Origin of the sequence: Pseudoalteromonas carrageenovora IAM 12662, assembly GCF_900239935.1 — a bacterium.
Lineage (GTDB): Bacteria > Pseudomonadota > Gammaproteobacteria > Enterobacterales > Alteromonadaceae > Pseudoalteromonas > Pseudoalteromonas carrageenovora.
In genome coordinates, this window is the sequence record NZ_LT965928.1 from 2,311,520 (window position 1) to 2,369,190 (window position 57,671).

Genomic DNA, 57,671 nt, shown 5'->3' on the forward strand with positions numbered 1-57,671 from the left:
GTATATTTAAACTGTTATTTTTTCTTATTGGCGGAGTGGACGGGACTCGAACCCGCGACCCCCGGCGTGACAGGCCGGTATTCTAACCAACTGAACTACCACTCCAGCATCTACTTACAAATTGTCGAAAATTGGCGGAGTGGACGGGACTCGAACCCGCGACCCCCGGCGTGACAGGCCGGTATTCTAACCAACTGAACTACCACTCCGCATTTTCGTTGCTGTCTGAGTCTCCCCTGACAGCGGCGTGAATAATACGAACCAGCCCCTATTTCGTCAAGGGCTTTTTTGTTTTTTTATAGGTTTTTTAGTCATCTGACATCGAAAGGTTTAAAATTTCACCTGATTTGTCATTTTTTGAACCATTTTTGCCAACTTGATTTTTTTCTGTGTTGGTAACTTCACCATCAGCTGCTTTCTTTTTATTTAAAAAAGGCAGCTTAACTTTAAATTTGATTGGTTTTTTCTGAACAAATATACGAATTGCTAACCAACCGAGTAATAAAATAAGAATATTACAGCCTATTATTAAGCTAATAATTGTTGAAGTGGCTATTTTTTCATCTGCAGGCTCACTTGCTTTCATTTGCTCAGGCGCAATTATTGTTGCCGGATCAATTTCAGGCACCGCAACTATAGGACGTTCTATTTCAAATTTATAGGTTGGTAGCGTCGCCATAAACTCACGCTCGTTTATATTTGTGCCAAAAACAGATAACTCAACACTGTATCGACCCCAATCATAATTTTTAACGTTAAGTTGGCGCGAGTCATTAGGAGCAGCATCTATGGTAAACATTTGCTCTTCGTTATTAGGGTAATAAATTTTACCCTGAATAATGACGGTTTCTGGCTTAACGACGCTTGGGTCTATCGTTATTGTCAGTTTATGCTCGTCAGTGTCTTGCTCTGCTAGGGTAACGTTTGTTGAAAAGGGAGGCTCGTGCACTTCTATCGTGTCTTGTACAATACGGCGCTGTAATAGAGGCGTTGCAACGTAAAGCTCTGGCGTCCATTCACCAGCAGGAAAGTCTAACGTAAACTCTCCGGTAAAAATGCCATCTTTAGCGCGTTCGTCAAATCCGCGCCCGTCATCTTTAAATTCGGCGACTTCTTGTACCCCTGAACCAAAATTAGCAAAGTTTTCGTTATTGGTACTTACAAAATCTACATTAAGGCTTACTACATCCCTAAATAGCTCAGCGTCTATTGGCTCACCGTCATTAAGAATTTTACCGGTAATTTTAATTGTCTCCCCTCTAAATAACATAGGAGGGAGTGGCTGCGCCTCTAAAGATACTTCACCAAGCACTACAATTCGGCTGTTTGGCAAAATACTGCCAATAACCTGCCATGGACCGGCCATAGGATTTTTTATTGTAACCAAATCGTAGGTTAACTCGTCAAACCAATCGAGGTCGGGGTTTCTTACGGCTTCAGTTGCAAAGTATTTACTGCCATCTGGCCTAACTAAAATAACAGCCGGTGCGCCTGGCTTTCTAAAAAACAGCAGGGTTATTTCTTCAATTTTACTATCTATACGAAAACGATTTTCTAATAAGGGGATTTCATTTTGATGCCCGTCACGTTTGAGCACTTCTACTTGCTTAACGCCATAAGCACTGCCAGCAAACAAACTGGCGGCGCATAACGAACTAACAAAATACATCGTTTTCATTGGTTAGCCTTATTCAGCGCGCCATAAACATTGGCCGCCTTCTTTATTGACAAGATCGAGTCGTGCTTCGTGTGCGCTTTGCTCAGCGTCGTTTGCACGTAAAACAACTAAAGGTGCCCTATTTGGGTTTAACCGTCTTATGCCGCCTTTTTGTTGCTCGCTGCCATCGTCTTTATTTTGATTTAAGTTTAGCTTTGTTTGCCCACCTGTCATGGCAAGGTAAACATCGGCTAAAATTTCAGAATCCAGTAAAGCGCCGTGCAATGTTCGTTTTGCGTTATCTATATCGTAGCGACGACACAAAGCATCAAGATTATTCTTTTGACCAGGATGCAAGTCACGCGCCATTTTAAGGGTGTCGAGAACTTGGCAGTAATCGTGGGTATTAGGGTAACCCTGATTAAGCAGCGCAAATTCATTATCCATATGGCCCACATCGAACGGTGCGTTATGAATAACCAGCTCTGCCCCTTTTATATAGTCAAAAAACTCTTGCGCTATGTCACGGTAAAGGGGTTTATCACGTAAAAATTCGTTGGTAATACCATGAACATCTATCGCTTCTTCTTCAATACTACGTTGTGGATTTATATAAACGTGAAAATTGTTGCCGGTTAAGCGCCTGTTTACTAACTCTACACAACCAATTTCTATAATGCGGTGACCCTGTTTAGGGTCGATGCCGGTGGTTTCTGTATCTAAAACTATTTGTCTACGTGCCATATCGAATTTAGCCTGACTCTGGTATCTTTCTATAATCACTTTATTGTACATAATATCAAGGTAAAACAGTGCAAAAAACCGTAGAGATTTATACCGATGGCTCATGTTTAGGTAATCCGGGCCCTGGTGGTTATGGTATTTTTATGATTTATAACGGTCACGAAAAAAAATTAAGCCAAGGTTATAAATTAACAACTAATAACCGCATGGAAATGCTCGCAGCGATTGTAGCCTTAGAATCACTTACGCGTGAATGCGAGGTAAATCTCACAACCGATAGCCAATATGTTAAGCAAGGCATTGAATCGTGGATAGCTAATTGGAAAAAGCGCGGTTGGTTAACCTCTGCGAAAAAACCGGTTAAAAACGTAGATTTATGGAAACGTCTAGATAAAGCCTGTAGCGAACATAATGTTACATGGAAGTGGGTTAAAGGGCATAGTGGCCATAAGTACAACGAAATAGTTGACGATTTAGCTCGCGATGCCGCAGGCAGTAAAGATTTACTTGAAGATGTAGGTTATCAGCCTTAATTGTTATTTTTTTCATCGCAGCGCTTAAAGTGCTGCTTTGAGGTTTGCCTAAGCCCTGCCCCTTTTACTGGCGCAAACTGCGGCCTTGCATGCCACTTAGGCTTTATAGGTGTAAGCGGGGCCACTCGCTTACGTGCCACCAGCATATACACACTCCCCATAGGTTTTAAATATTGTTTGGCAAAACTGCGCCAAAATTCAAAACGCGACAACCTGTTACCTCTTGCTAGCGATGAGTAAATAAATCGCTCATCACTCACTATTTCAAATCCTAATAAGTTAAGCCAATCTTTAACACGGGCAGGTGTAAAAAACCGCCCTGTCCATGGAAGTTTTTGACCACTAAACGGCAGCATTTGCGCAAGCCCACATAAGCTAAATGGGTTAAAACCGGTAATAACAATATAACCACCAGGTATTAGCGTGCGGTGTGCCTCGCGTAAAATATGGTGCGGATCTGAATGGTACTCTAAGCAGTGGCTTAAAATACACGCATCAACACTGTGCTCGTAAAAAGGTAATTCGTCGATATCGGCCACAACACCTGTATAGGGGCCGGGCTCTGCAACGCACACTTGATGCTTAATGGTGCTAACACTTGTATTAATTTCACCACTTAAATTACCTAGTTTTAGCATGTGATAACCAAACATACGCGGTAACCATTGATCCATTTTGCGTTCAATGTCAGATCGTAAATAGTCACCATGAGGGAACTGCTGCCATGACAGCGGTTTAGGTCCTTCTTGAAAACTAAGGGCTGGTTTCATTTTATGAGCTCGTTATACTATGTGTTAACTGTCACTTTATAGAGCAATGTAACATGGTGCAAGTCAAAGCAATTAAAGCCTTTTCTGATAATTATATTTGGTGTTTAACCACTCATAATAGTAACCAAGCATGGGTAGTAGACCCAGGTGACGCAAGGCCTGTAATTACGCATTTAGCTGAACATAACTTATCATTAGCTGGCATTTTAATAACCCATCATCATAGCGACCACACCGGAGGCGTAGCTGATCTAGTTAAGCAATTTGCAAATATCCCTGTTTACGGCCCCGCCAATAGTCCTTTTGATGGTATTACTCATACTCTAATTGATGGCGATAATATCGAAGTACTTAATGTGCCATTTAATATTGTAGCCACGCCTGGGCATACGCTTGATCATATTTGTTATACCCACGACGAACTCGCTTTTACTGGCGATACTTTATTTAGCGGTGGCTGTGGTAGATTATTTGAAGGGACAAGCGAGCAAATGTGGAATTCGTTCAATAAACTGCGTGAATTACCAAAAAGCTGTAAGGTGTATTGCACTCATGAATATACTCAGGCTAACTTAGCGTTTGCAAAAGCAGTAGAGCCTCGTAACCCTGAGCTACTCGAATATAGCAAAAAAGTAGATGAACTTCGTAGTACAGATGAAATAACGTTACCAAGCACTATTAACCAAGAGCTTAAAATAAACCCGTTTATGCGCAGTGACTTACCTACTATTACTGAATTATTACCAAAAGAATTCCTTTTGGTTACAAAAAACAATGAACCTTGGGAAAACTTTGCTAGTCTGAGAAAGTTCAAAGACAATTTTTAACGCATAATCTAATAGCTAGCTATATTTTATATTAAAATCATGCCTTTATCATTAGGGCATGATTTTCTCTTCGCGTTTAAAGTGGTCACTAAGTGGCAATGTTGACTCATAACGGGTAGTATTCGCCGAGTTTTTTACCCGATGTATTGGTATTTATGAATAAATCTCCTCTTTTAATTACCTTGGCGCTTGCGCTAAGTGGTTGTCAAACGGTTACAACCTTAGATTCTGACTCTCAAGTCGCTACTCAAACAAACCAAAAGCTTGAAGGCGCAAGCCCTAACGATATCAACAATGCATTGATGGTAAACGCACAATATCAACAAGTTAATAGTGAAGACGAAGAAGCTCCCGTTTTTGATGACGTGTGGGAACGTATTCGTTACCAGCTTTCTATTGACGTACCACAAAACCGCCCTGTTGTTACCGAGCGAAATTACTACGCTCGCCATCAAGCTTATTTAGATCGTATTTCTAAACGTGCAGAGCCTTACCTTCACTTTATTGTTGAAGAAGTAGAAAAACGCGAAATGCCAATAGAAATTGCATTACTCCCTATTGTAGAAAGTGCTTTTGACCCATTTGGTTACTCTAATAGAAGCGCTTCAGGTATTTGGCAGTTTATGCCAGCAACAGGTGAGCGTTTTGATTTAAAGCAAAACTGGTGGTATGACGGTCGTCGCGACATTGTTCAATCGACACGTGCTGCACTTGATTACTTATCATATTTGCATAAAACCCTTGAAGGTGATTGGTTAAACGCTATTGCGGCGTATAACTCAGGCGAAGGGCGTTTGATGCGCGCGATTAAAAAGAATCGTAAAAAACATTTACCAACCGATTTTTGGTCACTAGATTTACCAAGTGAAACCACAGCATACGTACCTAAGCTATTAGCACTTGCCGATTTATTAAAGCGTGCTGACGACTTTAACGTTAAGTGGCAACCGGTGATCAATGCACAAGTAGTCGAAGTGGTTGATGTAGGCTCACAGATTGATTTAGCGCTTGCTGCTGATATGGCTGATATGACGCTTACTGAGCTTTACAGGTTAAACCCTGGCTTTAACCGCTGGGCAACGGATCCTAACGGGCCGCACTTTTTATTATTACCTACCGATAAAGCAGAGCAGTTTAGCCAAAAACTTGCACTTACTGATGTAAAAGATCGCTTACGCTGGCAACAGTACACTGTCGCTCGTGGCGATAGCCTTTCTGTTATTGCTAAAAAGTTTACCACCAGTAGCAGTGCAATTCGCTCGCTTAACAAATTAAAATCAAACACTATTCGCGTAGGCCAAGAACTGTTAGTACCGCTTACCGATGGTGCAATTAATAGTGAACATTTACCTAAACAAATGCGTTTAGCAGCAAATAAAGCAACTCGCACTAAGTTATCGCACACGGTTAAAAGTGGCGATACACTTTGGGATATAAGCCGCGAGTATGATGTAACAATGGACGAACTTGCGTCGTGGAATAAACTGAAGAAAAACTCAGTACTGCGATTAAATCAAAAGCTAACTGTCTATAAATCAGCAAGTAAACCACAAGCAACCGCAAGTACTAATCGCACCATTACCTACAAAGTACGCCGTGGTGACTCGCTTGCGCGTATTGCTTCTAAGTTTAATTTAACGGTTAATGAGATTATTAAGTGGAATAACTTAGCCGGCCAAAAGTATTTACAACCGGGCCAAAAGTTAAAGCTTAAAGTAGACGTAAGAAGTAGCTAATTTATAGAGCTATAAAAGCAAAAAGGAGCGCATGCGCTCCTTTTTTAATACTTTAATTTAATAAATTAATCTGAACTCTAGGGCGTGTTGATCTTTGGTGGGCGAATTTGCAGCAGTATGTTTGGTTTTTAGGCAAGGCAGAGCCTATGTAGTGTGGTTGTTCCCCATAAATAGGCGATTACGCAGCATAAATACCAAACATGCACTGCCCTCTGGGTTCTTTCTAGGGGCGTTTAACTCTTTGTTGCTCGTTTTTTACTTAGCCCACTAGGTTACAAACCTCGCGCCGCGATTTAATCGCCCCTAGATTGAACAAATTTCAATCCACAAAGATCAACACGCCCTTGTTAAGACATTTACTAACATATTGAATCATAGTGATATTTAAACTTATCTTTCTTTAGCCAGAGATTTTCAGTGAAAACAAGGCTAATTCTCTCGTCAATAGCTGCTAGGGATAGGTCTATTATCCAGAGTTCTGGTTAAATTAAGCTGGTAGTTTTTCTAGCCATGCTTTTAACCAAGGCTCTGTAACGGGCCATGGCTCAAAATCTTCACAGGCATCTATTTCTAGGCGATTACCAACTGGCTTTGCTTGTAAGTCGCGTAATAGCTCATCAAAGCTGCGACCAGCACCACAAAAGGTGTCACCATAGCATCTATCACCCATAGCAATGACCCCAAAAGGTTTATCGGTAAGCATAGGAAACGTGCTATTCATAGCAAAGTACAGCCCCGCTAAATTGCTTGGTATATCGCCTTGGCCTGTGGTTGAAGTAACAATTAAAATATGTGATGCATTTTTAACATCATCAAGAGATGCCTCATTAATAACGCTTGCAGTATGGCCTGCTTGCTCAATAGTATTGGCCACTTCATCGCTCAAACGCTCTGCGCCGCCATTAACACTGCCTACAAAAATACTAATATGTGACATTAATAATCCTTTTCTTGATCTGGCCAACCTAGTTGCTGACATATTTTAAGCATGTCTTCACCTAGTGGCGCTTTTATTGTGATGGGTTTATGCGTGTAAGGGTGCACAAAACTAAGCTCTGTTGCAAATAACATTAGTCGTCTTAGCTCAAAATGCTCTCTAAAAAATTGATTGTGCTGGTTATCGCCGTGATTTACATCACCTATAATCGGTAACGATAAATGCTTTAAGTGTCTGCGAATTTGATGCTTACGCCCCGTTTTAGGAAAACACTCAACTAACGAGTAGCGCACTGTTGGGTATTTACCGATAGGAATAGGCAATGCAGCTTGGTGCAAACAATTAAACTGAGTTTGCGCCTCTTGTGGCGCTTTATCTTGATCTGCAAACTTGTCAGCTATTTTATCCAGCTCTTCTTTTAGCGGTTTGTCTAAAAAAACTGATTCAGGGGCAAACCCGCGCACTAGCGCTAAATATCGCTTAGCGATAGTACCTTCAATGAATAACTGATTCATATCGCGCGCGGCTTCAGAGCTTAAAGCAAATAGCAGCACACCCGACGTAGGTCTATCTAGCCTATGTACTGGAAACACATGTTGCCCTAACTGATCACGTAACATTTGCATGGCAAACTGAGTTTCGTGCTTATCTAAAAAAGAGCGGTGCACTAGTAAACCCGAGGGTTTATTTATGGCTACGTAGTTCTCATCTTGATACAAAATAGCCAATTCGCCATATTCAATAGGCTCTGGGCGCTCACTCATTGGGCTCTCCTAAAAAGGCATCAAGCTGAATTAGTAATTCAATAATCTCGTTACTACCATTTTTATTCACAAGGGTCATTTGTGCCATAGGCGCAATTGCAAAATTACGAGGCAATGGTTGCTGATGAGTCACTAAATGCTGAACTTTTTCTATAAATACAAATTGTAACCATTGTTCAAACGCCATCGTGTCGTGACAAAATGGAACACTGGAATTTAATGCCTCAGGGGCTACTGGCTGAGCTTGCCAAAGTTGATGCTTTTTTAAAAGAGCAGTGAGCTGATTTAAATAAGCTTGGGTTTGCTGGTACATAACCACCCTCTTTCATATATGTAATGCAATTATACCCTGTTCCCACACAGCCCGCTATGGCGTATAATTAGGGCAATTTAGCAGTAAAAACAGTTGAGAATACAATGAGCGAACACGTAGCCACATTAGGCCAACTTTTAGACGGTGCAGGTACTCAGTGGCGTGCTTTTGATATTGGCAGACATATAACTAAGCTTGATAAAAAACAGTTTTTAACCATTGAACAAGCTCAAACTCCGTACCCTTACCCTCTTGGGGGTCATGCATGGCTTGCTATTCAATTTTGGGATAGTAAAGCAAGCAAAGAACCATACGTGTGGTTTTTAAAGTTTCCACTTGATGAACAAAGCAAACTGGTAAGTGCAAGCCGCGATCATTTTGCTAATATGGTTATTGAGGCCTTAGGCACTGAAATTACAGGTGAACAGGCTGATGGTAAACTTGATAACAACCCTTATGTTTTTACACCTAATGCAAATAAATTAGCTGCGTTTAACGCGCAGCTTAAAGTTTTATTAAAACAACCGGCTTCTCAATATTACGAACACGCACAATTATACTTTAGCGGCAAAATTGGGTTTGATAACTGGCAAAGTGTTGCACTTCAAGGTATTGCAGATTTTGCACTACGCCTAGATAACGACGCAAATTTAAGCAACTTACAAAAAGCGTGGGCGCATTTACCGCTTGAAGTATTACAACCACTTAGCGCAATGCTTGAACATGTTGAAATCCCCACATCTTTGAGTGAACTTTTATTAGCATATGGTCAAGCTGCAATTGAAAATAACGATACCATAGCTTTAACCGCTGCACTGCGCTCATTGTCTAAAGGGCAAGCGCAAGGGCTAAGCACACAACTGGTTGATGCAGCATTAAGCTCATCACTTGGTAATGATTCGGACGTACTTTTAACCATTGCAGGGCGCTGTTTTGTGCAGTTAGAAGATCCAGAGCGGTTACACATATTTATGGATAATTGTGCACAACATCAAGAAATAGCGGAGCTGTTCCCTAGTGTGTTTGCCGATTTAGTTGCAATACCCACTATTCGCCCTCATTTATTAGGTTTATTACGAAAAGAAAATCGTAGCGAAACCCTCGCACGAGCAATTGGAAGGTTATTCTCTTAATGGCAAGCTTATGGACGTTCATACTTATTGGTAGTGTAATTTATTTATTTTGGCTTAACCGAAAAATTGCTGAAGCAGCGAACGTTCATGCAAAGCGCCAAAGCGATCAATTACAAGTACAGCTAATGAGTGTTGCATGCACTAAGCGCCGTTTTGGTTTTTTAAAAAACGGTAAGCCAGGTATTAAAAGTGAATTTATATTTGAATTTTCAAGCGATGGTGAGAATGCTTATCAAGGTGTGCTTATAATGGAAAATGAGTTTTTGAAAAGTGTGGTTGTTCCGCCGCATAAAATATGAAAGTATTTTAAGCGCTTTTTTAATGCTTAAAACTAAATTTAACACAAAAAACTAAGGCGTAACTAAAGTTACGCCCCAATTGGACTGCATCCTGCTAGATATCCTTTATCTATAAATCCGTATTATCATCCCCTGAACGAGCAAACAACCTTGTTTACCCTCCCATTGCATCCTGCAATATCCTTAACCTTCCTGGTCAACCTGCGTAATCTAACGCGTGGCTACATACCGTAGCATCATCCGTGGTAATCCTTTTAAGTAGCTCCTGCCACTTTAATGCATCCTGCATTTTCCTCTTGCCGCCTTGGCCATCCTACGTAAACTAACGTTCCTGCTACTTCCTGTAGCGTCATCCGTGAATATCCTAAAGTAGCTCCTAGCTACTAAGTGCCTCTTGCACTTCCTAATTCATCCTTGTATCCGTTTTAACTTGTCCTTTGTGCTTCCTGCTAGCGCCTGCTATGTTGCCTATTCCGTATCCTTGGCAGTAGCTTAATCGTTAAGCTATGTCGTCTTGACAAAGTAAAGTTTAAAGCAAAAGTGGCTTGGTAATAGCACTTAACAAAAAATAAATGAGTGTAATAAATATGCAAAAATAAAATAAGCTAGATATATTAACAACTTAAATAAAAAAAGGCCTGTTAGCACAGGCCTTTATCTATTAACACTCACGTTAATGTAAGATATGTCTCACAGTCTAATGTCCGTTTTGGCGTATTTACTCACACATGAATAGCTAAAAATTCAATTAATCTTACAAACTATTCAGCTAAACCCTTATTTAAACAGCAAATCACCTTCAATTTTATTAAATGTAAGTTGTTTTAGTGCTTTAAATCCCTCGGTTTTAAAAAACTCGGAGTGCTCTCTACGTGTAACAAAAACAGCCATGCCTGTTGCATTTAAATTTGATTTTACTAAGTCATTTAACCCTCTTAATAAATATCGACCGAGCCCTTGGCCATGAAAGTGTGGATCTACAGCTATAAATGCTAAAAAGTAATAATTACCCTGCTCTTTTAATGCATCTCTTATAGTTTTTTCTTTTTCTATTAATTGGTTAGTTTGCAAAAAACCGGCACTGAGCATAAGTTTTAAACGCCAATGCCAATAGCGCTGGGCTTGCAGTTGACTATTAGACTCAAATACACACGCCACAGCTTTTAACTTTTCATTACGGTATAAGCCTATCAAAGGCTGTTTTTCTTGCCAAAAAGTACTGAGCTCTTCTCTAATAAGAGAACGAAGTTTTTTCTCATAAGCGGATTTGTTATTTTCAATATAGTTAAGCAACGTTTGCAACATAGGATCGTCATGATAAGCCTGATAAATAAGACTCGCAGCAATGCTTATGTCTTCTGCGGCTAAATACTGCACGCTAAAGGTGTCTGTTTGTATGTCTACAGTCATCGTGTTTCCTCTTATTATTGATTTTAAATACGCCGAGCAATAAAACTCATTAAACTAAAGTTAACTATATACCTAAAGTAAAAAAAGCGTCAATTCAGCCAGAGTTTAGCTAGCCAAGCCTATAATTATGTTCTAACTTTGGATGAATTTAATATCGATTACATTAAATTTGCTAACTACTTAACTTAGTCAACCCCGACTCTAGCTGAGCATTATGCATATTTAATCAAATTGTTATCATTACATGGAGCTATATTATGGATACAACAAAGCACGACATAAACACCCTATTTGCACAGCTTGGTTTACCAAACTCTGAAAAACAAATAGATGAATTTATTGCCAACCATGAGCTCGAGGACACTACATTACTGCAAAACGCCCCATTTTGGGATGAAGCACAGCAACACTTTTTGGCTGAGTCACTTGAAGAAGATGGCGCGTGGAGTGAAGTAATTGATGAGCTAGATGTAAGAATTAGACAAAGTAACTAATCGTATTTGGCACATTAATTAATGTGCCCTCCCCTATTTATTGCTAACATAGCACCCGCGCAGCTTTACTAGCTGCGCATTTATTTATTAAAGAGTTATAACCCAATGAATTCAGTTGTATTTGATGCAATTAAAGTCCTTCTTGAAGAAGGCAAAACTCCCACTGTTGCGCTCACAAAAGGCCGCTTAGCTCAATCAGTGCCAATGCCAATGATAATTGCTGCAGTAAGCCAATATAAAAATAACCCTGAATCTATTCATAACTTAATGAAAAACCCACAGCAAACCAGCGATAACGAACCTAAAACTAGTCAACTAGATAGAATTGAGCAAAAGCTTGATAGGTTACTCGCTATGCTAGAGCAAAAATAATTTGAGACTATAAATGTTCGTTGTTGATTTAACATTTGATTGCTACCAAGACACCACCCTAGAACAAGCCGAACAAGCAATAAACCGCTTAGTAAATGCCCTGCGTTTTAATGGCCAAATAATGGGGGAAGAATTTCCAACCGTGTTAAAAGACGGTTACTTCATCACCCGTGTTATGTGCCCTACTGAGGATGCTATGCATCCTCTAAATAACAGTCCGTTTGTAAAGCACAGTATTGAGCTACTTAATAGTGCAGGTTTGCTTGCCCCAAAAGTTAAAATTATCGGCCAGGATATTCATTCAAATGGGGCTGATTGCTGTAAAGAACCATCAAGCTATATTTTGTACACAACTTACGTGCATACCTGTAGCCCGCTTTATTGTGGTGATGACTTTTTACCCGTGCCGCTATTTAATATACCCGCTATAGCCAATGGCGATTATAAAACGCTAATTAAGTGGCAAGAAGATTGGCAAGCATGCGATCAAATACAAATTAATGGTGCAACACGCTGTGAGTTTCCTGCTCTTGAGGAAATATCGAGTACACAAAGTGATTTATACCGCCGCGGAAAAGACATAACTAAACGCATAAGTTTTTTAACTAAAAAGCCAGTTTACTATTATTTATACCGTGTTGGCGGCGTTGATAAAGCCTCTGAACTTGAACGTAAATGCCCAAGCTGTAATAGTGATTGGAAACTAGATGAGCCTTGGTTTGGGCTATTTGATTTTAGATGTGAGCCGTGCGGTTTAGTGTCTAATGTGTCGTGGGATTTTCAGTAGCCACTACTAATGCGTTTTTAAAGTCAGCTTAGTGATTACGCTAAGCTGATTTATTAATTATAATTTAAATCTCAAGCGCTTTTAAAAACGACTCTATATTTGGTGCAAGTACATGATGTGTTTTTTTGCCAACATGCTCTAAACAAACTTCCCCAGTATGAATTAAAACACTTACCAATAAATCGTCTTGATCTGTTAAGCCAATAAACACTGTTTCGGGTTGTTTTAGCTTTCGCTTCATTAACACGTGACCAGTTATGTTTTGTTGTAGCATGTCGAAATCATCAGTATTCCAAGCTTGTAATAGCTCGACTTGATGGCCGTCAATACTTGCCAAAATACTTCCACCGTACATATGACCATAAAGCTCACTAAGCGCTTTTGGAAATTCAAGCTCCAATGCCTTAGCTAAATCGTTTAATGAGCCTGCTGGCTGCTGGCGTACGCCTTGCCATTGAATATTGCCTTGCTCATCAACCTCACCAAGCTCACACGGGCTTGGCCATTGCTCATCATGCACTATAAGTGGATACTTAGCGGTGTTTTTAAGGGTATTTTCGATAAATTTATGGTGAAGGTGTTCTAAAAGCAATACTACAGACATACTGTGAAACTCAATTAAATTAGATATAATGTTCCCATTGTAACTATTTAAGAGCAAACATGACAGATTACAGCAATTCTCCAGACCTTAAAGGCAGTGTATTAGGGCAATCTACTGAGTATGTAGACGACTATACGCCAAGCTTGCTTTTCCCTATTGCGCGCAAGCTAAATCGTGATGCTTTAAATATTGATGAAGCCGAGCTGCCATTTAAAGGCCAAGACATTTGGACAGGTTACGAACTTTCGTGGTTAAATGCTAAAGGTAAACCGCAAGTTGCAGTGGCTTTATTTACCTTTGAATGTCAAAGCAGCCATATTATTGAGTCTAAATCATTCAAGCTTTATCTAAATAGCTTTAATCAAACTCGCTTTGAAAGTAATAAAGTGGTTAAGCAGCATTTAATTGACGATTTATCGAATGCTGTTAATAGCCCTGTAAAAGTAACGCTATACAGCCCTGATGATTACAATTGCCTGCCTTGCACTGCGCTTCCTGGTGAGTGTATTGATGATTTAGACATCGAGATAGATAATTACGACATTGACGCTTACTCTCTAAAAGCACAAAGTGACACTGTAGTCACAGAAACACTTCATAGCCACTTACTTAAATCAAATTGTTTAATAACCTCTCAGCCTGATTGGGCGAGCATTATTATTAGATACACAGGCGAGAAAATATGTCGCGAATCGCTGCTGCGTTATTTAATATCGTTCAGAACGCATAATGAGTTTCATGAGCAATGTGTAGAGCGCATTTATAGCGACTTAACCACGCAACTAAACATTAAAGAGCTTGAAGTGTATGCACGTTACACTCGCAGAGGTGGACTAGATATTAACCCGTACCGTTCAACGCACTATAATGATACACCGTTTGCCGTTAAGATTAATCGTCAGTAAATCTTGAATTTATATTAAAAAAGGAGCTTAGGCTCCTTTTTTAATATTGGTTTTTAGCTAATCGATACGCTTAGTCGGTATAGGCATCGCGCATACATCCACATAATTGTAAGACTGCACAAACCATGGTTCAGTTCGGTTTTTACGAGCATCAATGAGTTGCTTGAACGATACAGAATCTGTTTTCATTACTTTAAATACACTTTTATCGTTTTTAACATCAGCCAATACTTGCAAATTTGTTATGGGGTTAAATGCAACACCATCGGTTGGTGTGCGCTGCAAGCGGTTAAAATGCTCCATACCTTCAAGTACTCGGCCAAACACTGTAATGTTTTTATCGAGGTAGCGCGGCCCTTGTCCTATGGTTACAAAAAACTCCGTACTCGCGCTATTTATATCGTTATCACGCGCCATGGCAAATACACCATTACAATGAACTTGCCAGGTTTGTGTATGTGTTTGATTTTGCGCTACTGCAAAACCATTTAAAAAACCCGTAACAGGCGCGTAACCATCGCCTTTTAACTCAGTAATTTTAAATGGCTGAGTCGTTTCTAAATAAAACTCTGCAGGTACCGTTTTATTCGCTGTTTGTATTTTTTTATTCCCTGAACTGTCGCCGCCTTGTGCTACAAAACCTTCAACAAAACGATAAACACTGGTGTCTTTATAAAAACCCTCTCGTGCTAGCTCTTTTATATGTGCGGTATGTTTAGGTGCAAGCTCAGGGTTGAGCTTAATATAAGCTGAGCCCGTGGGCAGCGTTATTTTTAAAATATTTTGTGTACTTACCGTTTGCCATTCATGTGCCTTAGCATTTTTTATTACATCACTTGCACTAACGGCTATTGCTGTGGTTTGGGAGTGCTGAGCACATCCAGTTAATGCTGTCATTAACACAGCTAAATATAACGCTTTCATATAATCCTTATAATACAAAGTGTAGGCTTAATCCCAGTCAAACTTATATAGCACATCTACATTTTGGTATAATCCACTGGTTATTTCTATATATAATTGCGAGAGTAATTGATACCGTACAGCCACTTCGCTTAATGAATCAAATACACCTACGCTATACTTAACTTGCAAGCTTGGAGCTACATAGCCTGATATTTCTACTTTTGTGCTATCACCGCTACCTGACGAACTTAAGCTAACATCGGAAAGACCAAACGTTTCACCTACTTTTGATACCACGCCTTCACTTCGGCTAACCCCTTGAGAAAGCAGTAATTGGGTGAGCATTGCATCACTAGAGGAACTCTCCCCGTCACCTAAAGGTTGACCATTTAGTAAATACGCTAATGCTTGCGCTTGATCCATTGCAGGCTCAGAAAACACTTTAAGCGTTGGTTGTTCAACATTGCCTGTTAGTGTCACCCCAGCAATTACGTCATTTGCGGTGTTATCAGGGTTACGAATTGCTTTAATATTTAAGTACGGTTGCTCAATTGAGCCACTAAAACCGACTTGTCCAGTACTTATTATTAAATCTTGGCCAAACGCTAAATAAGTTCCGTCAATCAAATTAAGCTCGCCGGTGGCAATAATCGGCGCACCTTGGCTCATTTTAATCGCTAAATCCCCTGCCACTTTAGACTCTAATCCGAACGACTCTACCTTTACGTCATTTTTAACAATCACTTTTAAGTCTATGTCGTAATCAAACGGTACTTTTTCAGTTGCTTCTGTTTGTTGATCAACAATAATTTCGTCGTCACTTACTTGCACAGCCCCTTCGGGGAGCTCTTCAATCATTATACGGCCATAAGGTACAACCACTTCACCTGCTAATTTAAGCGCATTATTGGCTAAACCTATTTTTAAATCTGGCGATATTTTAAATGTAACGCCTTGTTGTGCGCGTACAAAAAACTGCTCGCCCGCTACATTTACATTTACTTTAGGTTGCTCACCTTGCCAATCAACATCACCTGTTAGCTTTATTTTGCCACCTTGATTATCGTTTAAATTGCCCTCTATTGCGGCAGTCGTTTTATCAAACAATATATTTATATTAGATTTTTGTAGCGCAATAGGAAGCTGTTCACCCTCAAGGTTTATATCGTTTACGTTAAGCTCACCATTTAATAGTGGGTCTTTTAACGTACCCGCAAGTGCTACCTTACCGCTAATATCACCTTTTAATTGCTCGAGTGCTTCAAGAAATGGTTGTAAGTCTGAAAGTAATATTTTATCAATATTAATAGTGCCATTAAGCGCCTGCGTATTTTGTATGTCATCAATATTAATTTGTGTATTAATTTTGCCTAATACGCTTGATTCTAAATTAGCTTCGAGCTGACCTTTTTGAGAGTCTGAAAAAGCACTAATACTGAGTGTTTCTACGGGTAATTTAAAGCGGTCTTCTTCTGAAGTTAATACAGCCGTTAAATCTGTAGAGTTTATATTGCCACGTAGTGTTTTAAGTGCGCCTGCATGCCAATTAAGGGCAACGTCACCCGTTATATCACCGCGTGTGCGAATGTTATCTGACAAAAAGTGTTTAAGCTCTTCAAGGGCTAAATTATTTAACTTAGCATTTAACTGACCTAGCTCTTTAGTTTGGGCAAGCGTGTCTATACAAAGCTCGCTTTGCTGAGAAGCCCAACAGTGCGCACTCACATCAAAATTACCGTTTTGCGAGTTAAACATAACAGCAATATTTTTAGTGTTGCTAAAGCTGAGCTTTTTGTCACTGAGCGTTACATTACTAAGCTCACCGTTCCAGGTAGTGTTATTAATTTTGCCATTTACTTCAAGCTCAACACTGCCCTGTTCGGCATCTACTGATGCTGTAAGTTGGTGATCTGTTTTATCGCCGCTAATATCAATTTTAACACTATTAATTTGCTCATCAGCCACAAGCGCAGAACCTACACTTAACGATACGTCAGTTTGCCAATCAGCTGCTGTATCTAACTGCCCTTTTACCGTAAGTTTATTTATATTGATTTCATTAAAAATGAAGCTATCAAGTATTAACGCTAAATCGACAGAAGGTGTTAACCTCTCGCCTCTTACTTTTAAATCGGCGTTGCCGTCGGCAATAAATGGCATGTTTGCCTCTTCATTACTTTGAAGTGTTATTTTACCGTCAACTTTCCAGGTATCATCAACTTGCCCACTGAGTACTAATTTATTAGTGCCGCTACTTAAATAAAGGCTATCGATATTTGCTTTTAATGCATCATCTAGCTGAAAGTTTGACGCAAACTCAAGGGGTACCTCGTTTAGTAATCCGCTTAACTTAGTATCATCCATTATTAGTTGCCACGAGCCTTCTGCAGCATTAAATGAACCTTTAAATTGCCCTGAAATATCGCTGGTTGCAGCATCTGTAAAATACTGCGCTTTTAGGTTTGAAAGCGAGCCGTTAAAACTCGCTTTAATACCCTTTTGCCAATCAACATTAGCTTTTATAATCGCGCTACTTTCGTTAGCTTTTATACTTAATGTTTTAAGCGAAGCTTGAGTTAAACCGCCTGTTAGCTGAGTATTAAAATTAACAGCCGGATAAGCACCTAATTGGCTGTTTGCCTGCAAATTGAGTTGGTAGTCATCGGCATTACCATTTGCGTTAAGGCTTACATTTTCAACTTTAAGTTCGTTACTTTGTGCATCAATAAGCCATTGGTTAATTTTTCCGCTTAGTTCAAATGGGTAATTTTTTTGCTTTAAATTAGCGTTCGCAGTTAACGTGAGCGGATATTGCCCACTCGTTTGTAAATTTAAATTTAAGTCAGCTAAATCACCATTTAACTGTAAATTTGCTTGATGTAAATCACTTTGCAAAGTTACTTGGCCTTTTACAGGCAAGTTACCTGCAAGCTCTGCATCTAATTGGGTATTAAGCTGCCACTGATCATATGTCGCTGAAAGCGACTGCAAATTAATAACTGCGTTTTCTACACTTAATAGCAGCGAGATGTTTTCGATATTATACTGCGCCTCGCCCTGTTCAATTGTTACTTTTGCAATATCAAAAGCTTCAATGGCTAAATCAATGGGTGATGTAAATTCAATATCAGGAAGTGCTGGTAATTGTGTAAGTGCGACTTTATTGCTTTGAGCTGTTTGTGCCTTGATAGGTTGTTCTTGCTCTTTTAAAGCAACAAGTATACTAGGGATATTTAAGCTTTTTACTGTGAGCTTTGAACCTTCAGCTTTAGCTGATAGTTTAAAATTATTAACACTCACATCTGCACTAGGATGGTTTAATGTAAAATCATTAACCGCTATATTTTTTATTGAAACATTAAAGGGTAAGGTAATTTTTTCTAGGGGCTCAGAGGGTGTTTCCTCTTGTGCCTCAACTGTTTTTGGCAAGGTTAATTTTATAGATTTAGCGCTTAAATTATCAATACAGATACCATCACACTGCCACCAAAATAAATCTATTTTTAATTGCTGAGCATTAAAATCTAAACCGTTATTCTTAAAACGAACATTAAAAGCATCGTTGTAAATAAAGCGACCATCTTTAATTTCAATATGTAACCCATCGACTGCTTTATTTGCACTGTAGGCAATAAACTGATTACCCGGGGCGGTAAATAATAAACAAAAAACGATAATAAGCAGCGTGATTAATATAGCACTAACGGCGGCTGTTATTTTTTTAAATACTGACATTAAATTTCTGGCCCTATAGTAATACTCAAGCGTGTACTTTTACTTTCTTTTGTTAATCCCCAAGCATGGTCTATACGCACAGGGCCAACAGGTGTTAAATAACGAAAACCAAAACCAGCACCTACCTCAAAATCATCTGAAAAGTCATTTGTAGCCGTACCGCCATCAACAAATAAAGCCGCGCGCCAATTTTGAGCAAATTGGTAGTTGTACTCTATTGTACTGGTTAGTAAGTATTTACCACCTATGAGGTCGCCATCATCATTTTCTGGCGAAATTGATTGGTATGCAAAGCCACGAACGCTTTGGTCACCACCGGCGTAAAAGCGAAGTGAGTAAGGTACGTTTTCAAGATCATCAACGAGCATTGCACCTACATTTGCTTTTAAAAACACCAAATGCTTATCTAAATAGGTACGTAGCCACGCATGTTGCATTTGTACTCTTACTAAATTAGTACTTGAGAGAACATCATCTAGGCCAAATTCAGCCGAAATTAGCCACTGCTCTCCCCAATAAGGAGTCGTCCCGCCTTTTGATTTTTTGCGAGCGTAACTAATACCAGGCATTAGCATTTCAGTACTTTCTTCAGGCTCATCACCAATGCGATATGTTTCTTGGTCTCTGCGTAAAAAAGCTGTACGCACCCACTTATTTTCGGTCAGCCATTGGCGCTGTAATTGGCCCGTTAGTATTTCGCTGTAGGTATCATTTGTGAGTTCATCTTCTAATTTGTAACCTACAGAGAACCGCCACAAGTCATCATTAGGATCGTCAACAGGAATGGTGTAAGCCATTGAAATATCTTGTTGCTTTTGCGCTACATTTAAGTTCGTCTCTAGGTAATGGCCATCTTCAGTGATCCAGGGCTTGCTCCATTTAAAACGTATTTTTGGACCTAAATCAGTGCTGTACCCCCCCCCAACTTCATAGCTATTTGCGGGTTTGGGCAGGACATCAACTTTGATAGGTACCTGGCTATTTTTTCGCGCGGCAATATCGGCATAAACACGAACACTTGCAAAATAAGGAGTACTTGATAAATCAAGGTTATAGTCGGCTATATATGTTGATTTATACGGCTGCCCTTGAGTAAATGGCGCTAAAGAACGTATGTATTTTTCAGCTGGGGTATTACTCGCAATTTCAATATTACCAAACTGATAGCGTACTCCGGTATTAATCACAAACGTAATAACGGCACTATTTTTTTGCACCGACACTTCTAACTTTCTTGCAGGCCATTTAGCGTCAAAGTAGCCAAGCTCTAAAAGCATTGACTCTATTTTTTTATGTGCAGAGTCGTACCTACCGTGGTTTAAAACATCACCCTGCTTTAAGCTAGTATTTTTTATTAGTGCTTGCAGCTGTGTATCGTTTTTACCTTCACCGTTTAAGGTAATACTAATTGCCTCTATTCGAGTTGCAGGCCCACGCTCAACTTTAACAATTAACTCGCTATCGTCTTTATCGTATTCAACTTCAACGGTTGGGCTGTAATACCCAAGCGCTTTAATACTGTTTTGTACTTGTTTTTGTGCATAACGACGCAGAGTGCGAGTTGGCTTTTCTCCAATTAATTGCTTAAGGTAAAGCGCAACATTATTTTCTAAATCGCCACTAATTCCTTTAATTTCGTAATCTTCAATGACTTTTTCTGCTGCATAGCTGTTTGCCGAGATTAAGGCTCCCACAATACACATGCAACGTAAAAACTTAATAAACAAGTAAATATCCTTACTTTAAATATCTTATACATAACGACCAATTAAGCGCATATTAGCATAGCCATAATGAGCAACACATTAACTTAATGACAATCTAGCGCGTTAATTTAACTGTGAATAAGCATCAGCTTAATTAAAATTTGTACGCGTTAAGACAATATTTTGGTTACAATAGTGCCTACGAATACAAAATTAATTTTAAATGAGTTTTTAATGCAATTCCCTGATGATGATAACGGCCTACTTTTAGCCGAAATAGCCGCTGCTGGCGTTGATTTAAGCAAAATGCACCAAATCGATTTTTTCATTTTATTTGAGCAGCAAACAGATGCAGAAAAGTTTGCCAAAGAAATAATCTCTGATGCATTAGTTCAAAACGCTGATGTTGAAAAATGCAAAGATACTGGCGTATGGGAAGTAATTACTCATGTCCAAATGGTGCCAGAGCACACATTGCTAGGACAAGCTGAGCAATACCTAGAAAGCATTGCTAACAGCTATAACGGTTACGGTGATGGTTGGGGATTAATGGACGAAGACGCCGCCTAATGTTTTATAATCAGTTAAGTTTAACGACTTAACTGATTTGCCTTTCTAAAGCTGCCCTTATAGTCAAATAGTTTATCAGCCACTTTCCAACCATATTTTTTACTTTTTCGTGCAATAACAAAGTCGGGAGGGACTAAGTCAAACTGCGCTTTAATAACTTGTTTTGCCGTTTTAAAGTCTATCGGTGTTTGTCCATGGCCCACGCGTTTACCAAACTGCTTATTAAAGATAAACTGCCCACCTTTACTGGCAAGGTTATATATCTCATCGCAACTTGCGCCATCTTCATCAAAATACGTTAATTTAATTAAATCGTCTTTAAGTTGTACCACTGATAACCCACTACACCTAAGTACCAATGCATCTTTTAAATTTAATGCGTTACGCAGTTTATCATCAGGGTCTGCCATAACGGCACCACAATCATGGCATTTTCGTGCTGCAATATCGTTTTGTGCACCGCATTGCTCACACTCTTTAAATCTAAAGCGATAATCGCACTGCTCTTTTCTACCTGCATCATCTTCTAGTAAGCCTTGGCAACGCCTACCAAAGTGCTCAGTTACTTTACCTTCTGAGTCTGTTTTACCCCAAAATATATTAGCAAATCCGCAACCAGGGCAAAGCACTTGGACAGGCTCGTTATCACTATCGCCTTTTTTATCGCCCACTTCAGGATGAAATAAATTAAAACCATTTCCGGCATAATCTATTACTAAGCAATCCGTTTTTGATTCAGATAACCTGAGTCCTCGCCCCACAATTTGCTGATATAAACTAACTGATTCTGTAGGCCTTAAAATAGCAATAAAATCGACATGAGGTGCATCAAACCCAGTCGTTAACACCGATATATTAACCAAGTATTTGAGCTGCTTTGCTTTGAACTGTTTTATAATTTTATCGCGTTCAGTATTTGGGGTATCACCTGTTATTAGTGCACTTTGTGCTGCAGGTAAATAGCTTAAAATCTCTTGGGCGTGCATTACCGTAGCCGCAAAGACCATAACACCTTCACGCTCTTCACTATATTTTATTACTTGCTTCAATATAGCTTGCGTTGCGCGCTCACTCTTTTTTAAAAGCGCATTCATATCGTCAGTAGTGTATTGCCCAAACGCATTAGCCTCTAAAGACGAAAAATCATAATGACTAATTGCTGCATCAACTTCATTTGGTGGCGTTAAGTATTTATGTTTAATCATATACCTCAGCGGTAACTCAAATATACAACTTCTAAATGGGCTTTCTTTCGTGCCTTTAACAAAACCATGGTAATGATGGTGGTATATCCACCCCATTCCTAATCTATAAGGCGTAGCCGTTAAACCCAATACTTTTAACTGAGGGTTATACTCCTTTAAAGCGTTTATAACTTTACCGTACTGGCTTTTTTTATCACCATTTACTCGGTGGCATTCATCTATAATAAGTAAAGAATAATGCTCATTTAGTTTATTTAAATTACGCGATAAAGACTGCACACTGGCAAAGGTTACTTGATGGTTTAATGATTTTTCTTTTAAACCTGCTGAAAATATACTAGCCTCTAAACCAAAACTTTTATATTTTTGTGAGTTCTGCTCTACAAGTTCTTTAACGTGAGCCAGTACCAAAATCTTTTGCTTTGCAATACGAGCGAGTTCAGCTATGACGAGGCTTTTACCAGCACCAGTAGGTAATACAATTACCGCAGGATCGTTTGTTACTCTAAAGTGTAAAACACTACGCTCTACTGCTTCTTGCTGATAAGGTCTTAATTTATAGCTCATAGGAAAACAATTGGATTTGAATGAGGATATTTTAGCAAATAATGGCTGAAATTTTTCAGCTTTATTTTTGAATTATTGGCAGGAAAATAAAAAGAGAAGCTAGGCTTCTCTTTTATATTTTTAGGCTAAGTGCTTTTGTAAATCAACACCTTCAAACGCTTTTGGACGTCGGCCACGGCCAGTCCATTCAATAACTTCACCATCAACTTCTATACGATATTTAGCTTTAACTTTAGTACGCTTATCTGCTGATGTGTCTTGTAAATCTTCTAACGTAAGTCCTTTTTCTTTTAAAAGATCCAACACTTCCTGTTTAGCTTGTAGCTGCTCAGTATATTTTGCAATTGCATCACTAATTATTTGTTGTGCTTTTTCGAGCTCTGTTAATGATGCTGTTTTAATAAAAGATCGGACTTCTTTCATTTATATCTCTCTTGCTTGTTGGTATTAACCTTTAAGTTTCAAGGCAAGTATAAACATATAAACTGCTTTTTACCACAAACTAAAAAGTGGAATACTTAATATAAAACAATGCTTTTATATTAATTAGAATGAAAAATAAGCCTTAAGTATAAGCATAATTAAAAGGCTATACTTTAATTAAGAGTAAAATATAGCCTGCCAAGTCTATAAGTGCTTATTCAAAAACTTTTCTATTTTTGTATAAAGCTCTATTTTATTTTCCTCTTTTTGGAATCCATGCCCTTCATCATCTTTCATAATCCACTCATCATCAGTAAGCACGATTCCACGATCTTCTGAAGCATCTCTTAGATCTGTAGCATGCTTTTTAACAACCCGAGGATCCTTTGCTCCTTGTACAATCATCAAAGGCGCCACTATTTTATCAACATGGTAAAGCGGTGATATTTTTTTCATTAGCGCTTCATCATCAGGATCACCTATTTGCTTTTTTAATAACTCTCTTTGAGGTTCCCAATGTTTAGGAAGTGAATCAAAAAGTAAACTTACATCGGTTATGCCCACATAATTGATACCGCACTTATATATCTCAGGTGTATAAGTAAGTCCGGCCATAGTTGCATAGCCACCGTAACTAGAACCATAAATACATACCCTTTTTGGGTCTACAACCCCTTCACTTACTAAATATTTAACAGCATCTGTTAAGTCATTTTGCATTTCGGATCCCCACTTACCGCCGTATCCTGCTTGCTGAAATCTACGGCCATAACCACCAGAGCCACGAAAGTTTACTTGTACTGTTGCATAACCTCGACTCGCAAAAAATTGTGTTTCAGGATTAAAGCCCCAAGTGTTTCGAATACCGTAAGGGCCGCCATGAGGGTTTACAATTAAAGGCAAACTTTTACCGTTGCTATCTTTGGGTATTGTAAGATAGCCTCGAATCGTTAAACCGTCACGGCTATTAAACTTAATAGGTTTCATTGGGGATAACTGACTTTTATCAAGCCAGTCCATTGGCGAAACTAATGATTTAAGCGTGTTTTTTGCCTTATCATACAAATAATAATGGCCTGGATCAGTGTCGCTTCCTACATACACAATATTAAGCACTTCATCTTTCGACCTGCTGGTAACATTGACCACTTTATCTTTGAAAGCGCTCTCAAGAGAGGCCATCATTTGTGCTGTTTCAGTATCGAAATAAACTACCTCAGGATACTCGTCTAAGTATTTCACTCCTAACAACTTTTTACGTTTTATCGATAGCATTAAATTTGAAACATCCACCTCTGGCATGCCAAAAATTAATTCACCCAATTCATTTTTCTCTGGATGAAAGTAGTATAAAGCAGACGTATCTCTACCTATATTTGAAGAGACAAAAAGTGTTTTATTATCAAAATCAAATGCTAATGGAGTAATATTTTCATCTTCAATATTATACTCTCGTAAAACTCGGAACTTTTCTTCATCTTTATTTTTATAATAAAATTTACCTCTTAGTCCATCAATTGAGAGCGCCCCTCTGACATCGCCGTCGTGATCTAAGAGCCAACCTTGATAACCACCGGGGTTCTTAGCAATGATATCCATTTTGTAATTTCTTTCATGCTTACGATCCCATTTACTATTTAATGGCAATTTATATAAATCTGGCGCTTTAATATTCCTGCCATTGTATTGGATAATAATGTGATCTGGGTCGTTAGGTAACATATGTACTATGCTTGCAGAGCGAATACCTGATGAGCCGACTTTGGAACCAACTAGTTCAATTACTTTGGCCCTTTTAGTATTTACATTTATTTTGTACAGGCTAAAAGCTTCATTGCCATTACTATCAAGGTCAAAAACGATTTCATTATCATTAGCCCAAGAAAAGTTATTTATATCTTGATCATCAAATTTTGTAACTGGCTTTGCATTTTTTAAGCCCTCCGTTTCAAGGATTACAATATTTTTTCTATCGTTAATTGGCGAAAGTACCGCTAAATACTTTCCATTAGGTGAAAGTTGTAGATTAGAGAACTTAGGATTTTTAAAAAAATCTTCAATTGTAGGTTGGGGTTTTTGGGCATTAATTTCAAAAGAAATAACACACAAATAAGAGATTATTATTAACTTAAATAATGTTGACATAATATTTCCTTATTAGTCATTTAACTCACTGCTGCAAGCTACGTAGTAAAACTTACTTTTTGATATAGTTCCAATTCAATAACATTTATTTATAGCTTTAATTTATGTCTAATTTAGGGAGTGAAAAACTCTAGTTTTATGGCGGTATAGATATAGTAAGTAGTAATATTCAGCAGTCATAACCGACAAAATTAAATAATAGACTGCGTTTTTCTCGACACAGCTTGAACATAAATAGCTAACTAGTTAAGAGAGTTGGTATAAAAAAGCCCCGCTAACCAGCAGGGCTTATTTTAATAACTAAGTTATATAATGTTTAGAACGATTGTTCTAAGCGTAAGTACAATGAACGCCCTGTTTGATCATATAGCGACCATGTAGAGTCACGGTAATCTCGGAACCCATCGTAAATACTTGGAGCTGTTTTATCGAACAAGTTATTTACACCTAAAGCAATTTTAGTATTTGTAGGTGCAACATAGCTTACTTGAACATTATGTTTGAAGTAGCTAGGAATATCAGCATAGTAATCTACGCCATACTCTTCGTTACCAGAATCCTGTGCACCAACATAGAACATAGTCCATGTAGCCGAGAAATCTTCATAAGCGTAATTAACAGCTAAGTCTGATTTCCACTCAGGGTAGTCTTGTAAACCTGCGTAATCAAATACTTCAGCATCTGCATCAGCTTTTTCTTCAAATGATAAAACGCGTGATACGTTTAATGTACTTGAGAAGTTACCAAACTCTGTATCAAAACGGTATCTAGCTGTGAAGTCTATACCATCAGTAGACAGTGAGCTCTTGTTGATATAACCAGTGTACATGTAATCGATTTTACCTGTAACTGCATTACGCTCGATAGTGCTTGGTGTAGCATTTAAACCACCTTGCTCTAACTCTAAACGAAGAAGCTCATCATTATCTACACTATCAATTTTATCATCGTAGTTAATTGAGTAGTAAGTTAACTCAATTGAAAGGTCTTCAACTGCATCCCAAACAAAACCTAATGTAGTAGAGTCGCCTTCTTCAGCCTGTAGCTCAGTGTTACCACCAAACCATGTTGCCACTTGCTCACCGGCATCAGCACAGTAACCATCAAGTTCTTGATTTGGGTTAGCTGTACACCATGCTGTATCACGAACAGTTGGGAAACTTAGTGCGTAAGATTGGAACATCTCACCCATGTTTGGTGCACGGAATGACTCACCCCAAGAACCACGAAGTAATAAAGTATCTGTTGGACGCCAAGTTAAACCAACTTTAGGTACAAACTTATCAAACGTAGTGCTTTTCTCACCAAGGTTAGTAGTACCACTTTGGTCATATTTTTCATATCGACCAGCAACAGTTAAATCAACATCGTGCGGGAAAGAAGCTTGTACTTCAAAGTAAGCAGCTGTACGGTCACGATCTGCATACACATCATCACCACCAGAACCACCAGAAATAAATCCGTTTGCAGACTCTGGGTCACTAATTTGAGTGAAGTCGATTTGTTCAAACTCAGCACCAACAACACCCGCGACAATAAATTCACCATCGTCTAATAATGTAGTTGAAACTAAACCATCGATTTGTTTACTTTCGTAACGACCTTCGTACGTACCTGTATGATTTGCTTCTTGGTAAAGCTCAGTCATGCTTGTACTCCAGTCATCGTAACTCATGCCTGAAACATTAAATACATCGTATTCACCGCTATCAATAGCAGCTTGGAAAGCAACATCATTTACTAAGTTTTTACCAAATGAGTTAGTTTTTGATACGCTATTTTGAAAGTTAATTTCCCAATCAAGGCCATTGCCAATATCTGTAAAGCCTTCAAGGCCAACTAAAATATCAGTTGTTGTTACTTCAGTTGTTGTATCACGGTTACCGATTGGTACTGCACGAGTGAAAATACGTACTTCTTCATCAGAAGGATTATATTGGTTATCTTCGCTCATGTAGATAGGTGTAGTAGATACTGGAGTACCAGCATAACGTGCATCAGTTTCGTTGAAGCTCGCCATAGCGCGACCAATAAAACGAATGTCGTCTGATAACTCATATGTAAAGTTAGTTAAAAATGAGTTTTTGTTCGTATCTGGGTAAAACTTAGTCACTTCACCGTAGCTATATGTACAACGGCCATTACCATCAGCATCGATAGTGTTTACAGTATTAGGTTCTGCATCACATAAATCTGAATTTGCATGGTAGCCAGTACTATCTAAGTAGTTAGATACTGGGCTGTAAGAGCTGTATGCACCGTATGTTTCGTCATCAAGTGCCCAAATATCTCTATCATAAATAGCATCGCTTTCAGAGTGTTCGAAAGTGAAAACAATATTACCTTTTTCAGCAGTAAAACCTGACGATACAGAGAAAGTACTGCTATCACCGCCGTCAACGCTTGGTTGGTTGAATTCATATTTAAGATTTAAACCATCAAAATCTTTTTTAGTGATGATGTTAATTACACCAGCAACCGCTGCAGAACCATATACTGCAGATGCGCCATCACGTAAAATTTCAATACGTTCAACGATAGCCATAGGGATAAGAGATGTATCAGCAGAAGCACCTGAAGAAGTACTTGTGCCAGGCATACGACGACCATCTAATAATACAAGTGTTGCGTCAGAACCTAAACCACGAAGGTTAATACTTGAAGTTGCAGAAGAACCTGCACCGTAACCAGATACACCCGTCCAAGAGCCAAATGAGTTTGAAGATAAGTTATTTAATACATCACCTACAGATGGTTCACCTGAAAGGTTGATGTCGGCCGCAGTAATTACAGTAACTGGAGAACTGTTCTCTAAATCAACTTGCTTAATACGTGAACCTGTTACTTGAATGCGCTCTACTTTCTCTGCGCCTTCTTCTGCTGCAATTGTATTTGCTGAAAATGCAACTGTAGATGCTGCGCCAAATGCAATCGCTAAGCGAACAGCCTTTGAAACTTTGTTATTTAACATACGATTCTCCCTGGAATACTCGAATAATTTTATTTTTATATGTATGCAGCGAATACTTTTAATTAACTGCTTGGCGCATATTAATATCATTTCAAGCACAAGGTCAACAAAACAATAACCAAAAAAACCGTTTGTTTACAATTACTTACATAAACATATAATTAACACATCCCCATTTAATCACTATTGCATAAAGTGCAACACATCTAATTTAAGGACAATCTTAGCCAAGAAAAAAAGTCCGCGATCAACAAACGAAAAATCGCGACTAAAATAAAACTTGTGAATATATTATTTAAATTTGTTTATTTTAGGTGTGCAATTTGTTTACTGAATGTTTTTTGTTTAAGATTGTATTTTAAAAAACCTAAGGAGAGTAGTTATGTACAAGTGGATTTTGCTTACATGCTTGGTTTTAAGTAACTTAGCAACTGCTAAAGATGAGAGCTTAGCGAAAGAGTTCTCTGACTTTAGTATTAATAATGACATCACTATTTCATATGATGATTTAGACCAACTTTTAAAGTTAACAGTTGTAGATACTGGCCGTTCGGATAGAAAAAAAGCGTCTAAATCACAAGCGTTAATTGGCACAAAAATGCGTTCGTCAAAAAAGAAAAATACAAAGAACGAAGCTAATCGGTTTTTCTTTGAAGAAGTTAGTAAGTCTGAAATAAGTGAAGGATTTAATAAAATACGTGTAAGCCTTGAAAGCTTACCCAATGAGATAGCTTTAAATAACTTATCACTAAATGAACAGCTAGCTTATTGGTTAAACCTCTACAACACCGCAGTAGTTGAACAACTACTCAAACACTACCCTGTTAGAGACACTGAAAAGTTACTCTTTGGTAAAAATAGCATTTTAGAAGAAAAGTTTTTATCCGTCTCAGGGCATGCATTGTCTCTAAATGATATTCAAAAAATAGTTTTTAAAAAATTCACTAATAAACCTATTGTTATGTATGGCTTTTACCAGGGTAATATTGGCAGTCCTAACTTAAGAGCAGAAGCCTACTATGGCAATAAGGTATTTCATCAGCTTGAAGATAATGGCGACGAATTTGTTAATTCCAACAGAGGTTTATATCTTGGGAAAAAAAATAAACTTTACGTTTCAAAATACTTCGAGCAAACAAAACCTTTATTTGAAAATTTCGAGACTGATCTGCATTACCACCTAGAAAAATATGTAGATACAGGTATGCGATACGACGTAAAAAATGCTAAGTCGATTAGGTTTAAAATTGAAGATTGGAGCATTACAGATATATTTGGAACTGAGAGAGTTATCGGCGGCTCTTCAGCAACTAATAACGCAGCTATGCTTAATGCGGTAGTAAGTAACTCTACTTATCCAAAGGGCGCCGATGGAAGTGGCTCTGGTGTTGGAGCTGTAAACCTCAACTTTATTTCTGACTCAATCACCAATAAAACTATGGATTTTGGTCGGTTTTCTGCTGATCAAATTGAAAAATTAAAAGCATTAAAACTAAAAACTGAAAGTAATTCGGGTACAGTCAATATAAAAGACTTATCGACTGATAAAAGCGAAAATTAAAATTCAAATGTATTTTACATCCTGTTAATATAAAAAATAAACAGGATGTAATTTATATGCAGAACTTTAAAGCTGCTCTTACTGCGTACAATACAAAAAACTTCCAAAAATCTCTTGATATAATTGATGAGTTTAAACTTTCAAATCTGGATGCCCATTTACTAAAAGCAGCTAGTTTAACTGCTTTGAATAAAAGTGATAAAGCCATTGAAATATACCAATTCGCACTAAAAAACAGCCCTAAAAGCACTCCATTATTAGAAAACTATACCGGACTACTTTGTAAGTTAGGCGATTTTATAAGTTGTTTAAATCTATTAAACACAACAGCAACAACCGTTTCACCTAAGCTCACTTTAAATAAACTAGAAGCATTAATAAAATTAGGTCACTTACTTGAAGCTAACAAATTAGTGCAATTAATAAATACACCAACTAATTTAGAGTTTAGGTTTTTATGGTTAAAAATAGAGCTTCATGAGGCATTAGGCGAGTTAGATATAATTGAAAATATTATTAATAAGCTACCTGAAGCACAACAAAATAACATTTATATAAGCTATAAAAGAGCCTGTAATTTAAGAAATATGGGACGCTTTAATGAGGCTTTAGATCTACTATTAAATATAGAAAAAAAGAAAAGTACCGCACCAGAAGTATTATATTTAATAGGCTGTATTTATAAAGATTTAAATAATAACCAGCAGTGTGAACGCTACTTAAATCAATGCTTAACAATTGCTCCTTATTATGTCCCTGCACATGAAAGCCTTAATAAACTTTACTACTCAACGAAAAACAACAAATTGTTTTTAAGTAGCTATAAATTAGTAAAGCAGAAGTACGAACCTCACCCTGTAATTGAACATTCTTTTATATCACAGCTTATTAAATCTGATAGCTATGAGTCTGCCTTAGATGTTTCAACCAATGCATTAAAACTATTCCCCAATGATCAAGCAATACTTCATGCGCATAGCGTTGTCTTAGGAAAGCTAAATGACCATGAGAAAGCTTTTAACTTATTGAATCAGCTTGTTAAAAAAGCACCACATGAAAGTAGATACCGTATAGATTTAGCAAATTATCTCATAATGAATGGAGACTACATAAATGCAATTGTACAATTAGAAAGTGCTTTAAAATACGATTACTTTAATCAAGAAGTTTGGGCTTACTTAAGCACCGCGTGGCGCTTATCAGCTAACGATAAATATCATTGGCTGACGAATTACGATCAATACGTAAAAGTTTTTGAGCTTAAAAAACCAAAAGGTTATAGCACTAGCGGACAATTTTTTGAAAACTTCACTGATTTATTACTCAATTTACACGCACACAGTACACAATTGCTTGATCAAAGTGTAAGAAGTGGTAGCCAAACAGAGGGGCACCTCTTATTTAGAAGTAACAAGCTAATAAACGACTTTAAGCATTCTATGAATAATTGCATAACAAGCTATTTAGCTAATCTGCCAAAAGACCAAAGCCACCCTCTGTGTTCGAGAAATAATAATGCATTTAAAGTTAATGGAAGTTGGTCAGTCAAGCTAGGTAACAAAGGGTTTCATGCAAACCATATACACCCTGCTGGCTGGTTATCTGCACCAAGTTATATTTCTTTGCCCAATGAATTAAATGAAAATGACACTAATAAAAGTGGCTGGTTAAAACTAGGGGAAACGTGTTTAAACCTCAAAGAAAGAGAAGAGATAGCGCGAAGTATTTGTCCCAAGACAGGTCAAATGATTATATTTCCTAGCTATATATGGCACGGTACATATCCTTTAAAAAGTACACAACCACGTTTAACCGTTCCATGCGATGTTATGCCTATACTTTAGATTAAAACCCAGTATTAGCCGATGGCTTTATACTTCCAGAAGAGTTTTCTGACTTTAGCTTAAATAGGGTATGAAGGTTTATTATACTGATTTGACCAGCTCCTCGACTTAACAATTGTAGATGGATGTAGGACAGAACGGCTTTAAGTCAATGAAGTCTATAGGTACAAGAATAAAATCAACTAGAAATAAGCGTACAGCATTAGAAGCCACTCGCTTTTATTTTGAAGAGGTTATTGAAACAGGTCTTAAAAGTGGATTTAAAAATTCGTTTAAGTCTAGAAAATGTGCCAGTTCAAGCCCCTCTGAACGATCTCAGCCTAGATGAACAGCTCCCCTATTGGTTAAACTTATATAATATTGCCATGATTGAAAAACTATTGAGTGGACTTCCCATAGTGCCGTGCAATGTGCTGGTGCTGTTAATGGGAGCTATTTAGCAAGTTCTTTTTCATAGAACATAGGTCTCAAACGCGATTTTGTTCGACTGTTCTAAGCAAGCTTTATAAGCTCAAAGTTAATAGAAAAAAAAGCAGAGCCTCTGTGGAGATAAAAGATTTGCTAACGCAGAATTAAAGTATATCAGCTCTCTACTGAGAGCTGTAAATATAACTATTAAAGCGACAAGTTATAAAACGCTTCAAACTCTTTTTCAGATATATTTTGCTTAACGTACTCACTAAAGTTTTTATATCTACCAGATGAAGAAGTATAGAGGGGCTTTCTAACTTGCCAAACACTCGCAGTACTTACAATATTTTTTTTCTCATGGAATGTGCTATTTTCATCTTTATATTCAATACCTAAAAAATCAAACAACGGTATAAGAACTTTTTCAGGCTTTGAAACTAATTCATCATAGTTTACCGTAAAAATATCATCGGTATATTTTTTTAACCAATGGCTTTTAACTTTTTGCTGCGCTGTATAGTAATGGAGTGTATCGCTAAGGTTAGTAGCATAATTTAAACTAGGCCCTAAATGTTGAAAATATGCCGATAAACTATTATCTCGAATATCACGCTCCGTCCATATAATCTTAGCGTTTGGATAAATACTTTTGATTAAGTCAATGTAGAGGTAGTTCTCAGGCCTTTTATCTGTGACGAATGCCCTCTTATTAGCTCTAAGTGCTAACTCACGGTTATAGCCCTCTTTAAACTCACTTGTACTGGCTGTATTTGCGAGCTCAACTGGATTAGCAATTAAGTTAAATAAATTTTTGTGAATATAGTCAATTTCGCCACCAGCACTAATATAATCAGATGCAGCAAGTATTTGCTCGATTAAAGTAGAGCCAGAGCGGAACATGCCACAAATTATGATTGGTGTTAACTCACTATTTCCATTGCTAGTAACTAACTCTTCCCCGCGTTCTAAAGTTGACTCTGTTAGTTTTTTAATATCACATTTATTGTATTTTGGTATGTACGAGCGATTAACCTCATTTGCTCTAAAATAATATTCCCAAGCTTTTTTAAAATCAGCAATATCATTAAATACTTTTCCAAGGGCATAATATAAATCAGCAACTATTAAATTGTCCTTTTCTTGCTTTATAATTTTTAGACTCATTTTTTCATACTCCAGCGCTGAAGCAGGATCAAATGTATTTATGTCAGCAAGTCTCGCGTGCGCTAAGCCATGCCTTGGCTCTATAAATAGCACTTGCTGGAATAACTCTAAGCTTTTGCTTTTATTGCCCAACTGCTCATAAATATTAGCTAAATTAAAGTAAGCACTTACATTATCACTTTGAATTTTTATAGCTTCTTCTAGGCATAATATTGCGTTTTTATGGTCGTTTAGCAATTCAGAATAAACCAATGCTATCTCTAATTTTAACGAATAAAGATCTTGGAATTGATTTTCTTGAGCCTTTTTCAGATGCTGTTTAGCTAAATATCCATCACCAAATTTGCGCGCTAAGCTGCCAAGTAAGAAATGAGCACCTGCGTGGTCAGAATTGATATTTATAAATTCTTTTAATTTACTGATTGCCATATCAGAATCATCGGTCGACAAATATAGTTGAACCAATGTATTTGTATAGTCAAATTTGCTCGGAGCTATAGACACTAGCTTGTCGCTAAATAGCTTTGCCTCTTCAATGTCTTTTTCACTCATTGCAACCTTGAATAATAGAATTAGAGCCTGCTCTGCAGTATTTTGATCAGCAGCTAATATATTAAGTGTTGCTTTTCCTTTATTGATTTGACCACTGTTTAGCTCCTTTAAAGCTTGCGATAAGCTAACTTGCGTCATTCTTAAATTTCTCCATAAAAAAAGCGAGCCTAAGCTCGCTTTATTTATACCACAAATGATTAGAATTTGAATGATATAGTTGTATGGAAGTAACGACCTAACGTGTCGTAGTAACCAGCAATAGCGTTAGCATTTGTTGATAAGCTTCCGCCTAAAAGAGGTGGCTCTTTATCTAAAACATTATTAACACCTACTAACAATGAAGTGTATTCATTAATAGTGAAGCTACCTTTAAGATCTAGGTAACTTTGTGAGCTAATACCACCTTGAGCTAGAGTATCGTCACCGCTGTAATCACTTACTTCACCGAAGTAGCGCCATTTAGCAGTTGCACGCCAGAAAGTATCCATGTCGTAGCTAAGAGTTAAAACATGACGCCATTCAGGTTGAGCAAAACAGCTATTATCAAGTGTACCTACACAGTCATAAGCTTCACTTACACCAGGAATGTTATCGTACTCTTTACTAAGCATGTAAGTACCGATTAGGTTAGCTTTTAACATACCACCAGCAATTTCAACATCGTAGTTTGCACTTAAATCCACACCTTCCCAGTGCAATTTACCAAGGTTAACGTTAGTAGCTACTACTTGGCCATCACCAATCCATAAGCTACCGCTGCCAGATGTTCTTTGTACGTTATCACAGAAAACAGCATCACCAGTAAGTGCACAGTTAGTTACAATCTCTTCAGGATTGATATTACCAATCGCATCTTCAAGTTCAATATCCCAGTAATCAACTGAGAAGTTAAACCCTTCAAATGGGTTCGCAACAATACCAAACGTTATTGTATCTGCAATTTCAGGGTCTAAGTCAGGGTTACCACCGAAGAAACCATTGTACTGAGATGCTGGGCTCGCAGAAACATTACCGTACTGAGATGCAGAAACACCTGCATTAGCACACTGCGCAGCAGATAATGAAGGAGAATCAGTAGCACAAGGATCTGTACCGCCCCATAAGCCAGTACTCTGGTTAGCAAATAATTCACCATTATTTGCAGCACGTACCGCACGGTTATAGCTTGTACGAACTTTCCAATCATCCGTTACATTCCAATCAAGTGCTAACTTGTAAGTAGGTTCAGCACCAGAAGTACTGTAATCAGACCAACGGTAGCCTAAATCAACAGCAATGCTTTTAGCAAAAGGTGCATCTTCAAGAATAGGTAAACTAACTTCTGTGTAGAACTCAGTTAGGTCGTATTCACCATTTAAGCTTTTAGTAGTACCACCTTGGCCTAGTAATAAACCTTGTGCGTATACTTCATCAGCTGTACGGCTAAATGTTTCTTCACGGTACTCTGTACCAAATACCGCTGCAATTGGGTAATCTGAACTTGGTAAACCAAAATCAAATTCACCTGTTACATAACCACCAACAATAAATTGCTCTGTTACACCGTTAAGAATAGCTGTGCCTGTTAAAGAGCCAGCCGCTTCTGATGTAATACCTTCAAACTCAAATACTTCATAAGGAATACAGCCATCGCTAGTTGCACAATCTTCACCATTTGCAGATAAAGCTGTTGCTATACGTGGACCAAAGAAGTCATTTATATAAGCCGAAGAAGATGATGTAGAACCATACTGAACAAATGCATCGTATGACCACATGTCATTGATTTCGCCTTCAGTACCAAGTACTAAGCGGAAAGAGTTATGTTCAAGTTGGTCGGCACGCGGGCCACCTTCTACATTACGTTTACCGATGTAAGTAGCAAATTGATCACCCGATGTTAAACCAAAGCGGTCAGTTAAGTCTTGACGTTGTTGGTCACTTAAAAGTGGGCTGTCGTAGTCAATATTATAGTTTTCGTTGAAGAACGTACCTGATTCAGCGATTTGTGCTGTAGTACGGTCACGCATGAACATAGCTTCCACGTATGGGTGGAAATTATCATTTATTTCATAATCAGCAAATAAACCAAATGTATGACGTTCATCAGGGCGCATAAAGTGGTTTATAGGAGCGTAGTTGTATAGATTGCCAACTGAATTTTCGAAACCGCCTGTACCATCAAGTGTCCAGTAGTCGTAATCAGACCAATCAAAAGCACCATCATCAGTTGGTGAAGATACGTAGAAGTTTGGAACAACAGCATTACCAGAACCACCACATGAAGTACCCGCAGCATTTAAAGCACATGAAGAGTAATCACGAGCGCCTTGGCGAAGTTCATTTTGCTTGTTGTAAGTAATATAACCAACGGCGTGACCTTTACCACCGTCAAAAGAACCACCTAAGGTAGCACTAAAGTCAAAAGATGATCCATCTAGGCCTGAGCTACCTGTAGGGTAATCAAAGTCTTGGTCATCCATAAGGCCTTGGATATAGTCATTGTCATTGTCATGTTGATATGCAGTTGCACCTACATCAACAGCAAAGCCTTCAAATTTATCGTTCATTACAAAGTTAACAACACCTGCAACAGCATCTGCACCGTATGTAGATGAACCACCACCGGTTAATACTTCAACACGTTGAATTAATGAAGCTGGAATTTGGTTAACATCAGCAGATTGAGTGTAAATACCACCCGCTTGTGCACGACGGCCATTAATTAGAACTAGAGTACGCTGAGAACCCATACCACGTAAATCTAGGGTTGCAGTACCCGTAGCGCCGTTAGATTGGAAAGCAGTAGATGAAGCTTCAAGTTGAGGTAAGCTGTTTAACATGTCTTCTACACGTGTAAAACCTGAAACCGCGATTTCTTCTGCTGTTGTAATTTGTACTGGGCTAGCCGTTTCCATATCTGTGCGTTTGATACGTGAACCGGTAACTTCAATGCGTTCTACTTTTTCAGCTGACTCTTCTTCTGCAGCGAATGTACTTGCAGAAAAAGCAGCTGTAGAGGCTGCGCCAAAAGCAAGGGCTAAACGCACCGCTTTTGAAACTTGATTATTTAACATTTGATTCTCCCTGGGTCACCACTTGTTAGAAGCGACTTATTATTTAATTATTTATTTTTGTTACAGCATGTTAACTGCAACTAATACAAATACTAAACAAAAACGCTTTAAAAGCCAACTAATGTTAATCATTTTTTAAAATAAAAGTGAAAATGTAAATAAAGCAGGTACAGGAAGGGGGTTTTAATAACAAAGTTTTGTATCCTGGGAAAGTAAACATGGATTAAGCACTTAATTGGTACTATTAAATTAGATTGAACTGTCCAGAGGATATTGAGTTTACATTTAAATTACAAAAACTTGAAACCATATCAAATAACGGGATTATTTGTTTCTCTAAATATATTTGGTAATCGTAGTTATGTAAGCCTTGATACAGTTCCACACCATTAGTTGTGTAAACAAATGTAACAAATTCGCCTCTATTTAGAGTAAATTCACTATTTTTTTTCTGGAACTTTTTTACTGCTTGCACGTGAGGAGGGGTATTTTTTCTATAATCGCTTAAATTTTGACCTAACCGTTTTTTAAAAACCAATAAATGATCAAATTCCCCTCTTATAAGGTTACTAATGTACTCTTTAACTAGAATATCAATTTTAGAAGGCTGCTTAAAAAGGAGGGTGAATAAATCAAATTGAAACTGCTGCGCTAATTTAGTCCAGTCACTTCTTACTGTTTCTAATCCTTTAAAAACAAGTTTTGTTTCATTGTGCTTTATTAATTGACCAACATAGCGCTTTTTAGAGCCAACTGACTTACCTCTGATTGTAGGTAAAAAGAAAGGACTATAAAGAGATTCAAACTCTATTTCTAAATGACTTGTTAGATTATGTGTTTGTTTAATCTCGCTAACCCAAGCCGTATTTATTTTATCAGCTAAAAACTTTCCAATTTCATTGCACTCATCATGAGTTAACTCATCGTCTAATTTTATAAATGTGGAATCTGTGTCTCCATAAATTACACTGTAGCCACACTCCTCTATCCACTTTTTAGTTTGTAGCATTATTTCGTGCCCACGCAGAGTGATAGAACTTGACAGCCTTGGGTCATAAAATCTGCATCCCTTAGAGCCTAAAACGCCATACAAACTATTCATTATTATTTTAATTGCCTGAGAGAGCATAGGATCATTATGGTCTTTTGCCAGCTGACGCTGTAAAGCTAAGCTTTTTATAAGTTTAGGTAAGTGATGATTTTCTCGAGAGAATTTAGCGAAGTTATAACCTTCGACACTATTACTAGGGTTAGCTAACCCTTCTATTAATCCAAGAGGGTCAATATAAAAGGTTTGCATAATACTGGGGTATAGACTTTTAAAATCGAGAACAATTACATTTTTATAGAGTCCAGGTAAAGACTCCATTACATAGCCACCAGGGCTTTCAAATGTTAATCCGTGGTCCCCCATATTAGGTGCCACATAGCCACTCCTATGTAAAAGTGGTAAATACATATTAATAAAGGCAGCAACAGAGCCACCTTTTTTTTCAAGTTCAAGCCCTGTTAACTGGGTTCTAATAACAGCAAAGTCGAGGAGCTTTAATTTTTCAAAAATTTTATTTACAAGTATGCAATCTTGCCTATTGTATGCAGCAAGTGACAGCTTATCTTCATTAAATTGCCGAATAATTTCTTGTAAACTATTATTCGACTCAATTAATTTTGACTCCCCTAATATTTGCTTTGAAACATTAGCGAGCGAAAAACTTTCAAAGCTATACGTGGCATTTTTTAGCGTATCGATCCCATCAATAACACAGCGTCCGGGAATAAATACACGGGTAAAGTGACCTTTACGAACATATAATGGAAGCTTTCCCCTACCTATTGCTAATTTTAACCCTAAAGCCTCCGCGCGTTCATAAAGCACGGAAAAATCAAACTCAATAACGTTCCAACCAATAATTATATCAGGGTCATGTTCTGTAATTAGCTCTACAAACAATCTTAATAGTGCAACTTCATCCTCGCACCAGATAATAGTATACCCTGCACTTGGTTCAAACGACTGTGGCTCTCCTATCATTATAATACAATCTAACCCGCACCCAACCAGGCCAATAGAGAACAATACACCGCTCTCATTACATTCTATATCCAGTGATAACTTAGAAAGCGAGGGGGAATAATCAGAGTTAGCTTTTAATTTAGCATTTAAAATTACACTATAACTTTCATACTCAAAATGATTACCAGTAACCCACGCACCACCCTTAATAAAGCGCTCCATTAAATAGCGATCAATTGGTCTTATGTCATCCTCAAATAAGGTAATCCCGCTATTTTTTAAAGCTTTACTTGCACTATAAAATTGCCTTAAAGATTTAAAATAACATGCACTCATTTTTTGCTGCTGAAAGTTTTTTAAAGCAAGAGGTTTTATATAAAAGTTAACCGATTCTGCATTTAAAACATTATTAACTATATTTGTATCTTCGCTTTTTATAAAAAACAGAGCCGTTTCACTATCAGATACGGTCTTAATTGGTCCATTTTCGGTGGTTAACCAAATTTCATATTGTAAACCATGTGCTGTATCATTAGCCTGAGCTGAAAGTACAAAACCTGACGTTAAATACACGATAGAACCTTTATAAGTTTTATGTAAATGTAAGTTAAATCAATAAATAAAAGAGTAAAAATGATTAACGAGCAACTGCTTAAAGAAGCATTAAATTTAATTGAAAAAAAACTATATGTAGAAGCTATTCCTCTACTAACCACTATCACTAATAGCCAACCAGAATTAGACCAAGCTTGGCTCCACTTATCAAAGTGCTATGAAGAGATAGAAGAGTTAAGTAATCAACGTGAAGCCTATAAACAGTACGAAATGATATCATGGTTTAATCAGCAATTATCGAAAGCCAAAGAAGAGTTACGTAAGAGTGACTTTAAAAACACACAAAAAATAATACAGGACTTATTAAAATTAGTTCCAAACGAAAAGCGATGCTTACTATTGTTAAGCGAAGCAGCATTTAAAGCAGGTGATTTGCAAACATATTTTAAAGTATCTCAATATAACTTTAATTGTAATCCAACTTCTATCACTGTTACTTTCAATTATTTAGAAACGCTTTTTAATACAAAGCACTTTAGTGAATTTATCCAAGTTACATCAGAGTTAGATAATGTGGATCTTTCACCTCGCATGACGAGCCTTTTAGCAGCATGTCATGTTAAGCAAATGAACTTTGAACTTGCTTTTGAGCTTTTCTCTGTATTAGAAGAGCAAAACTTCCACCCTTCTATTTGCTTACTGAGAATGGGCAATATTAAAAAAATTATTGGTGATTCAGCTCAAGCAATCGACTTATATAAAGCAGCGTTAAAAAAAGATAACACTAATACAGAAACTTATTGGAACTTAGCTAACTTAAAAACTTATAAGTTTACAGATAACGAAATAAAAGACTTAGAAGCCCTCTCAACCTCATTACTTCAACCAACTAAAAAAGCATTCATACACTTTGCACTAGGTAAAGCGTATGAGCAAAAAAACGACTGTAAGACTGCTTTTAATCATTATAAAGCCGGTAACTTAATAAAAAATAAACACATTAAATATCGCGAAAGTAAATTTGATACACGCTGTGTAAAATCGATAAATAAAGATCTAATTACAAAACTACCAACCATTCCATCACCACCTTTTCAATTAGTTTTTATTGTTGGGATGCCAAGAAGCGGCTCTACATTGATAGAACAAATATTAGCTAGCCACTCAAAGGTAGATGCAAGCTATGAGTTAACTGAAATTATATCTATTGCTAAATTATTAGAGCAAAAAAACACTTCAACAACACCTTACGGTTTAGACAATATTACAGAGCAAGCCCTTATAGATCTTTCAAAGCGCTACCTTAAATTTATTGAGCCCTTAAGGAACAAAAAGCCTATTTTTATTGATAAACTTCCTGCTAACTATCAACATATTGCGTTAATAAAGTCTTTATTCCCCAATGCTAAAATAATTGATGTTAGACGAGATAACAAAGCAACAGCATGGAGCCTATACAAACATACTTTCTCAGAAGGCCATACATACTCATATAGCTTTGAAAATCTAGCTCAATATATAAATAAGCACTGTGAGCTTATGGAGCATTGGAAGGCGCTTTACTCAGATGATATTCTGAGCGTTCAATATGAGCACATAATCAAAAACTTTGACTCAACTGTAAAAGAAATAATGAGTTTTTGCTCTATTGAAATAGAAGAAAGCTGTTACTCTTTTTATAATTCTAAACGTCCTGTTTTAACACCCAGCTCAGAACAGGTAAGGCAACCTATCTACAAAGACGCCCTAAACGACTGGAAAAAATTTAAGCCGTATCTAGAACCATTAATTAAATTACTAAATTAATCTCATCGTTGCTTGTAGTTACACTCTTATGACTCTAAAATCCATAGCACTGTAATTATATACATAGTTTAGGCAAATCATCCCATGCTTTCTGACTCACTAAAAAAAACAATTAGGCAAGTACACCAGCATGTGGCTAATAACCTAACTGATTATCGTCCGCGTAGTAGCCAAAACTACCTCGTCGCCGAAATAGCAAAAACGCTTGCCGGCGAATACCATAAAAAGCAGCGCATATGCGTAATTGAAGCAGGCACAGGTACAGGTAAATCACTTGCTTATTGTTTAGGTGCGTTACCGCTTGCCCTTGCACAAAAAAAGAAGCTGGTAATTTCTACGGCTACCGTGGCATTGCAAGAGCAATTAATTGCTAAAGAGCTGCCTTTTTTTAAAAAGCATTCTGGGCTCGACTTTAAGTTTGACCTAGTAAAAGGTAGGCAGCGCTACATTTGTGCACATAAACTACATAACGCAGTTAATGGTGATAGCCAAACGCAAATGGAGTTTATGCCTACACTTACCTCACCATTAAGTGATATGGAAACCAAGTGCCTCAAAGATTTATACGATGCATACGTTAATAAAAAATGGCAAGGCGATAGAGACAGCTGGGCCGACACCATTCCCGACAGAGTTTGGAATTTAATTGCATGTGATAAACATGCCTGTCAGCGCCAAATGAAAGCCCACCAAACCTGCCCGTTTCAGCTTGCTCGTAATCAGCTTATGCAAATGGATGTACTCGTAATTAATCATTCGTTATTACTAGCTGATTTAGATTTAGGGGGCGGTAAAATATTACCCGAGCCCGACAATACTATTTATGTAATAGACGAAGCGCATCACCTTGCGCATATTACCCGCGACTTTTCATCAGCGGCAGCCACTATTAAAGGCACCATAGACTGGCTAGATAAACTCACCAAATTTAGTGGCAAAATGTCTAAGGTATTAGTTGGTCAAAAAGCCATTGGTCAAAACTTCAAACTGTGCGACAGCATTAACGACGCCAATAAAGATTTAAAAGTAGTGCGTGATATTCTCGATAACGCCGACTTTGAATACTCAAAAGACGATACGTACCGGTTTGAGCACGGCGAAATCCCTAAATCATTGCATAGCAAAGCTAAAGATATAAGCGATGCCACACTAGATGCACTGCGTTGCTTAAACAAAATGCACGACACCCTCACCCAAGATGTAAGCGATGGTGACATAAAACCCTACGTTGCTGACCCTGTCTTAGCCGAAAGCGGACAATACATAAACCGCTTAGAGCAGTTAAATAAACTTTGGTATAGCTATGCAAATAAAGGTGAAGGCACACCACACGCTAGGTGGATAAAGCGCTTAGAGTATAAAAGCCATCACGATCATTTATTAAGCGACTGCCCAATTGAAGTAGGCTACTACCTAAAAGATAAATTGTGGAATGAATGCGCCGGTGCAGTTTTATGCTCTGCCACTTTAAGTGCCCTAGGTTCGTTTGATCATTTTGCTTACGAAAGTGGTTTAGCAAAAGAAGAAGGCGTTAAATTTATTAAGGTCCCCTCACCTTTTGATTACCCTAAACAAGCAACACTTAGAATTCCGGTTAGTAAAATAGAACCAACCGACAAAGCGTTTAGCGACCATTTAGCGCAAACTCTGCCAGAGTATTTAAGTACTAAAAAAGCTAACCTAGTTTTGTTTGCCTCGTACTGGCAAATGGACCATGTGGCTAAGTTTCTTAGAACAAAAGGTTTTAACTTATTAGTACAAGGCGAAATGTCGCGAGAAGCATTGCTTAAAAAGCACTCTCAAAATATTGATGCTGGCAAAGGCAGTATTTTATTTGGTACGCAAAGCCTTTCAGAAGGGCTTGATTTACCTGGTAAATATTTAGAAAATTTAATTATTACAAAAATACCGTTTGCTGTGCCAACGTCTCCAATAGAAGAAGCCCAAGCAGAATTTGTACAAAGTAAAGGCGGTAACCCGTTTTTGTCTATCACAGTGCCCGATGCCGCAAAGAAATTGGTACAGAGCTGTGGTAGACTGCTGCGAAAAGAGAGCGATGAAGGCTGTATAACCATTCTCGATAGGCGCTTAATTACCAAGCGCTACGGCAAAGCCATGCTCGACACCTTACCACCTTTTAAAAGACAAATAGATTATTAATGTTTGAACTTGCTTTAGATCCAACCACACTGGCAGTTTTATGTGCAGCGGCACTTGCTGCTGGCTTTATTGATGCAATAGCCGGTGGCGGCGGGTTGCTTACCGTACCCGCACTATTAACCGCAGGCTTACCGCCGCATGTAACGCTTGGTACCAATAAACTTGCCGCAAGCTTTGGCTCTTTAACCGCCAGCTATACTTATTATAAAAAAAACCTATTTAGTCCTAAGTTTTGGGCAAGCTCTATTATTGCCACAGGCATAGGCGCTTTAATTGGTACACTTGTTGTTGATCATTTAAGTATTGATTTTTTAAACAAGCTTTTACCTATCATTATAATTATGGTGGCATGCTATAGCTTATTTGGCAGCTTAAGTACCACGCAAGGCGACGAACTACCTTCAAAAAGCCCCGCTTTAAAAGTTAAACAGTGGTTGCAAGGATTAGCTTTAGGTTTTTTTGATGGCGTAGCAGGCCCAGGCGCCGGTACGTTTTGGACTGCCTCAAATAGCTTACTATATAAAATGAGCCTTTTACTCAATTGTGGTTTGGCTCGCTCAATGAACTTTGTATCTAACTTTATATCGCTCATAACCTTTGTAGCGCTTGGCCACGTAAACTTTTTACTGGGCTTAATTATGGGTTTATTTATTATGTTTGGCGCTTGGATTGGTGCACACTCAGCCATCCGTTTTGGCGGAAAATTTATACGCCCGGTATTTAATACAATGGTTATACTTTTAGCATTAAAACTTATTTACGAGGCTTACCTATAAAATGCTAGCAAACGCTTTAGATAAATTACGCCAACAAGTTGCCACATTGAAGCAACAAGCCGAGCAATTTGATAAAGCTAAATTGTTTTCTAAAAACCGTTATATGCAAGCGCAGCCAAGCTTGTTTGATCGCGGCGTATTTAGTACTAAAAGCATGAACCTTGCCGACTACGTAACAGAAATAGAAGATGAAATAGCAAGCCTACCGCCAAGTGAACATCGCCACGCATATACTTACGCTCTTGAGCGCATAGGTAATCAAGTGCAAGCCGTGTTTAGTGTTATTAAATCAACGCCTATTTGGACAAAAGAAAACAAAAGCCACTTTAAACCACGCCCAAAAAATAAAGTTTATAAACAAGCCGTGCAAAAAATAATGCAATCGTCGCACGAGCTATACGACGAGCTTAAACAAAACCATGAATTTGAACGCCGCCTGGTATTAATGATTGAAGAGCGTAAGCTGCAAATGGAAAAAGCCACACCAGCGCAAGCACAAAAGCTTAATATGGAAATTTTAACAACACATGCTCGATTAGGCAGATGCCGAAAAGCAATTTCGGCCACCGAAGATAAAATTCAACAAGTCGAAAAACAACAATTACGCTAATGCAGTTTTTTTATCACCCGCTTTATTCTGCTTTAACGCTTCCTGAGCGCCATCGCTTTCCAATACAGAAATACCAACTGCTCAAAGCAGAAATTGAAGATCTAGGCTTAACGGCTAATCATTTTACTTCGCCTATAAAAGCAACGCCTGCTCAGCTTTCGCTTTGCCATAATCAAGCTTATATTAATGACTTTTTAAACGGGTCACTTAATAATAAAGCCATTAAAAAAATGGGTTTTCCTTATTCAGAACAATTGGTAGAGCGCACTTTATTATCGGTTGGTGCAAGTATTCAAGGTAGCGAACACGCGCTAAAGCATGGTTTTAGCGCTAATTTAAGTGGTGGCTATCATCATGCATACAGTGATTGCGGCAGCGGTTTTTGTATTTTTAACGACCTTGCTATTGCAGCAGCTCATTTAATAAATACAGATCAAGCCGACACTATTTTAATTTTTGATTGCGATGTACATCAAGGCGACGGCACCGCACAAATAACGCAAAACCAAAGTAATATAATCACTTGCTCTATACATTGTGAACAAAACTTTCCGCGCTTAAAGCAGCAATCCGATTACGACTTTGCAATGCCGGCCAACACTACAGATGCCGACTACTTAACTACCCTTAAACAGGCACTCGAATTTTGCGTTCGCATTCACAACCCCGACATTATTTTATATAACGCAGGGGCAGATATTTACCAAAAAGACGAGCTTGGCCTATTTAATGTATCCCTTGAGGGAGTTTACAATCGCGACTATTACATACTCAATTATTGTAAAATGAATAACATCCCACTCATGTGTGCACTTGGCGGGGGCTATCAGCGTAATGTAAATTCGTTAATTAATGTTCATAAACAACTATTTAAAGCTGCTGTCGATTTATACCCAGCCTTAGTATAAACTCATAAAATGCAATGGATATTTAGGGAAGCAAGATGCGATTACATGAAGACATACATAACTTTTACGAAAAAATAGTGGTTGAAGAAATCCTTAAACGTAAACTAGATAAAGTTTACAACGAAGATGTTATGGCCGACTTTTGTTGTACGGTGCTCAATCAACTTCCCCCTCGCTATATTCGCTACGATGTAGATATGGCCTTTTATTTGCCACAAAGTGAGCGAATTCATATGGAAGAGCGCGTTCAAACTGCTATTGATGTCGCCATTAGTCAAATATCTAAAAAGAAAGATCTAAATGAACAATCCACTTGATCAAGCCCCTACACATGTAAAACTGGCAGTAGATTTAATTATGCTTTTGGAGCAACACGACGTTGCCCCAGAAGAGGTTTTAAAAGCACTCGATATTGTAAAAAGCGACTTTGAAAAAAAACTAGAAAAGCCATAACGCTATTCTATTGTTTGTATATCGTGCTCGGTAACGCTACCGTCGTGCTTAGTACAATCAATTTTAACTTCACCAAATGTACGCCTAGGCGAAGTTGAGCGTCGACAGGTCATATTTTGTGCTTTAACGCCAAATTGCGTTATATACAACGCCACTGTTTGGTCTATTTGTTGTTTTTGCTGCGTAGTCGCTGCACTGTAAAATGCATCGTATTGCGCAGACCAATTTTCAACCCCCGCTTCTTTTGCAACGCCTAGCCAGCCCATCCCGAGTTTAGTAGATTGCTCCAAGTATTGGCCTTTTAAAAACATAAATGCCAACGTGTATTGTGCACTTTTATAACCAAGTGCTGCGGGCTCTTTTAAATCATAAAAAGCTTGTTCGTACAGCCCCTTTTTATACGCTTTAATGCCATTGTATTCTTTTTTCTTCATTGTATTGTCGCTGTATAGGTTAACTGGGGTCGACCCACACCCACTTAGTAAACCCACAACCAAAATTGCTGTAACCCCTAAACACCTAGCCATAACTAGTCCTTTTATTATTTTTATATGCGAGTACCGAATCTGGCTTACACTCTTTGCAAAGCCTGTTATTCTGTAATCTAATTTGTATAATTAAAATACTATCATGAGCTTAGCAAGTTTACTTAGGTTATTTTTTCTGGCTGCAATTTGGGGCGCGTCATTTTTATTTATGCGAATGGCTGCTAATAGTTTAGGGCCCGCGGTGTTAATAGAATTTAGAGTCGGCTTTGCGGCACTCACACTTTTTATAGTTGCACTGTATTTAAAGCGCCGATTAGCGTTTATCCAACACAAAAAGCACTTTTTTATAATTGGCGCACTTAACTCTGCTCTGCCTTTTTTACTTTTTGCTTATGCCGCACAAACTATTAGCGCATCTACGTTATCTATTTTAAATTCAACAACCCCTATTTGGGGCGCTGTTGTGGGTATTATTTGGAGTAAAACCAAGCCTACTAAGAGTATGGTTTTAGGCTTGCTGTTGGGTTTAATAGGCGTGGCAATTTTAGTTGGGCAAAACCATTTTGTATTAAATAGTCAATCAATAATAGCCATAGTAACAGCATTGAGCGCTTCGCTTTGCTATGCCATTGCATCCCATTACACAAAAAATGCGCCAAAGCTTGCACCGTTCGATAACGCACACGGCTCAATGTGGGCAGCAAGTTTTATGGTACTGCCCCTTATTTTATTTATGCCAATGCGTGAAGTTCCTACCACCAACGTTATGCTCGGCGTTTTAACCCTTGGCGTAGTGTGTACCGCACTTGCTTATATTTTATTTTTTAAGCTTATTGAAGATATAGGCCCAACTTCAGCACTCACTGTCACGTTTTTAATTCCGCTATTTGGCATTTTTTGGGGACATTTAATTTTAGATGAGCAAATTGGGCCAAATACATTATTAGGCGCATTATTTGTTATTGTGGGTACTATGTTGGTTACTGGTTTTTTACCACGAAAAAAGCACTTAGCTAAAACAAGCTAAGTGCTTTTACAAAGCGCTTACTTTTGTGCTTTTTTGCTTAAGTTTTCAATTAAATCTTGTGCGCTATAGCTGTTATCGCTGGGTTTAATGCCTTTGCCCATTTTAATATCAATCAGGGTGTGTACTTCTTTGCGTTTATCACTGTTGCTCACTTGTAAGCCTACACTATTGCTCGGCTGTACGCGTGTTTCGCAGGTTAATAAACCACAGTTTCGCTCATATTGTTGGCTGTGTGATGCACTGATAGATGACGCGGGCGCTTGCGATTTAGACTCAACAAAGGTTTCTTTATTTGTTACAACAAACCAGTCGTAGCCTTGCGCTTGGGTAAGCTCAGCTGCGCGTAGTAATGCATAGTCACCGGCATCTGCTACGTTGTTTGACACACTTTTAAACTCTACGCGGTATTGATCATTACTAATTTTTTGCTCGCTGTAACCTTGTGAGCCATTATTCGCGGCGCGGTAGTCGGGTTTAGATGCACAACCCGCCATAAGTAAAATACTGATAATTAGAATAGATGTTTTCATAATTCACCTCGTTTATGCACATTATTATTTGTTTAACTGCCACTTTGCGCTAATTGCTTGCTGCTCTTGCGCTCTATCTAGTGGTGCGCCGCTGATCATGCTGTCTATAACAGCATCTAACTCACTGTTATTAGACGCCGTTTGATATTGTGCGCCATTATTACTTTGCTGCGTGGCTGTTTGCGCTTTAATTTGCCAACCGCTTTGCGTTTTACATGCAATACTTGTTTGCGTTGTGTTGTTTGAACTTAGTGCATACTGCCTACAAAGCTCACCTTGCTGATTTTTAAAACTAAGCTGCGCGCTAAATACTGAGCCATCACTTTGCTCATACTCTCCACTACTTAGCTGTGTATTAAGGGCTGAGGCTATGCTACTGGCTACTAAATTTTGCGACTCATTGGGTTGTAAATAACTAGTTATTGCAATACCAAATACCACGGCAACACTTGCAGCTATTGCTAAGCTTTTATTAGCCGAGTGCTTAGCCTTTTGCCAAGGCGTTAACGCCACTACATTGCTATTTAACGTGTTTTTAGTCGTTGCTGTATCAAGCTTTGCAACCGTTTTAGCTAATGAGTCACTAAGGGGGGCGTCATCAATACTTGTTGCGTGCTCTTTTACTCGCATGTCTACTTCACTTAGCTCTGCAAGTCGCATTACTAGTTCATCATCGGTTTCAAGGGCTTTACGCACTTGTTCCATTTCGTGCTCGCTTAGCTCTGAGTCTAAAAAGGCGCTAAGTGTTTCGGCGTTAATGTTCATACTTGCTCCTTTTTAAAGTCGGGTTTTATTAAGTTATAAAGTGTACTGCGTGCTCGCGATAATTTACTCATTACACTGCCTATAGGTATATCGAGTGTATGTGCTACGTCTTTATAGGCCATGCCCTGCACTGCCACCAGCGATACGATGGCGCGTTGCTCTTCGGGTAATTGCCCAAGTGCTGTATTTACATTTTTAAGTATTTGTTTGTTTTCGAGTGTTTGGTGCTCATTACTTGTAATTGGCTCTGGTAATATATCGGCCTGGGCCGTATTTTGCCTTACCTTGCGTGAGCGGTATTCGTCTATCCACACATTGCGGCAAATTTTAAACGCCCATTTAGCAGGCTCAACGTCATCTGGAATGCCTTTTACTAATAGTTTTTCAATTGTTATTTGCACTACATCGTCTGCATCTGCTTTACTACCCGTTAGCGAATAGGCAAAACGCCTAAGCATGGGCAATAAGGTTTTTAATGTTTCGTTCATTGATTTTTACCTCTTTTATAAAGAAGACGATTCAAAAAAACATTTATTCCCAAATAATCAAAATAATTTGAATAATGAAATATTTTTATGTGTTAAACGTTAACTAACTAGCATGATAAATTTAATAAAAGTAACCCACTATGAATATTAAAAACACACGCGTTAAACACATAATAGCCGCTTCGCTTTGCATATTTAGCGCAACGAGTTCTGCCAATATAGTTAAAGTCGATCAAGTGCTTGGACAGTTAAACCCAATAGAGCAGCGTATTGAACAAACAATAGAGCGTGCACAGCGCCTGCCGCTTCCGGTGCCTGTACCACAAGTGTCGATTGATGAACTAAAAGCGCAAATTAGTGAGCCAATTAGTAGTTTACCTAATGTGCTTAACATTAATATAAATAGTCAAAACACCGCATTTGTTGAAGTAGAGCTAGAAAACAGCTTTAGAGCAATAGAGCGCCAATGGTTATTAATGGCAAATAGCCAACAACTTAATACCCTACAGCAGCAAAATGTGACTATTGTATCGGTAAAAAATTACAACGCACTTAACATGAGCTTAGTGCGCTTTAACGTGCCCCAAGGTGTTAATTCTAAAAGTGAGTTATTAAAAGCGCTTAACTTAGATGAGTCTGCAATACTTGACCGAAACCACATATACCAAGCGCAAACTGGCGAGCCTACCGCAAAAGTAACACCAAATAACTCTATTGCCCCTTACTGCACACAAAGCGTAAAAATTGGCATGATCGACAGCGCCATTAATACCAAACACAGTGCTTTTGAAGGTACAAATATCACTACGCAAAGCTTTTTACCACAAGGGTTAAGCTCGCCAAATTTACACGGCACCGCCATTGCAGGGCTAATTACAGGTAAAGGCGCAAAACTTAGCCCGCTTTTAGGCAGTGCCAAGCTTTACAGTGCCGAGGTGTTTTATAGGCAATCTGAATATGCACAAGGGGCTACATTATTTGCCATAGTAGAAGCACTTAACTGGTTAGTAAGTAATAAAATACCCGTAATTAATATGAGCCTAACAGGGCCAAATAACGCAGTTTTAGAAGCAAGTATTACTGCAGCAATAAAACAAAACGTGTTAATTGTAGCTGCTGCTGGTAACCAAGGGCCGGCGTCGCAGCCGTTATACCCAGGTGCGTATAAAAGCGTGATAGCGGTAAGTGCTATTGATGCAACAAACCAAATTTATAGATGGTCAAATAAAGGCGGTTACATAGACTTTGCAGCCCTTGGTGTAAATGTTGTTACAAGCCAAGGCAATGGAAAATTTGGAAGGGAGTCGGGTACGTCAATGGCGGCGCCGCATGTTAGCGCGGCATTAAGTTGTTTATTGTTAAAGCATGGTAATAATAAAACCAAAGCACTTAACGAGCTTACATCGCTGGCCGTCGACTTAGGCGAGCAAGGCAAAGACACCACCTTTGGTTATGGCGCCATTTACCCACCTAAAAATGCACTTTAACTGACGCCGATAAAACCGATTGCGTATAGGTATTGCTACTAAGCTTTGATTGATAATCGCCATATTCAGCCTCGGCTATGAGTGTTACGTGCTCAAACACAGCTAGATTATAAAACGCATTAACTACATTTCTGTGCTCATCTCGCGACGGTATTTGCTCAAAAAAATCATCCGTTGTTTGCTCATCGTAATCTTTATTTTGATAACGCCAGCCTGCGCCCACTTTATTCGCTACATTAAAGGCCGTAAATTTGTGCGTAACTTTAGTAGTAAAGCCGTAGCCGTTAAAGTCGTATTGGTTGTCGTCGGCGTTTTCTTTATCGGCACTTAGCGCTGCCATTAGCATGGTTTGGCCGTTATTTATAAAATGATAAAGCGCTACATCGCCGCCTACGCCGTCGGCATTACGTGCTTTTGCTGTAGCAAAACGTTTAGCTTTGGTTTTTACACTCATACGCAAATACGTATGCGGGTTTAAAAAATGACCATAGTAGGCGCTGGCTTGATTAAAATGTAAAAATGTTTCGCCATCTACATTTGCTTTTGCGCCATCGTAACGAACCCCTACCTCATGGCTATTAAAGCTATAACTGCCATCTAAACCATATTGATGCAGGTCTAAATCGTATTGATCAAATTCATCGTAGTCTTGTTGTTCAAACTTATAGCTTGAGGTTAATTTAGCGCTTTTGGTTACTTGCCATTTTGCATTAACACCGGCTGCGGTTTTTATGCCGCTGTCGCTTTGCGACGAAATATCGTCAAGCTCTTGAACAGACAGCGCCGAGTTACTTAATACCCCAACTTCAGCATCTGCATTTAGCTCAAAGCTACTTTTAAAGGGCTTATTTTGCTCAGCTGTTTTAACGTGGCTGGTTTGAGCAAGCACCGCTTGGGCACTAAAAACACACAATGTGGCGGTTATAACTGCTTTCATATTTATTCTCCAACAGGCCGAATAGGTTTTCCTATTCGGCGTTTGTGCAAGCACTTTGCGTATTAAAGGCCTAGGTCTAAATCGTTAGTAATGTTGGTTACTACTTCACTTGCGGTGCTAAGTGCTACATCGTTACTAATTTGATCAGTAACCGCTGCACTCACCTGCCCGCTAACACTTTGCTGTACCGTGCTTTGTAAACTACTAACCGTACTGTCTTGCACACTAGCAATTAAAGATTGCTGAACACTGCTTACTACTTCATTACTGGTATTAATTGCATCACCTGCTTGCAGTGCAGAGTTCACTGAGTTTGCAGCCGTATTAGTAATTGCTAGTTGGTTTGTAAGCTCACCCGCATTAAGCGCATTTGTTGCATCAGCTTGTGTAACTGAATCGGTAGCGCTACTTACATTTGAAAGTAAAGAGGTATCGGCTGGTGTATCGGTAGTATCTGGCTGAGCGCCTTGTTCAGAGGTAACAGAAAGTAATGACGACTGGCTCACAGCGGTTGTTAAATTACCCGCCGATGAAGTTAACTGCGCTGTTGTATCAAGCGCTGTATTGGCTGTGGAATTGGCTGTGGCATTTAAAGACGAGGCCGATGCATTTAATGCATTATTTAAAGATGAGCTAGCAGATGCGACTAATGAATTTGCAGGCTCTGCGGCCTCACTGCTTTCTTGCGCTGGAGTTTGCGTGTTATTCGCCGTTGAATCAGTGTTTTGCGAATCATCAGCCGTTACTTGTGTATCGTTAGATACGTTTGACTCGTTGCTACCACTGGCTGTTAAACCATTTTGTGAAAGCGTAATAGATGTAGATGTTTGTTGCTGCGCCGACGTTGACTGAGATAGTTCAATATCAGCGGCGTGCACTGCACCTGTAAAAGTACACACACCGCTTAACATCATTACGCTTACAATTTTATTTAATTTAGTCATTGTTTTGTCCTCTAGTTTGTCGGATTGACATAAAGAAGACGATTTACAAAAACACTTTATTCCAAAAATAATTAAAAAATTATAATAACGTTACTTAATTACTTAAGTTTCATGAGCTTAAATATGAATTACTCGTTTACTGCGTTAGCGTTTCACTGTTTTGGATCAGCAATAACAGCTCGGCAGTGGCGGTAGCATCGGCCAATGCGCGGTGATGGCTGGTTAAGTTTAAATTAAAATGCGCGCTAAGGTTACCAAGCGAATACGACTTTAAGCCTTTAAACGCTCTGCGCGATTCAACCACGGTGCACATTTTTGGCATTTTAAAAAAGTGCCCTGCAACCTCGCATTCTTTTTTAATAAAACCGTAATCAAAGTTCACGTTATGGGCTACAAAAATACTACCTGCGAGTTTATCTAGTAGTGGCTGTGCTATATCGGCAAATACAGGCGCGTTGTAAACCATGCCATCGCTTATGCCGGTCAATTTAGTAATAAAGCTTGGGATATGGCGCTGCGGATTAATAAGAGTCGTCCAGGTATCAATCACTTTACCGTGCTGCACTTTAACTACGCCAATTTCGGTAATACGGTTACCGCCTTTTAAGCCACCCGTGGTTTCTATATCAACCACGCTGTAAATACGGTTAGGGTCTACAAACCACTTAACTGCAGCAATATATACTGTAAAACCTACATTTTTTAAATTATCAATGGTGGTTAATTGGTTGCGCCTAAGTTTATCGCCTGGGGCTTTTACCTCTTCAAAATGTACTTGGCCATTATTAATAACCATTAAGTCGGGGTAGCCGTCTTTTAGCTGTAAATAGTGTTTGCTCATAGCCGTTAAGTGCGCAATTAACGCTTCAAGCGGGCTGTTTAAAATAAGTGCCTCTAGTGGCTCTAATAAATTGCTGCGCCATCTAAATAAACCATTGGGCTGCTCAAAATACTGCGCGGCATGCTTACATACCAAATTAAGCAGCGCCTGATTAGTGCTACAGCTTTTTAAACGTGCGTCAATTTGCGTGCTTTGTGCTTCATAAAAATTATCAAGCTGTAAAACTTGCGGGTAAATATCAAATTCATTACACGGTGGGTAAGGCGATTCAATAAATAACTCGTGCCAAAATACTAAGCCAAACAAGCTTTGCCATAAGGTGTTTTCGGTATTAAATACCGTTAACCCTTTTGCACTGTAATGCTCATTTACGCCTTGCTCTACATCGCCTCGGTAAATTTCGTCAATTTCAAGCACACACTGGGTGTCGGCCAGCATAGTACTTAAGCGCGAACGCGTTTGTTTATTAAACTTACGCATTAAAAAGTCATCAGCAAAGTACAGTAGATCGTCGGTGAGCGGGTTTTCTATAATTTGCTCTAGCTGCGCTTTTACCCACGCTTTATTACCTAGGCGGTATTGCTCTCTTATTTGAATTTCTTGTGCTTCGGCGTAATCGGTGCAGCCTTCAAGTAGGCTAAAGGCAAGTTCGCTATCGGTATTTTTAAGTTGTTTATACAGCCTAACCAGCAGTTTGTTTTTAATGTCGTGCGCTTGTGCGCCATGCGCCGGTTGCGCCAATACTAAATGCGCAAGCTCGGTGTAAGGGGTTTTGTCATCAAAGGTTTCATCTTTTGTATTACCGGCTGTTTTGCCGATGTTTTTAAACGCTAAACGGTAACGATTTAAAACGTAATTAGATTGCGCCTCAGCGAGTGTATTAAAGCGCGACAAGCTCTCGCTGTGCCCTTCGCGGGTAGCGGTTAACCCTAAATCGCGCATAACAAAGCGGTTTTGATGGTTTACATCGCCACTACTTAAGCGCCCTGCAAATAAAAATTCAAAATACTCGTAATAATCTTCTCGGTTATTAATGACATACTGGCTAGATAAAGGGGCAAGATCATCTGTGCGCTCACTAAAAAACTGACACGCAATAGTAACCAACTCACCTTTAGCTGCGCTTTTTTTAAAGCTTAATTGCTCACTGTAATTACTGAGTAACTCCACCAACATGGGCTTGGTTAAATGCGCAATAAGCTGCTTGTAATGCTGTGCGTTTGGCTCATATAAAATACCCGCTGTTTTTAGCGTATAAATAGCCTGATGCGGCGAAGTTATTTCTTCATAATTAAGCGATTGCGCCTGCACTAAATAAGGCTTGCGCGAATACACACGCGCCAACATGCATTGGCTTTGCTCATCTAGTTGGTTAATTTTACTAATAAATTCACTATGTTTAGGCTCAAGTAAATGCATACATTTACTTGTTACAAACTCAATAAGCTCTCTAAAATGCGCTAAATAGTATTTTGCTGGTAATTCTTTTCTCATAACATCGCCACAACTGTATATAAAAACAGTATCTAGCATTTATGCTTATTATTCAATCTTAAACTTGTAACTAAAGCACGCTATAGTGAGTGTATAAAAGTAAATTTATTAAAAATAAAGGACTTACCATGAGCGCGCACCCATACGATGTTTTATCACTCAATAACGGCGCAAATATTATTTTTACGCCTTGCCCTGGTACAAAAACGCAAAACCTAGCGGATTCAATCGCTACATTAAAAGCCGCTGGCACTCACATGCTACTATCGCTTATGCCGCAAAAGGAGCTTGAAAAAAACAACGTACAAACAATTAATACTGAGTGCAATAAGCACGATATAACCTGGTTTCATTTACCTATAAATGACGACGAAGCACCCAAACAGCCTTTTACATCAAGCTGGAACACCCACAAAACAGACATACTACAAGCCATACAGCAAAAACAAACCATTGCCATACATTGCAAAGGCGGCACTGGTCGCACAGGGTTGGTTGCTGCGCTTATTTTAAATTCGGCAGGTTACACAAAAGATGAGGTATATAGCTTAGTACAAGGTATTCGCCCTAAAGCACTGACTATAGAGCTGCAAAAAGAATACTTTAATAACTTTGAGGTGTAAGACAGAGGCTGGGGAGGATTTAGCACTATAAATAGTGCTAAAAATACTTTTCATACTAGTTATGAATTAGTGGTTTATGGGATTAATCACTCGTTAGGTTTTACTCTCAAGCATTAAAACACGTTTTTCCAATTTTTTAATTTCATCAAAATTTTTCTTTAACACCTTTGTCTCAGGATCTTCCGAATTTTCATCATCAGTAAAAAAATCTACTTCCCCACCTTTTTCAACAAAATCTATTAGATTTTTAACTGACTTCTCCAGAACTTTAACTTTTTCTCCATCACCGTTAAGCTCAATGTTTAACTTTGCAGAGATTTCTTTAGTGATTTTCTCCAGACCTTCTTTTTTCTCCTTATCTGCTTCTTTTGCTAGATCAATTTCTAATTTTTGATTATTTAGTTTTAAAGATTTAATTTCTTCGACTTTTTTTCGAATTGTTAAAACCCGGTCAGCAACTTTGAGAGCTGATAAAATTATAGCACTAGCTGTTGTAGCTATTGCGGCAACTACAGCTAATTCTATGACTATAGAACCTTTACTGGCACCAACTACTTTTATATCTTCTGGGGCACTACCATGTGCCATTGCTATACCGCGTCCAATTTCCCACCAAGAGTTACCAAGCTGTTTAAAGTCTGTAACATTATCCATACCAACTTCGTTTTGGAAATGTACACGCATGACAACACTTCCTTTTTCTAGTTCATCTTCATCTTGAGTTGTCATAAGTGGATCTATTGCAGTTTTTATTTGATCTGACTTTTGTATCGCTGCGTTTATTTCCTGCGTAATTTTAGACATTTCAGCTGCTGCGGTCGCAACATCAAGAGCGTTTTTATAGAGAATGCCCTCAATACGTTCAATACCTTCATTGCCAATATTTTGGGTAATATTTAAGTGGGTTAACATATTCTCTTGTTGATATGTTAATCCACTAGTATCTACAACCTTAATTGCATCGATAAGAGCTTTTTTCTGAGTTTCAAATGGTTGTTTAGGCTGATTATTTCTAATGTTTACATTTTGCTGAATACCCGTCTGTAATGCTTTATATTTCTGAGGTATTTGAGTGGTCTTAATATTTTCGTCAATCCAAAATGACAATTGCAATAGTTCTGATATTTGCACTGTGCTTCCTTAAACTTATAACAACTTAACCTACGACGTTTGTCACTCTTAAGACCGACAAACGTCCATATTCTATGATCTATCTACCCTAGCCAAAAAGTAACTACATGTAAACAATTACCTAATTTCCGATTAGTTTATGTAATTGCAAAACACATCTAAACGGTGAGATTAGCAATATTGGACAAAACAGGCACTTCCCATACAAAGCAAATTGTTTATTGAGATTCAGGCTGTGTTATTTAAAAAGGCGGTTACCTAATTTTAAACCCTTTAAACTAAAACCTTTAAACGGCTTAATTTATACTCGCCAAACCCTTTATACCCGCACAAGCATATTCAACCATAACGCTTTACGATATTATGCTCCTTTAAATTTAAATTAACTTTCAGGGCACATAATGACAACGCACACACCGCCTTCCCTCTCAGCCAACACAGCTGAAAACACTTCTCTTTTTTACGTAATTTTTATCTCTGCCGTGGCTGCTATTGGTGGTTTTTTATTTGGTTTTGACTCGGGCGTGATTAAC

50 protein-coding genes and 2 tRNA genes (1 of these 52 cut by a window edge) are annotated in these 57,671 nt (G+C 38.3%); 24 read left to right on the forward strand and 28 right to left on the reverse strand.

Going from position 1 to position 57,671, the window contains the following annotated elements; translation table 11 throughout:
• Positions 1-28: 28 nt before the first annotated feature.
• The 4 genes from ALFOR1_RS10450 to dnaQ form a co-directional block, all read right to left on the reverse strand.
• A tRNA-Asp gene (locus ALFOR1_RS10450) sits at positions 29-105 on the reverse strand.
• Between the two features lie 27 nt (positions 106-132).
• Positions 133-209 (reverse strand) — tRNA-Asp (locus ALFOR1_RS10455).
• A 98-nt stretch (positions 210-307) separates the two neighbouring features.
• Positions 308-1,678, reverse strand: coding sequence for a TIGR03503 family protein (locus ALFOR1_RS10460; RefSeq protein ID WP_104642922.1), 1,371 nt, complete (start codon positions 1,676-1,678; stop codon positions 308-310).
• A gap of 9 nt (positions 1,679-1,687) precedes the next feature.
• A complete protein-coding gene (dnaQ, locus tag ALFOR1_RS10465) occupies positions 1,688-2,401 on the reverse strand; it encodes a DNA polymerase III subunit epsilon (RefSeq protein ID WP_058548304.1) in 714 nt (237 codons plus the stop codon).
• Between the two features lie 68 nt (positions 2,402-2,469).
• On the opposite strand from dnaQ, the gene rnhA reads away from it, so the two are divergent.
• Positions 2,470-2,934, forward strand: coding sequence for a ribonuclease HI (gene rnhA, locus ALFOR1_RS10470; protein WP_058548305.1), 465 nt, complete (start codon positions 2,470-2,472; stop codon positions 2,932-2,934).
• Here the strand turns inward: rnhA and ALFOR1_RS10475 are convergent.
• Positions 2,931-3,704 carry a class I SAM-dependent methyltransferase gene (locus tag ALFOR1_RS10475; protein WP_058548306.1) on the reverse strand — a complete coding sequence of 258 codons (774 nt, stop codon included), beginning with the start codon at positions 3,702-3,704 and terminating at the stop codon, positions 2,931-2,933. The two genes, rnhA and ALFOR1_RS10475, sit on opposite strands and share 4 nt — an antisense overlap.
• A 53-nt stretch (positions 3,705-3,757) precedes the next feature.
• Between ALFOR1_RS10475 and gloB the strand changes: the two genes are divergently transcribed.
• Together gloB and ALFOR1_RS10485 are read left to right on the forward strand one after the other, a co-directional pair.
• Entirely contained in the window at positions 3,758-4,531 is a 774-nt protein-coding gene (gloB, locus tag ALFOR1_RS10480) for a hydroxyacylglutathione hydrolase (RefSeq protein WP_104642923.1), read from the forward strand.
• A 155-nt stretch (positions 4,532-4,686) separates the two neighbouring features.
• Positions 4,687-6,267: a LysM peptidoglycan-binding domain-containing protein gene (locus ALFOR1_RS10485; RefSeq protein ID WP_058548308.1), complete on the forward strand. Its 1,581-nt coding sequence runs from the start codon at positions 4,687-4,689 to the stop codon at positions 6,265-6,267.
• A 487-nt stretch (positions 6,268-6,754) separates the two neighbouring features.
• On the opposite strand, the gene ALFOR1_RS10490 is transcribed toward ALFOR1_RS10485, so the two are convergent.
• From ALFOR1_RS10490 to ALFOR1_RS10500, 3 genes are read right to left on the reverse strand one after another with little or no spacing between them, the layout of a single operon-like run.
• Positions 6,755-7,204: a flavodoxin gene (locus ALFOR1_RS10490; protein WP_104642924.1), complete on the reverse strand. Its 450-nt coding sequence runs from the start codon at positions 7,202-7,204 to the stop codon at positions 6,755-6,757.
• Positions 7,204-7,968, reverse strand: coding sequence for a tRNA pseudouridine(65) synthase TruC (gene truC / locus ALFOR1_RS10495; RefSeq protein ID WP_058548310.1), 765 nt, complete (start codon positions 7,966-7,968; stop codon positions 7,204-7,206). The genes ALFOR1_RS10490 and truC overlap by 1 nt, the downstream gene beginning before the upstream one ends.
• On the reverse strand, positions 7,961-8,281 hold the full coding sequence (locus ALFOR1_RS10500) for a YqcC family protein (protein WP_104642925.1): 321 nt from the start codon (positions 8,279-8,281) through the stop codon (positions 7,961-7,963). The genes truC and ALFOR1_RS10500 overlap by 8 nt, the downstream gene beginning before the upstream one ends.
• Before the next feature lie 104 nt (positions 8,282-8,385).
• Here ALFOR1_RS10500 and ALFOR1_RS10505 point away from each other — a divergent pair, with 104 nt between their 5' ends.
• Positions 8,386-9,414, forward strand: coding sequence for a DUF3549 family protein (locus tag ALFOR1_RS10505; RefSeq protein ID WP_104642926.1), 1,029 nt, complete (start codon positions 8,386-8,388; stop codon positions 9,412-9,414).
• On the forward strand, positions 9,414-9,713 hold the full coding sequence (locus ALFOR1_RS10510) for a DUF3301 domain-containing protein (protein ID WP_104642927.1): 300 nt from the start codon (positions 9,414-9,416) through the stop codon (positions 9,711-9,713). Before ALFOR1_RS10505 ends, ALFOR1_RS10510 begins: the two co-directional genes overlap by 1 nt.
• 777 nt (positions 9,714-10,490) lie before the next feature.
• On the opposite strand, the gene ALFOR1_RS10515 is transcribed toward ALFOR1_RS10510, so the two are convergent.
• Positions 10,491-11,123, reverse strand: coding sequence for a GNAT family N-acetyltransferase (locus ALFOR1_RS10515; protein WP_104642928.1), 633 nt, complete (start codon positions 11,121-11,123; stop codon positions 10,491-10,493).
• Between the two features lie 257 nt (positions 11,124-11,380).
• Between ALFOR1_RS10515 and ALFOR1_RS10520 the strand changes: the two genes are divergently transcribed.
• From ALFOR1_RS10520 to ALFOR1_RS10530, 3 genes are all read left to right on the forward strand, one after another.
• On the forward strand, positions 11,381-11,617 hold the full coding sequence (locus tag ALFOR1_RS10520; RefSeq protein WP_058548315.1) for a DUF2789 domain-containing protein: 237 nt from the start codon (positions 11,381-11,383) through the stop codon (positions 11,615-11,617).
• 105 nt (positions 11,618-11,722) lie between these two features.
• Positions 11,723-11,989, forward strand: a complete 267-nt coding sequence (locus ALFOR1_RS10525) for a hypothetical protein (RefSeq protein WP_058548316.1) — start codon at positions 11,723-11,725, stop codon at positions 11,987-11,989.
• 13 nt (positions 11,990-12,002) lie between these two features.
• Entirely contained in the window at positions 12,003-12,776 is a 774-nt protein-coding gene (locus ALFOR1_RS10530) for a Zn-ribbon-containing protein (protein WP_104642929.1), read from the forward strand.
• Between the two features lie 64 nt (positions 12,777-12,840).
• Here the strand turns inward: ALFOR1_RS10530 and syd are convergent, their stop codons facing one another.
• Positions 12,841-13,380: a SecY-interacting protein gene (gene syd, locus ALFOR1_RS10535; protein WP_104642930.1), complete on the reverse strand. Its 540-nt coding sequence runs from the start codon at positions 13,378-13,380 to the stop codon at positions 12,841-12,843.
• Between the two features lie 59 nt (positions 13,381-13,439).
• On the opposite strand from syd, the gene queF reads away from it, so the two are divergent.
• On the forward strand, positions 13,440-14,285 hold the full coding sequence (queF, locus tag ALFOR1_RS10540) for an NADPH-dependent 7-cyano-7-deazaguanine reductase QueF (protein WP_058548319.1): 846 nt from the start codon (positions 13,440-13,442) through the stop codon (positions 14,283-14,285).
• 57 nt (positions 14,286-14,342) lie between these two features.
• On the opposite strand, the gene ALFOR1_RS10545 is transcribed toward queF, so the two are convergent.
• From ALFOR1_RS10545 to ALFOR1_RS10555, 3 genes are read right to left on the reverse strand one after another with little or no spacing between them, the layout of a single operon-like run.
• The gene (locus ALFOR1_RS10545; RefSeq protein ID WP_104642931.1) at positions 14,343-15,209 is read right to left on the reverse strand and encodes a peptidylprolyl isomerase; all 867 of its coding nucleotides are present in this window, start codon (positions 15,207-15,209) and stop codon (positions 14,343-14,345) included.
• Between the two features lie 27 nt (positions 15,210-15,236).
• Complete coding sequence (gene tamB / locus ALFOR1_RS10550) at positions 15,237-18,926, reverse strand: autotransporter assembly complex protein TamB (RefSeq protein WP_104642932.1); 3,690 nt, start codon at positions 18,924-18,926, stop codon at positions 15,237-15,239.
• On the reverse strand, positions 18,926-20,653 hold the full coding sequence (locus ALFOR1_RS10555) for an autotransporter assembly complex protein TamA (protein ID WP_104642933.1): 1,728 nt from the start codon (positions 20,651-20,653) through the stop codon (positions 18,926-18,928). Before ALFOR1_RS10555 ends, tamB begins: the two co-directional genes overlap by 1 nt.
• Positions 20,654-20,866: 213 nt before the next feature.
• On the opposite strand from ALFOR1_RS10555, the gene ALFOR1_RS10560 reads away from it, so the two are divergent.
• Positions 20,867-21,202, forward strand: a complete 336-nt coding sequence (locus tag ALFOR1_RS10560) for a ribonuclease E inhibitor RraB (protein ID WP_104643659.1) — start codon at positions 20,867-20,869, stop codon at positions 21,200-21,202.
• 20 nt (positions 21,203-21,222) lie between these two features.
• On the opposite strand, the gene ALFOR1_RS10565 is transcribed toward ALFOR1_RS10560, so the two are convergent.
• The 4 genes from ALFOR1_RS10565 to ALFOR1_RS10580 all read right to left on the reverse strand — a co-directional run bounded on the left by ALFOR1_RS10565 (position 21,223) and on the right by ALFOR1_RS10580 (position 28,513).
• Positions 21,223-22,974 (reverse strand): DEAD/DEAH box helicase, encoded by a 1,752-nt coding sequence (locus ALFOR1_RS10565; RefSeq protein ID WP_104642934.1) that lies wholly within the window; start codon positions 22,972-22,974, stop codon positions 21,223-21,225.
• A 120-nt stretch (positions 22,975-23,094) separates the two neighbouring features.
• Positions 23,095-23,397 (reverse strand): H-NS histone family protein, encoded by a 303-nt coding sequence (locus ALFOR1_RS10570; protein WP_058548324.1) that lies wholly within the window; start codon positions 23,395-23,397, stop codon positions 23,095-23,097.
• 204 nt (positions 23,398-23,601) lie between these two features.
• A complete protein-coding gene (locus ALFOR1_RS10575; protein WP_104642935.1) occupies positions 23,602-25,542 on the reverse strand; it encodes an alpha/beta hydrolase family protein in 1,941 nt (646 codons plus the stop codon).
• A gap of 316 nt (positions 25,543-25,858) precedes the next feature.
• Positions 25,859-28,513 carry a TonB-dependent receptor gene (locus ALFOR1_RS10580; RefSeq protein ID WP_058548326.1) on the reverse strand — a complete coding sequence of 885 codons (2,655 nt, stop codon included), beginning with the start codon at positions 28,511-28,513 and terminating at the stop codon, positions 25,859-25,861.
• 382 nt (positions 28,514-28,895) lie between these two features.
• Here ALFOR1_RS10580 and ALFOR1_RS10585 point away from each other — a divergent pair, with 382 nt between their 5' ends.
• From ALFOR1_RS10585 to ALFOR1_RS10595, 3 genes are all read left to right on the forward strand, one after another.
• Positions 28,896-30,074 (forward strand): DUF547 domain-containing protein, encoded by a 1,179-nt coding sequence (locus tag ALFOR1_RS10585; protein ID WP_104642936.1) that lies wholly within the window; start codon positions 28,896-28,898, stop codon positions 30,072-30,074.
• A gap of 56 nt (positions 30,075-30,130) precedes the next feature.
• On the forward strand, positions 30,131-31,918 hold the full coding sequence (locus ALFOR1_RS10590; RefSeq protein WP_104642937.1) for a putative 2OG-Fe(II) oxygenase: 1,788 nt from the start codon (positions 30,131-30,133) through the stop codon (positions 31,916-31,918).
• Positions 31,919-32,172: 254 nt separating this feature from the next.
• Positions 32,173-32,358 carry a DUF547 domain-containing protein gene (locus ALFOR1_RS10595; protein WP_104642938.1) on the forward strand — a complete coding sequence of 62 codons (186 nt, stop codon included), beginning with the start codon at positions 32,173-32,175 and terminating at the stop codon, positions 32,356-32,358.
• A gap of 175 nt (positions 32,359-32,533) precedes the next feature.
• Here ALFOR1_RS10595 and ALFOR1_RS10600 read toward each other — a convergent pair whose 3' ends face one another.
• The 3 genes from ALFOR1_RS10600 to ALFOR1_RS10610 all read right to left on the reverse strand — a co-directional run bounded on the left by ALFOR1_RS10600 (position 32,534) and on the right by ALFOR1_RS10610 (position 39,688).
• Positions 32,534-34,183: a tetratricopeptide repeat-containing sulfotransferase family protein gene (locus ALFOR1_RS10600; protein WP_104642939.1), complete on the reverse strand. Its 1,650-nt coding sequence runs from the start codon at positions 34,181-34,183 to the stop codon at positions 32,534-32,536.
• Positions 34,184-34,242: 59 nt separating this feature from the next.
• Entirely contained in the window at positions 34,243-37,101 is a 2,859-nt protein-coding gene (locus tag ALFOR1_RS10605; RefSeq protein WP_104642940.1) for a TonB-dependent receptor domain-containing protein, read from the reverse strand.
• Between the two features lie 244 nt (positions 37,102-37,345).
• On the reverse strand, positions 37,346-39,688 hold the full coding sequence (locus ALFOR1_RS10610; RefSeq protein WP_104642941.1) for a DNA polymerase II: 2,343 nt from the start codon (positions 39,686-39,688) through the stop codon (positions 37,346-37,348).
• A gap of 60 nt (positions 39,689-39,748) precedes the next feature.
• Here ALFOR1_RS10610 and ALFOR1_RS10615 point away from each other — a divergent pair, with 60 nt between their 5' ends.
• The 7 genes from ALFOR1_RS10615 to rsmS all read left to right on the forward strand — a co-directional run bounded on the left by ALFOR1_RS10615 (position 39,749) and on the right by rsmS (position 46,383).
• Positions 39,749-41,476 carry a sulfotransferase family protein gene (locus ALFOR1_RS10615; RefSeq protein WP_104642942.1) on the forward strand — a complete coding sequence of 576 codons (1,728 nt, stop codon included), beginning with the start codon at positions 39,749-39,751 and terminating at the stop codon, positions 41,474-41,476.
• A gap of 84 nt (positions 41,477-41,560) precedes the next feature.
• Positions 41,561-43,636, forward strand: coding sequence for an ATP-dependent DNA helicase DinG (gene dinG, locus ALFOR1_RS10620; protein WP_104642943.1), 2,076 nt, complete (start codon positions 41,561-41,563; stop codon positions 43,634-43,636).
• Positions 43,636-44,412, forward strand: a complete 777-nt coding sequence (locus tag ALFOR1_RS10625; RefSeq protein WP_104642944.1) for a TSUP family transporter — start codon at positions 43,636-43,638, stop codon at positions 44,410-44,412. Before dinG ends, ALFOR1_RS10625 begins: the two co-directional genes overlap by 1 nt.
• Position 44,413: 1 nt before the next feature.
• Positions 44,414-45,022, forward strand: coding sequence for a primosomal replication protein (locus ALFOR1_RS10630; protein WP_058548335.1), 609 nt, complete (start codon positions 44,414-44,416; stop codon positions 45,020-45,022).
• Positions 45,022-45,930: a histone deacetylase family protein gene (locus ALFOR1_RS10635; protein WP_104642945.1), complete on the forward strand. Its 909-nt coding sequence runs from the start codon at positions 45,022-45,024 to the stop codon at positions 45,928-45,930. Before ALFOR1_RS10630 ends, ALFOR1_RS10635 begins: the two co-directional genes overlap by 1 nt.
• A gap of 35 nt (positions 45,931-45,965) precedes the next feature.
• Complete coding sequence (locus ALFOR1_RS10640) at positions 45,966-46,247, forward strand: late competence development ComFB family protein (RefSeq protein ID WP_058548337.1); 282 nt, start codon at positions 45,966-45,968, stop codon at positions 46,245-46,247.
• Positions 46,231-46,383 (forward strand): pleiotropic regulatory protein RsmS, encoded by a 153-nt coding sequence (rsmS, locus tag ALFOR1_RS10645; protein WP_082660570.1) that lies wholly within the window; start codon positions 46,231-46,233, stop codon positions 46,381-46,383. The genes ALFOR1_RS10640 and rsmS overlap by 17 nt, the downstream gene beginning before the upstream one ends.
• Positions 46,384-46,385: 2 nt before the next feature.
• On the opposite strand, the gene ALFOR1_RS10650 is transcribed toward rsmS, so the two are convergent.
• Positions 46,386-46,910, reverse strand: a complete 525-nt coding sequence (locus tag ALFOR1_RS10650; protein ID WP_104642946.1) for an SEL1-like repeat protein — start codon at positions 46,908-46,910, stop codon at positions 46,386-46,388.
• Positions 46,911-47,013: 103 nt separating this feature from the next.
• Here ALFOR1_RS10650 and ALFOR1_RS10655 point away from each other — a divergent pair, with 103 nt between their 5' ends.
• Positions 47,014-47,898 (forward strand): DMT family transporter, encoded by an 885-nt coding sequence (locus ALFOR1_RS10655; RefSeq protein ID WP_104642947.1) that lies wholly within the window; start codon positions 47,014-47,016, stop codon positions 47,896-47,898.
• A gap of 17 nt (positions 47,899-47,915) precedes the next feature.
• On the opposite strand, the gene ALFOR1_RS10660 is transcribed toward ALFOR1_RS10655, so the two are convergent.
• The 3 genes from ALFOR1_RS10660 to ALFOR1_RS10670 are packed head-to-tail and all read right to left on the reverse strand — an operon-like array spanning position 47,916 to position 49,681.
• Positions 47,916-48,428, reverse strand: coding sequence for a CC0125/CC1285 family lipoprotein (locus ALFOR1_RS10660; protein ID WP_104642948.1), 513 nt, complete (start codon positions 48,426-48,428; stop codon positions 47,916-47,918).
• A 24-nt stretch (positions 48,429-48,452) separates the two neighbouring features.
• Positions 48,453-49,193, reverse strand: a complete 741-nt coding sequence (locus ALFOR1_RS10665; RefSeq protein ID WP_104642949.1) for an anti-sigma factor — start codon at positions 49,191-49,193, stop codon at positions 48,453-48,455.
• Positions 49,190-49,681 carry an RNA polymerase sigma factor gene (locus ALFOR1_RS10670; protein WP_104642950.1) on the reverse strand — a complete coding sequence of 164 codons (492 nt, stop codon included), beginning with the start codon at positions 49,679-49,681 and terminating at the stop codon, positions 49,190-49,192. Before ALFOR1_RS10670 ends, ALFOR1_RS10665 begins: the two co-directional genes overlap by 4 nt.
• Before the next feature lie 140 nt (positions 49,682-49,821).
• Here ALFOR1_RS10670 and ALFOR1_RS10675 point away from each other — a divergent pair, with 140 nt between their 5' ends.
• Positions 49,822-51,168 carry a S8 family serine peptidase gene (locus ALFOR1_RS10675; protein WP_104642951.1) on the forward strand — a complete coding sequence of 449 codons (1,347 nt, stop codon included), beginning with the start codon at positions 49,822-49,824 and terminating at the stop codon, positions 51,166-51,168.
• Here the strand turns inward: ALFOR1_RS10675 and ALFOR1_RS10680 are convergent.
• The 3 genes from ALFOR1_RS10680 to ALFOR1_RS10690 form a co-directional block, all read right to left on the reverse strand.
• Positions 51,152-52,105 (reverse strand): hypothetical protein, encoded by a 954-nt coding sequence (locus ALFOR1_RS10680; RefSeq protein WP_104642952.1) that lies wholly within the window; start codon positions 52,103-52,105, stop codon positions 51,152-51,154. The genes ALFOR1_RS10675 and ALFOR1_RS10680 overlap by 17 nt on opposite strands.
• Before the next feature lie 62 nt (positions 52,106-52,167).
• On the reverse strand, positions 52,168-53,049 hold the full coding sequence (locus ALFOR1_RS10685; RefSeq protein ID WP_104642953.1) for a RodZ family helix-turn-helix domain-containing protein: 882 nt from the start codon (positions 53,047-53,049) through the stop codon (positions 52,168-52,170).
• 136 nt (positions 53,050-53,185) lie between these two features.
• Positions 53,186-55,423: an exonuclease domain-containing protein gene (locus ALFOR1_RS10690; protein ID WP_104642954.1), complete on the reverse strand. Its 2,238-nt coding sequence runs from the start codon at positions 55,421-55,423 to the stop codon at positions 53,186-53,188.
• A gap of 89 nt (positions 55,424-55,512) precedes the next feature.
• Here ALFOR1_RS10690 and ALFOR1_RS10695 point away from each other — a divergent pair, with 89 nt between their 5' ends.
• Complete coding sequence (locus ALFOR1_RS10695) at positions 55,513-56,007, forward strand: phosphatase domain-containing protein (protein WP_104642955.1); 495 nt, start codon at positions 55,513-55,515, stop codon at positions 56,005-56,007.
• 93 nt (positions 56,008-56,100) lie between these two features.
• On the opposite strand, the gene ALFOR1_RS10700 is transcribed toward ALFOR1_RS10695, so the two are convergent.
• Positions 56,101-57,138 (reverse strand): hypothetical protein, encoded by a 1,038-nt coding sequence (locus ALFOR1_RS10700; protein ID WP_104642956.1) that lies wholly within the window; start codon positions 57,136-57,138, stop codon positions 56,101-56,103.
• A 401-nt stretch (positions 57,139-57,539) separates the two neighbouring features.
• Here ALFOR1_RS10700 and ALFOR1_RS10705 point away from each other — a divergent pair, with 401 nt between their 5' ends.
• Positions 57,540-57,671, forward strand: partial view of a sugar porter family MFS transporter gene (locus tag ALFOR1_RS10705; protein WP_104642957.1) — the beginning only. Its footprint extends 1,293 nt past the window's final position; 132 of the gene's 1,425 nt are visible here — the first part of the coding sequence; the start codon lies at positions 57,540-57,542; its stop codon lies beyond the right edge, outside the window.

Coding starts and splice junctions, on each gene's coding strand:
- ALFOR1_RS10670 (WP_104642950.1), bottom strand. CDS start 49,681: ATGAACGAAACATTAAAAACCTTATTGCCCATGCTTAGGCGTTTTGCC.
- ALFOR1_RS10520 (WP_058548315.1), top strand. CDS start 11,381: ATGGATACAACAAAGCACGACATAAACACCCTATTTGCACAGCTTGGT.
- ALFOR1_RS10665 (WP_104642949.1), bottom strand. CDS start 49,193: ATGAACATTAACGCCGAAACACTTAGCGCCTTTTTAGACTCAGAGCTA.
- dinG (WP_104642943.1), top strand. CDS start 41,561: ATGCTTTCTGACTCACTAAAAAAAACAATTAGGCAAGTACACCAGCAT.
- ALFOR1_RS10685 (WP_104642953.1), bottom strand. CDS start 53,049: ATGACTAAATTAAATAAAATTGTAAGCGTAATGATGTTAAGCGGTGTG.
- ALFOR1_RS10500 (WP_104642925.1), bottom strand. CDS start 8,281: ATGTACCAGCAAACCCAAGCTTATTTAAATCAGCTCACTGCTCTTTTA.
- ALFOR1_RS10525 (WP_058548316.1), top strand. CDS start 11,723: ATGAATTCAGTTGTATTTGATGCAATTAAAGTCCTTCTTGAAGAAGGC.
- ALFOR1_RS10530 (WP_104642929.1), top strand. CDS start 12,003: ATGTTCGTTGTTGATTTAACATTTGATTGCTACCAAGACACCACCCTA.
- ALFOR1_RS10545 (WP_104642931.1), bottom strand. CDS start 15,209: ATGAAAGCGTTATATTTAGCTGTGTTAATGACAGCATTAACTGGATGT.
- ALFOR1_RS10575 (WP_104642935.1), bottom strand. CDS start 25,542: ATGTCAACATTATTTAAGTTAATAATAATCTCTTATTTGTGTGTTATT.
- ALFOR1_RS10605 (WP_104642940.1), bottom strand. CDS start 37,101: ATGTTAAATAATCAAGTTTCAAAAGCGGTGCGTTTAGCCCTTGCTTTT.
- ALFOR1_RS10570 (WP_058548324.1), bottom strand. CDS start 23,397: ATGAAAGAAGTCCGATCTTTTATTAAAACAGCATCATTAACAGAGCTC.
- gloB (WP_104642923.1), top strand. CDS start 3,758: ATGGTGCAAGTCAAAGCAATTAAAGCCTTTTCTGATAATTATATTTGG.
- ALFOR1_RS10560 (WP_104643659.1), top strand. CDS start 20,867: ATGCAATTCCCTGATGATGATAACGGCCTACTTTTAGCCGAAATAGCC.
- ALFOR1_RS10680 (WP_104642952.1), bottom strand. CDS start 52,105: ATGAAAGCAGTTATAACCGCCACATTGTGTGTTTTTAGTGCCCAAGCG.
- ALFOR1_RS10635 (WP_104642945.1), top strand. CDS start 45,022: ATGCAGTTTTTTTATCACCCGCTTTATTCTGCTTTAACGCTTCCTGAG.
- syd (WP_104642930.1), bottom strand. CDS start 13,380: ATGTCTGTAGTATTGCTTTTAGAACACCTTCACCATAAATTTATCGAA.
- ALFOR1_RS10485 (WP_058548308.1), top strand. CDS start 4,687: ATGAATAAATCTCCTCTTTTAATTACCTTGGCGCTTGCGCTAAGTGGT.
- ALFOR1_RS10580 (WP_058548326.1), bottom strand. CDS start 28,513: ATGTTAAATAACAAAGTTTCAAAGGCTGTTCGCTTAGCGATTGCATTT.
- rsmS (WP_082660570.1), top strand. CDS start 46,231: ATGAACAATCCACTTGATCAAGCCCCTACACATGTAAAACTGGCAGTA.
- tamB (WP_104642932.1), bottom strand. CDS start 18,926: ATGTCAGTATTTAAAAAAATAACAGCCGCCGTTAGTGCTATATTAATC.
- ALFOR1_RS10505 (WP_104642926.1), top strand. CDS start 8,386: ATGAGCGAACACGTAGCCACATTAGGCCAACTTTTAGACGGTGCAGGT.
- ALFOR1_RS10510 (WP_104642927.1), top strand. CDS start 9,414: ATGGCAAGCTTATGGACGTTCATACTTATTGGTAGTGTAATTTATTTA.
- ALFOR1_RS10690 (WP_104642954.1), bottom strand. CDS start 55,423: ATGCTAGATACTGTTTTTATATACAGTTGTGGCGATGTTATGAGAAAA.
- ALFOR1_RS10565 (WP_104642934.1), bottom strand. CDS start 22,974: ATGAGCTATAAATTAAGACCTTATCAGCAAGAAGCAGTAGAGCGTAGT.
- ALFOR1_RS10600 (WP_104642939.1), bottom strand. CDS start 34,183: ATGACGCAAGTTAGCTTATCGCAAGCTTTAAAGGAGCTAAACAGTGGT.
- queF (WP_058548319.1), top strand. CDS start 13,440: ATGACAGATTACAGCAATTCTCCAGACCTTAAAGGCAGTGTATTAGGG.
- ALFOR1_RS10515 (WP_104642928.1), bottom strand. CDS start 11,123: ATGACTGTAGACATACAAACAGACACCTTTAGCGTGCAGTATTTAGCC.
- ALFOR1_RS10675 (WP_104642951.1), top strand. CDS start 49,822: ATGAATATTAAAAACACACGCGTTAAACACATAATAGCCGCTTCGCTT.
- ALFOR1_RS10475 (WP_058548306.1), bottom strand. CDS start 3,704: ATGAAACCAGCCCTTAGTTTTCAAGAAGGACCTAAACCGCTGTCATGG.
- ALFOR1_RS10650 (WP_104642946.1), bottom strand. CDS start 46,910: ATGGCTAGGTGTTTAGGGGTTACAGCAATTTTGGTTGTGGGTTTACTA.
- dnaQ (WP_058548304.1), bottom strand. CDS start 2,401: ATGGCACGTAGACAAATAGTTTTAGATACAGAAACCACCGGCATCGAC.
- ALFOR1_RS10490 (WP_104642924.1), bottom strand. CDS start 7,204: ATGTCACATATTAGTATTTTTGTAGGCAGTGTTAATGGCGGCGCAGAG.
- ALFOR1_RS10590 (WP_104642937.1), top strand. CDS start 30,131: ATGCAGAACTTTAAAGCTGCTCTTACTGCGTACAATACAAAAAACTTC.
- ALFOR1_RS10585 (WP_104642936.1), top strand. CDS start 28,896: ATGTACAAGTGGATTTTGCTTACATGCTTGGTTTTAAGTAACTTAGCA.
- ALFOR1_RS10625 (WP_104642944.1), top strand. CDS start 43,636: ATGTTTGAACTTGCTTTAGATCCAACCACACTGGCAGTTTTATGTGCA.
- ALFOR1_RS10660 (WP_104642948.1), bottom strand. CDS start 48,428: ATGAAAACATCTATTCTAATTATCAGTATTTTACTTATGGCGGGTTGT.
- ALFOR1_RS10640 (WP_058548337.1), top strand. CDS start 45,966: ATGCGATTACATGAAGACATACATAACTTTTACGAAAAAATAGTGGTT.
- ALFOR1_RS10460 (WP_104642922.1), bottom strand. CDS start 1,678: ATGAAAACGATGTATTTTGTTAGTTCGTTATGCGCCGCCAGTTTGTTT.
- ALFOR1_RS10695 (WP_104642955.1), top strand. CDS start 55,513: ATGAGCGCGCACCCATACGATGTTTTATCACTCAATAACGGCGCAAAT.
- truC (WP_058548310.1), bottom strand. CDS start 7,968: ATGAGTGAGCGCCCAGAGCCTATTGAATATGGCGAATTGGCTATTTTG.
- ALFOR1_RS10615 (WP_104642942.1), top strand. CDS start 39,749: ATGATTAACGAGCAACTGCTTAAAGAAGCATTAAATTTAATTGAAAAA.
- ALFOR1_RS10630 (WP_058548335.1), top strand. CDS start 44,414: ATGCTAGCAAACGCTTTAGATAAATTACGCCAACAAGTTGCCACATTG.
- ALFOR1_RS10655 (WP_104642947.1), top strand. CDS start 47,014: ATGAGCTTAGCAAGTTTACTTAGGTTATTTTTTCTGGCTGCAATTTGG.